Below are 42,017 nucleotides of genomic sequence, written 5' to 3'. Positions count from 1 at the left end.
GCCCCGCTGTTACCCGGCCATGCAGCCGTATTGGAAATGACCGAGCGCGGATGCTGGTGGTTCCATATCACCGGGATCCTGGCATTTTTAAACTACCTGCCTTATTCCAAACATTTTCATATCCTGCTGGCTTTTCCGAACACTTACTATTCTAACCTGGATGAAAAAGGAAAGTTTACCAATATGGCATCGGTAACCAATGAGGTAAAAGCGATAATGGACCCGGCATTTGTACCCGAGGCTACAACTCCCGGTCGTTTCGGGGCTAAAGAGGTAACCGACCTCAGCTGGAAAAACCTGATGGATGCCTATACCTGCACCGAGTGTGGCAGGTGTACCAGTGTTTGCCCGGCCAATATTACCGGCAAGCTGTTGTCTCCCCGCAAGATCATGATGGATACCCGCGACAGGATCACCGAAGTGGGTAATAACCTGGATAAGCATGGGAAGGACTATGACGATGGCAAAGCCTTGCTTGATAATTATATCAGCCGGGAAGAATTATGGGCCTGTACCACCTGTAATGCCTGCGTAGAGGCCTGTCCGGTAAATATTAACCCATTGGAGATTATTACCGAAATGCGCCGCTATATCGTGATGGAAGAATCGCAGGCACCTGCCAGCCTGAATAACATGTTTGGCAATGTTGAAAACAACGGCGCCCCCTGGAAATATAGCCAGGCCGACAGGTTGAACTGGGCGGAGAAGTAGCAGGCAGCTTTAAGTTTGCAGTTAGTCAAATACCTCCATGGTTTATATGCTATGGTAAAATGATAAATCCGAAATGGAAAACGAAAAATCCGAAATAAAGATACCTACCATGGCCCAAATGGCTGCCGAAGGCCGGGAGCCCGAGATACTGTTCTGGGTGGGCTGTGCGGGTAGTTTTGATGAGCGGGCACAAAAAATAACCCGCGATATCTGTAAGATCCTGCATCATGTGGGTATCAGCTATGCCGTGTTGGGTACCGAGGAAAGCTGCACCGGCGACCCGGCCAAGCGGGCCGGTAACGAATTTTTGTTCCAGATGCAGGCCATGACCAATATCCAGGTATTGGATGGTTACCATATCAAAAAAATTGTGACCGGCTGCCCGCATTGTTTTAATACCATTAAAAACGAATACCCGGGCCTGGGTGGTAATTACGAAGTGATTCACCATAGCCAGCTAATTCAGCAACTGATAGATGAGGGTAAGCTAAAAGCCGAAGGAGGCGAAAGTTTTAAAGGCAAAAAGATCACTTTTCATGATCCCTGCTACCTGGGGCGCGGCAACAATGTTTACGAGGCTCCGCGTGCAGCACTGGAGATCCTGGATACCGGGCTGGTAGAGATGAAACGCTGCAGATCAAACGGCTTATGCTGTGGTGCGGGCGGCGGGCAGATGTTTAAAGAACCGGAACCGGGTAAAAAGGATATCAACATGGAACGGATCCAGGAGGTTATAGCAGTCAAAGCCCAGGTGGTGGCTTCCGCATGCCCGTTTTGTATGACCATGCTTACAGATGGCGTTAAACTCAATGAAAAGGATCAGCAGATACAAGTGCTGGATATTGCCGAGATCACCGTTAGGGCGAATGGGTTATAAGCCTTTCACCTTAAAATAATTTAGCGCATTTTTCAAACTATCTAAACGTGCCGGACTCATATTCTTTACCGGTAGTTCCAGGGTAGTTGCCATGGAATCAATATCACCCTTAGGATTTTCGTAAGTTTGAACTATGATATCGTCGGCTAAGGTGCTCAGTTTAAGGGTTCCTGTTGTGTCGTTTCCCAGGTATTCAACGTTGTTGAGGCGGTGTAAATTGAACGAAAAATACTCTTGACGGTCATGTGGATAAGTTTTCCTCAAACGCAAAAAATAATCGTTGGTAAGGATGAGTTCCCACTTTTTTAGCTGTATATCAGGTGGAGGGTTGTATGACTCCAACAGGCATTTATTGCTCCAGCTTAGCCATTCCAGTTCACCCATGCCCGGTTTAAAACCGTAAATGAAGCCGCTGAAGGCCAATATTGCTATAATTACTACGTTTTTTTTAATTGATGGCAAGATTGATGTTTTCATGACAACAAAATGTAACCCGAAGTTAATAAATTGATATTTTTGTAAATGGAATTTTCTCAACACTCAAGAGTTTGGATCTACCAGGCCGATAAAAAATTGACCGACCAGGAGGTACAGCAAATACGGCAGGAACTGGATAAATTTACCACTGGCTGGACTGCCCACAATAACCAGTTGAAGGCCAAAGGCGAGGTGCGGCATAACCGTTTCCTGATCCTGATTGTTGATGAAAGCCAGGCTGGTGCCAGTGGTTGCTCTATTGATAAGTCGGTTCATTTTATGAAGCAGATAGAACAGCATTTTAACATTAACCTATTTGATAGGTTTAACCTGGCTTATCGCGATGGCGAAGAAATAATATCATTGCCACGGCACGCGTTTGAGGATATGATTAAGCAAGGTAAAATAAATACCGAAACCATTGTTTACAATAACATGGTACAAAACCTAATCGAACTGGAAACCAAATGGGAAGCGCCGTTTAAAAACAGCTGGCACATACAGTTGTTTAGGGATTTGGTTACTCAATAGCGAATGCTTTAAATCGAAATTCTGAAATTACAAAGTATGTTTATCATCGATCTCAACTACATTGTCCCTCTTGAAGAACTTGATGCCCACATGGCTGCTCATGTAAAGTATTTAAAAAAATACTATAAGGAAAATGTATTTATAGCATCAGGTCGTAAAGTACCGCGCACAGGCGGAATTATTTTGGCAATAGCCGGTTCAAAACAAGAAATAGAAAAAATTATCACCGAAGATCCTTTTTATAAACATGAACTGGCCAGGTTTACCATTACCGAGTTTTTAACTTCACAACATCATCCGGAACTAAACGGGCTGCTTGGCTCAAGATTATAACCTATTTGGTTTTATCCAGCCGTGTTGGTTTCTCATTGGGGAAGCTAAATAATATATACATTTTAGCCCCTTCTGTTTTAAAAGTGATATCGGCCTTTTCATCCTCATACATAAAGAACGAATCTTTGGCATAGGGGGCAAATTCTATAGGTAGCTGGTCATTCTGCCTGAAATATAGTTTATTACCGGTTGAGTATAGTTTAAATTTATTTTTGGCATCTCCTGCAATCACATAGTCGCCGGTATATTGTTCAAGCTCCTTTACCATTATCGGGATGGCTTTGTGTTTTTTGCAGTAGGCAAAGGCTATTGCGTTTTGCATCACCTGCGCCAATGCGGCACCATGACCTGCATTTGGAGTTATCGCTGTGGCAATTTCAAAACCTTTACAGTTCTGCTTTTCCATGTAGTTCTTAAATAGTTCAATATTTTGGGCTGTTTCGTGTTCATATGATCCTACACCGGCAAACACTTTACAGTTAAGATCTTTATTATTGGCAAAATATTTTTTTGCCGATGGGACCAGTTCTCTGCCATTATTTCCGGGGGCGCCTATAAACACCATATTAAATAAACCCGGATGTTGAAACAGCACCATAGTTGTGAACATTCCGCCAAAGGAATAGCCGTATAAAGCTTTATTATCGTTTACCCGGTATTTGCTTTGAACAAAAGGGATCACTTCCTGCTCAATAAATGATAAAAATTTTGGTCCGCCTGTTTTTGGGTCAAGGTCGCGGTTTCGTTTGTTTGGCCTGCTGCCGTATCCTATACCTACAATGAGAGCTTCGGTGGTTTCATAGTCCTGCCTTAGCATATTAAAGCAGTTCATGGCAACGGTCATATTCCAGTCGCCATCCGTCATGTACAGCATGGGATATTTTGTTTTTGTTGTGTCATACCCCGGAGGGAAATGTACATATATGGTATAATCTTCGCCAATCACCTTTGAGCTGTAGTCCCATGAAACCATATCCTTATCGGTAAAAGGACTGGGCGAAGTGCTTTTTACCTGGCAGTAGCCGGTTTGAACAAAAAATAACAGGGTGATGATTCCTGCAAATACGTTAAATGATCTTGTGGCCATAGTTTTACAGCATTTTATGCAATGGGATTATCTACTTTAGCTAAGATGCAAAATACCCTTAAAAGGTTACAAACGTCATTGCAGTTTAACAATTTGTTACTAAATTTATTGATGGAACAATACGATAGCAGGGTAGATGCTTTTATTGAAAAGGCTCCCGATTTTGCCAAACCAATCCTGAATTATTTAAGGGCACTTGTACACGAAACATCTCCCTTGTTGACTGAATCAATTAAGTGGGGTTTCCCGTTTTTTGATTACAAAGGCGTGGTATGCCAGATGGCGGCTTTCAAAGAGCATTGCTCATTTGGTTTTTGGAAGGCTTCGTTACTAAATGATCCTAATAACGCATTAAGTATTGGAGATGGTTCTGCCGGAAGTTTTGGCCGTATTACCAAAATAGACGACCTGCCTTCAAAAGAAATTTTACAGGATTTTATACTGCAGGCTATTGCATTGAATGAAATCGGCAAAAAAACACCCGAAGCAATAAAGAGAGCGTCGGCGCCGAAAACAGAATTGGTTGTACCAGAATATTTCACTGAATTTTTAACCGGCTACCCCGAGGCCAAACTAAAATTTGAGCAATCCGGCTATTCGCACAAAAAAGAGTATGTAGAGTGGATTGTTGATGCCAAAAGCGATGCTACCCGCCTAAAGCGTATGGAGACCGCTGCTGAGTGGCTTGCGGAGGGTAAATCAAGGAATTGGAAGTATAAATAGAAACCCCCTAACCCCCTAGGGATAAGAAATTAAGGAGCTTTTATTCCCCCTTTAGGGGGGGTAGGAAGGCTAAAAATCCAATGGTCCCAGCCTCCTCATATTCTTCATGATTAAGTACTGCCTGTGTTTTAAATAACGGGTAGGGTTAGTTGCCGACCACTTAAGCGGACTTGGAAAAATAACAGCTATAGCCGCCGCTTCATGTTTAGTTAGATCGGATGCCGGTTTATGGAAATAGGCCTGTGATGCAGCCTCGATACCGTAAATACCATCGCCCATTTCAATTTCGTTGAGGTAAACTTCCATAATGCGTTTCTTGCTCCAAAAAACCTCTATCAGTATTGTAAAATAAGCTTCAATGCCTTTTCGCAGGAGGGAACGACCTTCCCACAGAAAAACGTTTTTGGCAACCTGTTGCGATATGGTGCTTCCGCCTATCAGTTTTTTACTATGTTGGTTTTTTTCGATAGCTTTTTCTATAGCGTGGAAATCAAAACCGTGATGTTCTAAAAAGGTCTGATCTTCGGCCGCTACTGCAGCGCGCTTCATGTTGTCAGAGATCTCGTCTAAGCTTTTCCATTGCTTATCAATCTTCCAATCCACACCACGGGCTTTTTGTTGAAAACCACGCTCTATCATGAGCCAGGTAAAGGGTGGACGAACAAAGCGAAATAATAGTACCCCAAACAAACTAAGGCCAACAAAAAGGATAAATGCCAGTTTAACCAACCTGAATATGAGTTTAAAAATGCCACCAAACCTGCTTTTTGATTTTGTGGGCCGGTTATTGGGTTTCGAATTTGTTTTCCTGGGGGAGTTGTAATTGCGCTGCACTATTTATAATAAGTTTCTAATAAAATGAAAAAGGTGCTTTGCATAGCAAAACACCTTTTAAAAATCTAAAATTAAACTCAAAATCCGAAATATAAATCCGAATTCCGAAATATAAATTACTCAGCTACTACCGAGAAAGGAATCTGTACCTTAACTTCTTTGTGCAGGTTTACGTTTGCGATGTAATCACCAACAAACTTTGGCTCCTGATCAAAAGTGATACGGCGACGGTCAACCTCAAAGCCTTCTTTTTTCAATGCATCAGCAATTTGGATAGTGTTGATAGCACCGAAGATTTTTCCGCTTTCACCGGCTTTAGCGCCAATGTTAAGTTTAACACCTTCTAAACGGGCAGCAATCGCATCAGCATCCTTGCGGATTTTTTCTTGTTTAAACTGAGCTTGTTTCAAGTTTTCAGCTAAAACCTTACGAGCGCTTACAGTAGCTAATATAGCGTAACCTTTAGGTAAAAGGTAGTTACGGCCATAACCTGGTTTAACGTTTACTACATCGTCTTTATCACCCAGGTTTTTTACATCTTGTTTTAAAATAACTTCCATTTCTTAAATCTCCTATTATTTTAATGAATCTGTAACGTAAGGTAATAAACCAATGTGGCGGGCACGTTTAACAGCCTGGGCCACTTTACGCTGAAATTTTAATGAAGTACCAGTTAACCTGCGTGGTAATACTTTACCCTGATCGTTAATAAACTTTAATAAAAAGTTAGCGTCTTTGTAATCGATATACTTAATACCATTCTTTTTAAAACGGCAGTATTTTTTACGGTTATCCTCCACTTTTGGAGCGGTAACGTATTTAATTTGATCGTTTGCCATTAGTTTGAAGCCTCCTCTGTTGCTTTAGGTTTCTTGTTAAAGGCACCGCTGCGTTTTTTGTCATTGTAAGCAATGGCATGTTTATCCAAAGCTATGGTCAGGAAACGCAAAACACGCTCATCGCGCCTTAATTCAATCTCCAATTTGTTAATTAATTCACCCGGAGCCTTAAATTCAGTTAAGTGATAGTACCCTGTAGTCTTTTTTTGAATAGGGTACGCTAATTTTCTCAAACCCCAATTATCCTCCTGGACAATTTCGGCTCCGCCATCAGTTAAGATTTTGCTAAATTTGGCAATGCCTTCTTTAGCTGTTTCTTCTGATAACAACGGGGTTAGAACGATCACGATTTCGTACTGTTGCATTATTATACTTTGATTTTTAATTAATTACCCGCTATTACGGGGCTGCAAATGTAAGAAGATTATTTTTAGTTATCAAGTATTTTTAACTTGAAAATCAATTTGTTTGCGTATATAAAATCTCAAAAGATATACTGTTGGCAAAAAATCTCATGAAATTTTTTTTGCTGTTTTTAATTATTGTTTTAATGGCTGCCTGTGGTACTGTAAATACACAAAAAGGAATTGCACTTTTTCAGCATAAGCTGTTTGATTCTTTATGATTATATAGCGTAAAAGAAGTTTTGGCTGCGGATCTTTTATGAAAAATCAAAACATATCAGTTAGTTGCCTGTAAATACTAAAAGACCCAATGATGCAGTTAATCACTTTTCAAAATACTGATATAGCGGAATTGAAGTTTACAACCACGGCCCTTTTATCTCCCCGCGGTGATGATGCTATTGAAGGCGACTGGGACGATGAGGACGACGAAGATTTTGACGATCAGCTGGATGCCGAGGACGATCTGCATGAGGTACTGGTAGTAGATGACGGTGATGGACCCGACCCCGAGGATGATGATCACCTGCCCGATGATGACCTGCAATAGAAGTGCATCAATATCTTAACATTCGTTTCATTGCTACTTTAACTTAAAGCATTTTCTTGTTAACTTAGCGGCTGTGGATAATTTCATTGTTTCGGCCCGTAAGTATCGCCCGGCTACTTTTGAAACCGTTGTTGGTCAGCAACATATAACCAATACGCTCAAAAATGCCATTAAAAATAACCAGCTGGCGCAGGCATTTTTGTTCTGTGGTCCGCGTGGTGTGGGTAAAACTACCTGTGCGCGTATATTGGCCAAAACTATTAACTGTACTAATTTACAGCCAAATGGCGAAGCCTGCGGCGAGTGCCCATCATGCAAAGCCTTTGAAAATGGCAACTCCTTTAACGTACATGAGCTTGATGCTGCATCCAACAACTCGGTTGATGATATTCGTAGCCTTATTGAACAGGTGCGTATACCGCCGCAAGCTGCGCGTTACAAAGTTTATATTATTGATGAGGTGCATATGCTATCGCAGGCGGCTTTTAATGCCTTTCTGAAAACGCTGGAAGAGCCGCCTCATTATGCCATATTTATATTGGCCACTACCGAGAAACATAAAATACTGCCTACCATACTATCGCGCTGCCAGATATTTGATTTTAACCGTATCAGGGTTGATGATATGGCCGGGCACCTGGCATCAATTGCCGGGAAAGAGAACATTGGCTATGAAACCGACGGGCTACATATTATAGCCCAAAAGGCAGATGGTGGTTTACGGGATGCGCTATCGATGTTTGATCAGATCGTTAGTTTCTCGGGCGGTAAGGTAACCTACCGTTCTGTTATTGATAACCTGAACATACTTGACTACGATTATTATTTTAGTATAACCGAAAGCCTGCTTAAAGAGGATACAGCAAAAGTGCTGTTGTTTTTTGATGAGATCCTGTCGCGGGGTTTTGATGGGGCGCATTTTATTGCCGGCCTAAGCGAGCATTTTCGTAACCTGCTGGTAAGTAAGGATCAATCTACGTTGAAATTGTTAGAGGTAAGTGAAGGGATCAAGAATAAATACCTGCAGCAATCACAGGCAGGTTCGGTATCATTCCTGCTCTCGGCCATGAATATTGCCAACCAATGCGATGTGAGTTATAAGCTGAGTAAAAATCAGCGCCTGCAGGTTGAGTTGGCTTTGCTCAAGATGTGCCATTTGCCATCGGCCTTTAATATGGCTACCACACCGCTAACCGCAACGCCCGCTACTGAAGGGCCATTAAAAAAAAAACCTGATACCTCAGTAATAGCAACGCCGCAGGAGAGCAAAACCATCAATGAAACAGGTGTATTAAGCGATTTGCCACCTGTTTATAATAAAACCACGCAGGTTCCGGGTAATCCGCCGGCACCGGTAAATGTATCAACACCGGTAAAAGAAGCTGCTCCTGCTACCACCGAAAAGCCCAAAATATTTATCCCCAGTCCCAGCTTAGGTTCTTTCTCTATACCATCGTTAACGGATGCCGGCAAAACTGAAGAGGAGATACTTGAAGAAGAAGACCCTTATTTAAAAGGCGACGCCCGTGAGGAGTTTACTATGGACAGTTTTTTAGAACATTGGAGTGATTTTGCTGCTAAAGTAAAGGCCGATGGTAAAAAGAACCTTGTTACCATTTTTACCTCCAATGCCCCCCGAATGATAAAACCGTATGAGTTTGAAGTTTTAGTGGGCAATAAAGTACAGGAAAACCTATTTAAGGAAGAACGGGCAGAGATGCACAACTTTTTACGGAGCAGGTTAAACAACTTTACTATCGAGGTAAATGCCCGGGTTGACGAACAGGAAGTTGTGCGGAAGCCTTATACAACAAGCGAGAAGTTTCAGCACATGGCATCCCGTAATCCGCAATTGATGGAGTTGCGTAACCGCTTTAATCTTGATTTTGATTGATGGACTGAGTAGTAAATTTTAATTCTTAAAACCGACCACTCTATTTTAAAAATTCATCATTCTTTGGGTAACCTTCTTCGTCAAGGTCATCTCTGTCATCTTCGGGGGTATGGGCCAGTGCGGCGTCTACGGGGTCAACCTCGGTGATATCGCCATTATCAATGTGCATGGCCAGGTCATCTACATCTGTTTCAATTGATCTTTTTCCCGAATATTCACCATCAGCCGTATCATAGGGATTAGCCTCATCATAGGTAGAGTTCATATCCTCACCGTTTTTTACCGATGTTTTGTAAGGATCGGGATGATCATAATCCGGGTCATCGCTTTTTACATCGTATTCAAAGCTGTCTTCTTCGGCGTTATAATTCAGATCTTCTTTATCAGTGGTTTCTCCAAGTTCATCTCTCAACGTCCTGTCCCTGTCATTGATATTATCAGTTGATGCGTCATCGTCGTCATCATAACCGTCAATAATATTTTGGTTGTTCATGGGTTTGGTATTTTATATTAAATGTACAGAAAAAACCTTGCCAAAAAATCAATTAAATGCAACTAAAAATAAAATCAACGGGGGATAATTAATAATGGATCTGTTTACGGTACGATGTTACCCCGCCAACGGCAAATTTTACACCTATTGTAAATTGCGCATAAGCATCGTGAGTAGTTGAGCCTGTGGCGTAACCGTCAAGATTATCGCTCAATACCAAATTATATTGATAGCCGATATCAATTTTAACACTTGGCTGGCTATAATTATTAAAAAGCTTAAACTCATAACCTAAACGCAAAGGTATAAAAGGTACCTGGGCATTATTATCGCCGGGTAAAGTATATCCTTCCGCAACACGGATATCATTGCTTTTAGCAACTATGTGATTTACCATATAACCAATGCCAACCGATGTATACCAGTTTTTCATCACGTTCATAAACGGGCTTGTTGAGTAATCTATAAATTCGCCCGCTTGCAACTGTGCCCTGAATAAAAAAGCCGCAAAATGGTTTTCAAACTGCCGGCCCGATGTGGTTTTAAGTGAATCGCCACCTTCTAAACGGCCAACCTGGAACTCAAATACATAGTTAACAAATGGTGACTGGTTGTAATTAAAGTTAAAGTGAACGGCAGGCGTTACTTTGTAGGTTTGTACATCTGAATTGGCAGCTATGTTAGCACTTCCAGCTACACCAAGATCATACTGGGCGTAATCATATCCAATTTGAGCTTTCGCCAAAAACGAGGTTGTACATAAGGTTAGTATAATGATGGTTTTTGATATTAGTTTTATCATAATGTAACAACCGAGCTTTGGTTTGCAGTCGGTTTGAGTTATTAACGTTTAATTTTATAAAAATAGCATCAAAGTTTATAAAAACAATAAACTATGCTAATAAATCGTCACTATAACGCAATCAATCATTTTCATGTACTATTTAATTAAATTGATAAACTCAAATTAATATATTTGAAGCCATTTAAATAAAACAACAACATCTGATATGTCAAAAATTAAAGTAGAAAATCCGGTAGTTGAGCTGGATGGCGACGAAATGACCAGAATAATCTGGAAATTTATCAAAGACAAATTAATTACCCCTTACCTTGATCTGGATATAAAATACTATGACCTTGGTATTGAGTATCGCGATGAAACCAACGATCAGGTTACAGTTGATGCCGCAAATGCTATTTTAAAATATGGTGTAGGTATAAAATGTGCCACCATTACACCCGATGAGCAGCGTGTTGAAGAGTTTGGCCTGAAACAAATGTGGCGTTCGCCAAACGGAACTATCCGTAATATCCTGGATGGTACTGTTTTTCGCGAGCCTATTGTTATGGCAAACGTTCCGCGTTTGGTACCAAACTGGACAGCTCCTATATGTATTGGCCGTCATGCTTTTGGCGATCAGTACCGCGCTACCGATTTTGTAACCAAAGGCAAAGGTAAATTAACCATTACTTTCACCCCCGAAGATGGCGCTGCAGAGCAATCATTTGAAGTGTATAATTTTAAGGGCGATGGTGTAGCCCTGGCGATGTACAATACCGATGAATCAATAAAAGGCTTTGCACACGCATGCTTTAACCAGGCATTGATGAAAGGCTGGCCTTTATACTTATCAACCAAAAATACCATCCTTAAAAAATATGATGGTCGCTTTAAAGATATTTTTGAAGCTATTTACCAGGAAGATTATAAACAAAAGTTTGCTGATGCCGGCATTACCTATGAGCACCGTTTAATTGATGACATGGTTGCGTCGGCTTTAAAATGGAATGGCAACTTTGTATGGGCCTGTAAAAACTACGATGGTGATGTACAATCAGACACCGTAGCGCAAGGCTTTGGTTCATTAGGATTAATGACCTCAACCCTGGTTACGCCAGATGGTACTGTAATGGAAGCCGAAGCTGCGCATGGTACCGTTACACGCCACTACCGTGAACACCAGGCTGGCAAACCAACCTCAACTAACCCAATCGCATCAATTTTTGCATGGACAAGAGGTTTGGAGTTTCGTGGTATATTGGATAAAAACCAGGAACTTATTGACTTTTGCAAAGCTTTGGAAGAAGTTTGTATTGAAACTGTTGAAAGCGGTAAAATGACCAAAGATTTGGCCATTACCATTAAACCAAAAGTACAGCATGGTACCGATTATTTATATACCGAGGAGTTTTTAGCTGCAATTGATGAAAATTTGAAAGCAAAACTGGGTAAATAGTCATATTATAACCAAAACAAAAGAAGCTGTCTCAAAAAGGGGCAGCTTTTTTGTTTTACGGTACATTTTTTAATTGAAAGGTAGGGCAGGAGGAGGAGAAAATGTGACCTGGGTTATTAAAAACAGGAAAGGCTTAACAACTCTCAAAGGAGTCTTTCATCAAAACTAAAAGGGGCTTTTGTTAAAAGCTTTACTGATTTGGCTTCAGGATGCAGGGGGTTAAGCAGGTAGTTATACTCGGCTGGTACAACAGATGATGGTACCTTCATTAATAAATGTTGCTGTTTCTTTAAAAAGTCATCGCCAATTTCACGTAAAATTATCGGCGGGGATACATCCCGCCAGTTTGCAGGTAATAAAGCTGTGTCAAGCGTGGTAATGCTATCGGCTGGCAATTTAATTTCGGTAAGGCAAAAATCATAGGGAACAATCATTGGTGTTAAATGCACCAGTACCTCAAGTACGGCCAATGCCCTCGACGAAGCCAGGTAAAGCATAGGTTTACCTTCGCTGTTCCATCTGCCGCCGTATAAGCGTGCGCCATTACCGCTCAGGTCATCGGCGTATTTACAATTAACAATACGGTATAGTATCATCAGGCAAAAATGCCGTGTTCTATGCGGCCGAGTTCTTTAAAAACCATATCAAAGCCGGCAGAGGTATCCAGGATAGTAACAGGCGCCTCGCCCTTAAAAATTAGTGAGGGGGTTTTTATCCAGATCTTAAATTTATCCATGGAGCCAAAAACTTCTTCACCACGGGTGTATAAACGGGCAAGCTCTACGGCTTTCTCGGCGTACTCGGTTTTAATAATGACATCATCCTCGTAACGCTGTAACGTGCGCTCGCTGATATGCAAAATATTGGCAAGTTCCTGGATATTTAAGGAGATTTTTTTGGCCAGGGCAAGCAAAACACTTTTTGGAAAACCCTTGCGGGCCAGGTTAATGATATCAAAATCGGTAGTGAGTTTTAATGATTTTGTGCCCCCCAATAAATTATAAAATGAAGGCATTGTACCCTGGACGCCATAAGCTACCATTGGCTCCTTAAGCTCATTTTTGGTTTCTGGCTTTATTTTGTACGACATATATACAAATATAATTACCATTTGTCTGATTTTAAAATTTATTCAAACAAAAATAGCGATGGGTTCAAATCCATCGCTATTTAATTGCCTTTTATGTGATCAGACATTTATTCTGCCACAATCAAAAAGTAATTCTTTTTGCCTTTTTGTATAACAAGAAACTTTCCGTTAATCAATGAATCTGCATTGTAAATGTCATCGGCTGTAACAACCTTCACCTTATTAATGGCAGTTCCGCCACCTGCTATCATTTTTTTTGCTTCGCCCTTTGACGGGAAAACCGCTGTTTTTGCAGCCAGTAGATCGGTAACGTTTATACCTTCCTGTAATTCGGCTAAAACGATAGTGTAGTTAGGTACACCGGCAAACAAAGCCAGCACCTCTGCTTCGTTGAGCTCATTTAAAAACTCGATGCCTACATTTCCAAACAAAAACTCCGACGATTTGATAGCTTTTTCAAATTCCGCTTCGCCATGTACACGGATAGTGATATCCTTAGCTAATGCTTTCTGCAGTACGCGGGTATGTGGTGCGACGTCTTGTTCGGTCTCAAGAGCTTTTATTACTCCCTCATCAAACAGGGTAAATATGCGGATGTAGGTTTTCGCATCATCATCGCTTGTATTTAGCCAAAACTGGTAAAACTTGTACGGCGATGTTTTTTCGGGATCGAGCCAGATGTTACCTCCTTCGCTTTTACCAAACTTGGTACCATCAGATTTTTTGATCAATTGGGTGGTTATAGCATAAGCCTCACCCGCATCTTTTCTGCGAATCAGCTCGGTGCCGGTAACAATATTTCCCCATTGGTCGCTTCCGCCCATTTGAAGCAGGCAATTTTTATTTTTCCAGAGATAGTAAAAATCATAGCCCTGTACCAACTGGTAACTAAACTCAGTGAACGACATCCCGGTATCGCCGCCGATACGGTTCTTAACCGAATCCTTGGCCATCATATAATTAACAGTAATGTGTTTACCTACATCGCGGATAAAGTTCAGGAACGAAAAATCTTTAAACCAATCGTAATTATTCACCATTTCGGCGCTGTTGGCGCCACAATCAAAATTCAAAAATTTCTCCAGTTGCTTTTTAATACCATTTAAATTATGTTCTAAAGCATCTTCAGAAAGTAAATTACGTTCCTGCGATTTACCCGATGGATCGCCTACCATACCTGTGGCGCCGCCAACCAGCGCAAAAGGTTTGTGACCTGCCCGCTGAAAGTGGATCATGGTCATGATCTGCGCCAGGCTGCCAACGTGTAACGAATCTGCAGTTGGGTCGAAACCTATATAACCGGCAACCATACCTTTATTTAACAGGTCTTCGGTTCCGGGCATAATATCATGCAGCATGCCCCGCCAGCGTAATTCTTCAACAAAGTTCATATTAAGTGCTGTTTCAAAAGCTGCAAAGATATAAAGCTAAAGCAGATTATTCTAAAATGATACATTCAGAATAATTCATAAACGGTTAACTGCAGGTAAAATCTATTTCAAATAATTACTTAATCTTTGTATATTGAGCAAAACAGGGTATTTTGCATCACAGCGCTTATGAATTTTTTATCGCATTATTATTTCGACAAGGATACCCGTAATTGTTACCATGTATTGGGAACCGTACTGCCCGACCTGCTTAAAAATGCCGATAAGCACATTGTTCTTCACCCCGAAAAGCTTCATCACGCGGATAATGATGTTAATTCAATTATAACCGGCTGGAACAAGCACCTGGCGGTTGACCGTTATTTTCACTCGTCCGATTTTTTTTTAACCCACTCGCACGAGTTAAAAAAACAATTGCTGCCCGCTATTGAGGGCTCCCCTGTAAAACCTTTCTTTTTGGGGCATATAGCGCTGGAGCTTATTATTGATAACCTGCTGCTTACCACCGGTAAAATTAAGGTTGATGATTTTTACGCGCATTTATCAGGTTGTAAAATCGGGATTATTGATGAGTTTTTAACCTTTTCGGGCCTGGATGACAGTAGTGCATTCTTCAAATTTTACGGGGAGTTTAAAAAAAGCCAATACCTGCATACCTATGCCGAAACCCACCAGATAGCCTATGCCCTTAAACGCATCTGCATGCGCATATGGCAAAATCCTTTTACAACCCGGCAGGAAGCCGCTATGAATGAGGTGCTGAATAATTACCGTAATTACCTGCTGGAGGATTTTATGTCGATTTTTGCCGAGATAGAGGTGAAATTAGCAACTACTTAATACGATTGCCCCAGCGCATCATACGCATAAAATCAGTCTTTTGCCTTTATTCCCTGCTCCCAAATGCCTCAATTCTTGTCTATTCAGCTCAAAAAGCCTTAAATATCAGTAATTAACATTAAAATATTCTTTTTTAAATAAAATTATGTCTGTACCTTTGCAGTCCCAATTAACAAATTGGGAAAAGGAGAAAAATTATTTAATGGCAAAAAAACAAGAAGCAGAAAAAGAATTAAAAGCGAAAGAAGCTGAACTGGGTACAGTTACCGCATCTGGCGAAAAGGAAACAATTGAATCAGAGGCTGATTCAATCTCTATCGAAGAGATCAAGTCAAAAATTGCAGTTACACCAAGCGAAGATTTCGACTGGGATGCAGATGACAAAAAATTTGGTAACTACAGCGATAGCGACCGTGAAAAATTTGAGAAAATGTATGATGGAACTTTCAGCTCTATCACCAAAGGCGAAATTATCACCGGTACTGTTGTTAACGTTAACAACAAAGATGTAGTTCTGAACGTAGGATTTAAATCAGATGGTTTAGTTTCAGTTTCAGAATTCCGTGATACACCTGATCTTAAGATCGGTGACACAGTTGATGTATTTGTAGAATCACAGGAAGATGCTAACGGTCAGTTAGTACTTTCACGTAAACGTGCAAAAACTCAAAAATCATGGGAGCGCATTAATTCAGCCCTTGATAATGATGAAATCATAACTGGTTTTGTGAAGAGCAGAACTAAAGGTGGTTTAATTGTTGACATTATGGGCGTTGAAGCCTTCTTACCTGGCTCACAGATCGATATTAAACCTATTAGGGATTACGATGTGTACGTAGGTAAAACAATGGAATTCAAGGTTGTTAAGATCAACCACGAATTCAAAAACGTTGTAGTATCGCACAAAGTGCTGATCGAAGACGATTTAGAAAACCAAAAAACAGAAATTGTTGCCCGTCTGGAAAAAGGACAGGTATTGGAAGGTACTGTTAAAAACATTACAGACTTTGGTGTATTTATTGACCTTGGTGGTGTTGATGGTTTATTACACATTACTGATATTTCATGGGGCCGTATTGAGCATCCACGCGAAATTTTATCATTGGATCAAAAGATCAACGTTGTTGTTCTTGATTTTGATGACGAGAAAAAACGTATTGCTTTGGGCTTAAAACAATTAACTCCGCATCCTTGGCAGAGCCTTGACGAAACTATCGTTATAGGATCTAAAGTTAAAGGACGTATTGTTACTGTTGCTGATTACGGTGCATTCCTTGAAATCATCCCTGGTGTTGAAGGTTTAATCCACGTATCAGAAATGTCATGGTCGCAAAACTTACGCAACCCTCAGGAATTCCTGAAAGTTGGTGATGAGATTGAAGCACAAGTGTTAACACTTGACCGCGACGAGCGCAAAATGTCATTAGGTGTTAAACAATTAACCCCTGATCCATGGCAAAATGCTGGCGAGAAATACGCTATTGGCACTACCCACGTTGCTACAGTTAAAAACATGACCAACTTTGGTGTGTTTGTTGAACTGGAAGACGGCATCGACGGCTTAATCCACATCTCTGACTTATCATGGTCTAAAAAAGTAAATCACCCTAATGAATTCACTAAAGTTGGTGAAAAATTAAACGTGGTTGTTTTAGAACTTGACATAGATAACCGTAAATTAAGCTTAGGCCACAAACAGCTTGAAGAAAACCCTTGGGATACTTTTGAAACCATCTTCACTATTGATTCAATACATGAAGGTACCGTGTTAAAAGTGACTGACAAAGGTGCTATCGTAGCTTTACCTTACGGTGTTGAAGGCTTTGCGCCAACCAAACACCTGGTTAAAGAAGACGGCAAAAGCGTTAAAGCCGAAGAAGCTGCTGAATTCAAGATCATTGAATTTAACAAAGAAAACAAACGTATAGTTATTTCACACTCACGTATCTGGGAAGAAGCCCGTGCTGATGCCCGCGTACAGGAATTTGAAAACCGCAAAAAAGAAGCAAAATCTGCAAGCAACGCGGTTAAAAAAGTGAAAGAATCAGTTGAGAAATCAACCTTAGGTGACCTTAGCGTGTTAGCTCAGTTAAAAGAGCAAATGGAAGGTGCTGAAAACAAAGCCCGCAAAGCTGCGCCAGCCCCTGCTACAAAAGCAGTTGAACCTGAAGAAGAAGCATAAGCTTTAACTGAAGCATATTTTACAAGCCCTTCCGTTAATTCGGGAGGGCTTTTTTTATGCTCAAAAAATAAAAGAATATGTGTACAGAATATTGTAAATTTGATTAAAAACAAAGCGATGATGACCACATTAACTATAAAAGTAAAAGATAGCAAAACGCTTAAGCTTATAGAAGATCTTGAGGCGTTAGATCTGATTCAAGTAGTTAACCATGACGTCAAAAAAACTTCAAAACTGTCTGCTCTATTAAAAGGCAGCGTTTCTGCCGAAAAAGCAGATGAGATGCAAGCAGAATTGAATCAAATACGTAGCGAATGGGACAGGAATACCTATTAGACACAAACGTAATAATTGATTTTTCGGCATTAAAACTTCCTGAAAAAGCTTACGCGCATTTATCCGCTATTATAGATTCATTCCCGCAAATCTCGATAATCAACAAAATTGAACTTTTAAGTATTTCAAATGTTCCCGAGCAGATTATAGCATTTGTGGATGAAGCTTATATTATTAACATGGATGATGATATAACTTCAAAAACTATAGAAATACGAAGAAAATATAAGAATAAACTTCCTGATGCCATTATTGCTGCTACTGCAATAGTAATGAAACTTCACTTGATAACACATAATGTGAATGATTTTAGAAGCATTAAAGGATTAAAACTTATTGATCCTTACACTCAAACATAATTTTTAGTGTTTCTATTTGTTATAGAAAACAAAATGACTCATGTTTGCTAAACTATGCCCGGAGAAACCAATCTCAATACCCTGTTAAAAAACATGACGCCTGTACTTAATGGAGGCGATTATGTTTATTGTACAGTAGCTGATATTAATACTATTGACACCCAAGATATTTTAGGTTTTTTCAGGGAAGAGGAAGCAATCACCGTCATTCTTAAAAAGGAAGTTGCTGATCAACTGGAATTAAAATACGAATACATTGCCGCCTGGATAACTTTAACCATTCACTCCTCATTAGCTGCAACCGGGCTTACTGCCGCTTTTGCCAATGCATTGGCAGCCGAAAATATTAGTTGTAATGTTGTAGCAGCTTATTATCATGATCATATTTTTGTTGCGAAGAAGGATGCGGATAAGGCGATGCTGGCTTTGAAGAAATTGGCAGGTTAAAAAAATAAATGCGCTTTAGCCGGCTTAGGCTGAATCCGGGTTTAAAAACTCATCACCTAAAACTGAAAACTATTTACTACTTTTGCCCAAATCCACCCATACGATGCAAAATCTTACGCTGCTCGACGGTCAAAAATTTCAGATTACCATACAACGTTTATGTCGCCAGTTAATTGAAAATCATAACGATTTTTCAGGTTCGGTATTGATAGGTATACAGCCGCGTGGCATTTATTTAGCACGCCGGGTTGCTGAAGAACTTCGGAAGATCCTTCCCGGAAAAACAATTATGCAGGGCGATCTTGACATCACATTTTATCGCGACGATTTCCGCAGACAGGGATCGCCGTTGGTGCCCAATCAAACCAAGATAGATTTTATTATAGAAGGTAAAAAAGTGATCATGATGGATGATGTGCTCTGGACAGGCCGCACCATCCGTGCAGCCATGGATGCTATGCAAGCCTTTGGTCGCCCCGAGAAAATAGAGCTATTAACTTTAGTTGACAGGCGATATTCGCGCCATATACCGGTAGCCGCAGATTATGTGGGAATTGAGGTAGATTCTATAGCATCGCAAAAAGTGGTGGTGAGCTGGAAGGATACAGATGGGGAAGATAAGATTGTATTGGTATCAGAGTGATTTCGGAATTGGGATGTTCAATTTCGGATTTATTTAAGATGATTTTTGATTTGCAGAATGGATAAAGCAGAACTAAAACGACGAACTCAAAAGTTTTCTGTAGATATTATAAAATTTATAGAAGAGCTTCCTCGAAAACGTTCCCTTGATGTTTTATCAAATCAATTAATAAGATGCGCTACATCAATTGGAGCAAATTACAGGTCAGCATGCAGAGGCAAATCTACTGCTGATTTTATAAATAAAATAATTATAGTTGAAGAAGAAGCCGATGAGTCGATCTATTGGTTGGAGCTAATGGAAGAAGCGGGACTTATAAATTCAACCAATATATCAGCACTAAAAAAAGAAGCTAATGAACTTACAGCCATATTTACCGCAATAGGCAAAACGGCAAAGGAAAAGCAAAGGCTTAATAAATTAGAAATAAAAAAATAAAAATCCGAAATCGAAATTTCGAAAAATCAGGTAATCAAAAATAAATAAATCCGAAATCGAAATTCCGAAATCCGAAATAAAAAAGAAATGGCAGGACTAAGCACAAGGCACTTATTAGGCATAAAAGATTTAAACCGGGCAGATATTGAGCTGATATTTGAAACGGCCGATACTTTTAAATCCGTTTTAAACCGACCAATTAAGAAGGTGCCTTCTTTGCGCGATGTAACCATTGCCAATATTTTCTTTGAAAATTCCACGCGAACCCGTTTGTCGTTTGAATTGGCAGAGAAACGCCTTTCGGCAGATGTGGTGAACTTTGCAGCTTCTTCATCATCGGTAAGCAAGGGCGAAACACTAATTGATACCGTAAACAACATCCTGGCCATGAAAGTGGATATGGTGGTGATGCGCCATCCCTACGCGGGTGCGGGTATCTTCCTGTCTAAACATGTGAAAGCGCAAATAGTAAATGCAGGTGATGGCGCTCATGAGCATCCTACACAGGCCTTGTTGGATGCCTTTTCCATCCGCGAAAAGTATGGTGATGTGGCTGGAAAAAAAGTAGTGATAGTGGGGGATATATTGCACTCACGTGTAGCGCTTTCAAACATCCTTTGCCTGAAACAATTAGGTGCCGAAGTAATGGTTTGCGGCCCGACTACCCTAATCCCTAAATATATTGGTTCCTTAGGAGTTAAGGTGGAGCATAACCTTATCAAAGCCCTTAACTGGTGCGATGTGGCCAATATGCTGCGTATTCAGCTGGAACGCCAGGATATTAAATATTTTCCATCGCTAAGAGAATACACCATGTTATTCGGGTTGAATAAGACCATCCTGGATTCATTGGATAAAGAGATCACGGTAATGCACCCGGGCCCTATAAACCGTGGTGTGGAGATCACCAGCGATGTGGCAGATAGTAAGCAATCGATTATATTAGACCAGGTAGAGAACGGTGTGGCGGTTAGGATGGCGGTGCTGTACCTGCTGGCCGGGCAAACGCCTTAAATACGGAAATAATTATCTGCCGAGATAGTTTCAGGATTACAAATTAAAAAAACATTGCAGATGAAATTCAAACACCTTTTCAAATTAGGCTTTATAGCCATTTGTATTGCAATATCATCTGCAGGTTCGGCCCAAAGCCTTCAGCAACGCAAAACAGATTCAGTATTTGCCTTGGTTAAAACCTATTTTAACGATAAGCAAGCCGATTCATTATACTCACTTGCCGGTGACGGTTTTAGGAAGCAGTTAACCCAGGATGCTTTTAAAACCGTTGCCACACAACAGGTTTTCCCGCTGGGCGAAATTAAGGGTTCATCACTCATCAGCTTTGTTAACAATAAAGTAGCTACTTATAAGCTGATATTTGGTGGTGTAACCCTCCAGCTTTTACTGAGCATTGATCAAAGCGACAAGATGGATATGCTCCTTTTTCAGCCTTTTAAGGAAGCTACTGCCGAAAGAATTGGAAACGCAGCTACCTCAAATAAAATGCTAACTGCTATGGATAAAAAAGTAGATTCAGCAGCGAGGGCGTATATTCAGAAAGCAAATACTGCCGGCCTAAGTATCGGTGTTTTATTAAAGGATGGCAAGATAACCACCTATGGCTATGGCGAAACCACTAAAGGCAATGGTAAATTGCCGGATGCCAATACCCTGTTCGAAATAGGATCAATTACTAAAACATTCACTTCAGCCATCCTGGCTTATTATGTAAACGAGGGAAAAGTAAAACTAACAGATCCTGTAACCAAATATCTGCCCGATTCTGTTGCTGCCAACCCGGCGCTTAAAAATGTAACTTTACTTACTTTGAGCAACCATACTTCGGGCCTTTCACGGATACCGGACAACTTGAGCCCGGCTACAGATCAGCTTAATCCCTATAAATTATATGATAAAAAGCTATTGTTTGCTTACCTTAAAACCTGTAAGCTAAACAGTGTTCCGGGTGAGCATTATGCATACTCCAATTTGGCGGTTGGTTTATTGGGGAATTTTTTAATGCAGATAAGCGGTAAAAGCTACGACCAACTGGTGGCAGATGTTATCTGCAAGCCTTTGGGCATGAAAAGCACCGCCCAGCATTTAAGCCCCGCCTTGCAGGCCCGTTTCGCCACTGTTTATAACAGCGAAGGAAATGTTACCCCTGCATGGGATTTTGATGCCCTTGCCCCCTGCGGCGCATTGCATTCATCAATGAACGACTTGTTGATCTATGCAAAAGCCAATATGGTGCCAGTGGGCAATAAGCTGGGCAAAGCGTTGGAATTAACACACCAGGTAACCTTTAAAAAAGATGCCAAACTTGGCCTGGCCTGGCATATCATCACCGTAAATGGGGTTGAATATATTTTTCATAATGGCGGCACCTTTGGAAGCAGCACATTTTTAGCTTTTAATAAAGAGAAAAACCTGGCTGTAGTGGTGCTATCTAATTGCGGCGATAATGCGGATAGTGTAGGCATAAATCTTTTAAGAAAGTTGCAGTAGGAAACAGCACCGATCATTAATTTAAACCTTCATAAAAAAGGACCGCTTGATTAAGCAGCCCTTTCATGTTTTAATAACGAGTAATATCTTTCAGTCAACCTTACTTACTCTTCCAGACCCTGCATAGTGTGTACTTCCGGTTGTAGCATTGCCGGAATATAGTACGCTGCCCGAGCCTGAAATGCTGGCTGAAACCGTTTTATCGGCAATGATATTTATGCTGCCCGAGCCTGAAATCCTGGCTTCAACGGTTTCTGTTTTTAAGTCTTTCCCGTTCACCTCGCCAGAGCCTGCAATATGTACATCGGCCATGCTGGTGCTTCCTTTAATATCAATTGAACCCGATCCGCTGATGCTTAAGTCAAGCGTGTTGGATTTAACAGCCGTTTTGATGTTTCCCGATCCGCTTAAGGCTACCTTCGCGTTTTGGGCGCTCATTACACCATCCACCGTGGCATTACCCGATCCGCTGTTGCCAAGATATTTTAATGTTTTTGCAGTGATATAAATATTGGCACGTTTAATATTGCGATGGTTACGCCAGTGATCTTTAAATTCAACTTTAAGAACTCCGTTTTCAACTTCGGTTTTTATATCGTTAACTACATTGGCATCAACATCAAGTTTTATGCTTTCCGTTCCGTCTATCTTTATAAACACATTAAAGGGGCCGCCGCAACTAATACCGGTATAACCCGAAACATTCCTGGTAACCGTTTGCGCGGATGTATTAAAAGCCATTGAAACAGTCAGCAGCAGTACTGCCATCAAAGAGAAGCTAAGTTTTTTCATGATCGCTTTGTTTCTTTATATGACGCACGTTCCAACAAAACGTTGCAAGGTTTTTATTTTTTGCCTGCCACCTATCTCTATTTATCCTTTACTGTAGATCCGTCCCTGATCTCATCACTGGCAACTTTTACCAGTTTTTCATCGGGTTTAAGATCGCCATAGATCTCCATCATATCGCCCGAAGTAAGGCCCTTTTTTACATTAACCCATTGTGCTTTGTGATTTGCCACCTTTACTACAAAAACCTTTTCGGTTGAGGTTACTACGGCTGTTTTGGGTACAACAAAAGTACTGTCGCCGGCTGGCAGGGGTACATTAACTTCGGCAAACATATGCGGCAGCAGTTTTTTGTCTTTATTGTAAACGTCCATCTCCAGGCGTTCGGCTCTTAATTTTTCATCAAGCGCGCCCGCCATACGTTTTACCTGGGCGGTAAATTTTTGGTTTGGCAATGCTTTCACTGTAAAATTCACTTCGCTTTTGTTGCTTAATGAGCCGGTGTAGTTTTCTGGTATTGATACCACTAAACGCAGTCTTTTTTGATCCTGCAAGGTAAACAACGGATCGGACCCTTTCCCTCCGGGACCAACATAGGCACCCAGGTTTACATTACGGCTGGTGATTACGCCATCAAAAGGCGCTCTTATCTGCAGGTAAGCCAAATTAGCCGACACTTCTTTCAATGCCGATTTAGCCGATTCAACATTTGCCATATCGGCATTTTTTCTGGCTTCGGCCTGTTCCAGGTCGTTAAGCGAAATGGTACCTGGGGTTTTGCTGGTGTTTAGCAACCTGTCATAAGTGGCTTTACTGGCATAATAAACAGCCTCGTATTGCTTAATGCGGGATTGGGCACCAGCCAGCTGCGAGTTGATCTCAGGAGCTTCCAATACTACCAGTAATTGGCCGGCATGCACTTCCGATCCTATATCAACCAGTAATTTTTTTACATAGCTGTTAACCTTTGCATATAGGTCAACCTGTTGGTAAGGGATCAACTCGCCCGGGATAGCAATAGTGTTGCTCAGCTTGCCTTTGGTTACCGGCACAAGATCAACCGATGGTGTTTCAACCGCCTGTTCCTGTTGCTCCTCTTCGGTTGGCTGCTCTTTTTCTTTGGCGCCCGACTGGCATGAGCTCAATGAGCTTATAGTAATAGCTAACCCCGCAAGGATTAGTATTGATGTATTTTTAAATTTGTTCATGATGATGCAAAGGGACATAAAATTTACTTTCTTTATCTTCAGGGTCTAATGAAACAGATTGGGTGCTGGCATTGCTTTGTACCCACGCAAAAACCAAAGGTAGTATTAGCAAAGCTGCAAAGGTAGAGGCTATTAAACCACCAATAACGGCGCGCCCAAGCGGCGATGTCTGGTCGCCACCTTCACCCAGGCCTGATGCCATCGGGATCATACCCACAATCATGGCCAGGCTGGTCATTAATATGGGGCGTAAGCGTAAAGCAACAGCTTCACGGGCCGATTTTAAGGCGTCGCCATTGTGCCTGCGTAACTCTTCGGCATTGGTTATCAGCAGCACCGCGTTTGATATGGATACACCTACCGACATGATCATCCCCATATATGATTGTAGGTTAAGCGTAGCGCCCGTAACTTTAACCAGTAGTAATGAGCCAAACAATACTGCAGGTACCGTTGACAATACAACTAATGACATTTTGAACGATTGGAAATTGGCCGCCAGCATCAGAAAGATAACCAAAATAGCTACTATTAAACCCGATTGCAGGCTATCCAGCGTAGCAGTTAAGGTCTGGCTCATTCCACGTAATTCCACAGTTAAACCACGGGGTGGCGTGCCTAACGAATTGATAGCTTTTTGCACATCGGTTGTTGCGGTACCCAAATCTTTGTTAAACAGGTTGGCTGTTACCGATAGTGTAGGTATGGCGCCGATATTATCATTTTCGCCATTGGTTATTCCTGTTTTAATATCGGCAACATCACTTAGTACCGGCCTGGCCTGGTTATTCAGTACCGGGATCTCGCGCACATCGTTAAGGCTCGACATTTGATACTCCGGAATCTGCACCTGTACCTGGTAGCTTAACCCTATCTTTTGATCAAGCCATACATTTTTTTCGGTAAACCTTGATGAGGAAGTGGATGCTACAAGCGAACGGGAAATATCATTTAAACCAACGCCCAGTTGAGCGGCCCGTTGCCTGTCGATGTTGATATCTATAGACGGATAATTGAATGATTGAGCTATCTGCGCGTCGCGTAAATATTTGATATCTTTTAATTTATCCAGTATTTTAAAGGCAAACTCCTGGTTTTGTTTTTTGTTTTTGCCCGATAGTGCAATTTCAATAGGTGTTGGCGATCCCTGGCTTAAAATTTTATCGGTAAGTTCTATCGGCTCAAAAGAAAGCTTAATGCCGGGCAGTTCTTTGTGAATCGCGATTCTGAATCTTTCTTTCAGATTATCCAGGTTGGGTACTTTATAATCTTCGGTTAAGCTAATCTGCATCACAGCCTCTTGTGGCCCCGCCATAAACAAATAAATAGGATTTGTTGAAAACGACGACGGGTGCGAACCTACAAAGGTAGAGGTTATTGCAATATGATTTTTACCTACAAGCGTTGCCAAAATGTGCTGTGCTTTAACCGCAATAATTTCTGTACGTTCCAAACGTGTGCCATCGGGGGCACGCAATCGTACCTGGAAAGTGCCCGTGTTAATTTTAGGCAATACATCGCGGCCAATAATGTTAAAGAGTAAAAAAGCAAGTCCGACTGCCGAAATAACATATCCGGTTACCAATAATTTCCGGTAAGGCAGCATGCGATCCATCAGGCGCATAAAGCGGTCCCTGAACTTATCAAACCGGGTTGCTTTTTCGCCGGGATGTTCAAGGGCTATTTTCATAGCTTTTTCCTTTTGCTCCCATGGCTCGCCTTCGTCTTCCAGGGCAAAACCATCAGGATGGCTATGGTCTTCATGTTTGTTTACCATTATCCAGTTGGCCATGATGGGTACAAAGGTTTGGGCCAGAAAGTATGATATGATCATGGAGAAGCCAATAGCCAGGGCCAGCGGCAGGAATAACGCGCCCGGTATCCCGGTCATTGTGAAGGCCGGTGCAAATACCGCCAGTATACAAAACAGGATAAGCAATTTAGGGAAGGCTATCTCCTTACAGGCATCCCATATGGCTAACGCTTTAGGTTTACCCATATCAAAATGCTGGTGAATATTCTCGATGGTTACCGTTGATTCATCCACCAGGATGCCGATGGCCAATGCAAGGCCGCTCAGTGTCATGATGTTAATAGTTTGATGAAATAAGGCCAAAAAGAATATGGCAGATATGATACAGGTTGGGATGGTTAATATTACAATTAATGCGCCGCGCCTGTCGCCCAGGAATAGTAACACCATTAAGCCTGTAAGTACCGCGCCTATGGCTCCTTCCTCGGCCAGGCTTTTAACCGCGTTTATTACATATACCGATTGATCAAACACGAACGACAGCTTAACATCCGGTGGCAGTAAAGCCTGGAAACGCGGTAGGGCTTTTTTAAGATTTTGTACCACATCCCATGTAGATGCTGTTGCCGATTTGGTAATAGGAAGGTAAACAGAACGCTTGCCATTAATGAGGGCATAACCGTTTGTTATATCGGCGCCATCTTCAACACTGGCCACATCGTGCATAAACACCGTTTGAATCCCGTTTTTATACAGCGGGATATCACCAAAATCTTTGATCTCCTTGATGGTTGTGTTGGAAGGGGTAAGGTAATTATAATCGCCAATGCGTACGTTACCTGCAGGGGTGTTCAGGTTGTTTTCGCGCAGGGCAGTCACAATCTGATCGGGGGTTAAATTGTGCGAACGCAGCAAACCCGGATCAACCTTTATAACTACGGTACGCTGGTTACCACCAAACGGGGCGGGCGCAACCAAACCGGGTATAGATGTAAAGGACGACCTTACATATACCAGCGCATAATCCAGCAATTCATTATTATTACGTTTGGGGCTGCTTAATACCAGCTGCCCAACAGGTAATGTGGAAGCATCAAACCTTAAAATAAAAGGCGGCTGCGAGCCCGGCGGAAAGTTAGCCTGGGCACGGTTGGTATAACTCGTGACCTCGGCCGCTGCCTGGGCCATATTGGTTCCCTCGTAAAAAGTAACTTTTATTAATGTTAAGCCCTGTATGTTTTTTGTTTCGATACTTTTAACGCCCGAAACAAACAGCAGCAGGTTAACATACTGCTTACCAAAATAAGCCTCCATCTGGTTTGGGGTAAAACCGCCATAAGGATGGGATACATAGATAACCGGCAGGTTAAGATCAGGGAAAATATCGATCTTGATGGTACGTACCGCATTTATCCCGAAAAAAAACAACCCGGCTACTATAACCAGTATGGTAATTGGTTTTTGAAGCGCCCCTTTTATCATTCCCATTATATATGTGTATCTGTTATTAAAAATTATTTATAAATAAGCCAAAGTCGCCCGTAGCGGCGGCTTTGTAAAGCAATGCCTGCCATACGTTGTTTGATGCTATATACTTGTCAATTTCGGCACGGTTAAGTGTGTAAAGCGCCTGCGTAAAATCAACAATGTTTGATAGCCCGTTTTTATACAGGGCATACTTTTGTATATAGGCATCGCTTGCGGCTTTAACTTCAACGGGTACTTCCTGGTAATTTTTAAGCGCGTTGCTGATGCGGGTTTCGGCTAATACCTGCTGGGCCTGTAATTGCTGGGCTACCAGGTCGTAATCGTTTTTGAATTGGGCCGAAGTATATTTTTGCGACTGCACCTGGTAATGCGTTCTGAACAGGGTAGTAAAATTCCATACCATTGCCACGCCAAACAGGTAGTTGTAGCGGGTTGGGTCGGCACCGGCGCCATAGCTGCTGCTAAAGCTCGTTTGATTTGATCCATAATCATAATTAAAACCCGAGCCCCGGCCCTGGTAAACTCCGAAGAGGCTAAAGGTGGGATAAGCAAAGGTTTTTAAATATTTAACCTGCTCGTCGCTTACACCAATACGATTCTGGAAATAACGCAATGAAGGATGATCGGTAGCTGCAACCGCGCTTTGCGCGGCAAGATTAGCCGGGGCTTTGGTAATAAAAGCACTATCTAACAAAAACTCCTGTGCCGGAACGCCCAAATAGATAGAAAGCTGGTTACTTTGCTCCTGTACGGTTTGCTGCGTATTGGTTAAAGCTATCCTGGCATTTGATACTTCGGCATTTGCTAAAGATGAATCAACACCTGCGTTAAGACCGTTCTTTACACGGGCGGTCACTACTTTTTGCAGCTCAATTGCACGGTTAAGGTTATCCTGCTGGGCCTTTGCCAGTTGCTGGGCTGCCAATAAATTGAGGTAGGTACTTGCTACACGTATCTGGTGCTGAAACTGTTCCTGCGAAAGGTCGCTTTCTTCGCGGGTTACTACAGAGCGCTGCACTTTTACTTTCTCTTTGGCTTTGCCAAAGCTGAAAAAATCCCAGCTTACGTTGCTGAGGTAAAGAGAGCCGAATGCCGAGTTCCAGTTCTGCTTAGGTAGTGCAGGGCCTGATGACGCGACTGATAAACCATGATAACCAAATAAAGGGCCATTTTGGCCATTAGCGGTTCCGTAGTCCTGTTGGGCCGAGATGCTTACATCTGGTAAATATTCTGTACGTGTTTCTTTTAAGTATGCCTTCGCAGCGTTTAGCTGGTTTGCTTTCGACTTAATGGTACCGTAATTAGCGAGCGCCATTTGTTCAGCATCTTTAATATTGAGAACCTTTTGCTGAGCCTGAGCCTGGATGACATAAAAAACACCTAAAAACAGAAGTAATCGTTTTGAAGGTATTTGTAACATTGTGGTGTATTTTGTACACGGCAAATGTAGAGGTATAGCATATATTAGGAAAATGAATTAATTTTGTCATAATCATTAGAAAAACTAATATATGAATATCGCGCTGCATCATTTCCGTTTGGTTGATACCATTTCAAAGGAAGGATCGCTCACCAAAGCGGCCTCAACTTTGCACCTTACACAGTCGGCACTGAGCCATCAATTGAAAGAATTGGAACGCGAAATGGACATCGAGGTTTTCCATCGGCAGGGGAAAAAACTGCACCTTTCTGAGCATGGTTACCGCTTCCTGCGGAGTGCCGAAAAGATCCTTGCGGAGATCAATTCTTTGGAGGAAGATATCCAGAATTACAAGAACGGGAAGACCGGAAAACTCACCATCAGCATGCAATGTTATACTGCTTACCACTGGCTGCCAGGCATCATCAAATATTACAAAAACCGCTGGCCTGATATCAATATCCACATTTTATCGGATGCAACGCGCCGCCCGCTGGAGTATTTGATGCGCGGTGAGCTGGACATTGGCATCGTGCGTACGCAGATGATCAACCCTAAAATAACGTACGAGCATATCTTTGAAGATTACCTGGTGGCAATCATTTGTAAGGACCATCCGCTGGCAAAAAAGGACGTAATTCACGTTACCGATTTCCAGGATGAGGAGCTGATTTTACCGCTTTATGATCCCTCATACCAGGACACCCCGGTGATAGAATCGTTAATACAGGCGCAGCAGGTAAAGCCCAAAACTTTGCACCGGATCCACTACACCGATGCCACCATCGAGATGGTGAACGCGGGCCTCGGCATCAGCGTTATGGCCGACTGGATTGTGAAACCATACCTTGCAGGTCGCAATATTGTTACAAAACCATTGCATCACAGCATTGCAAAACGGGCTTGGTATGCCGCTACCTGCAAGCAAACACCAGCCATCCAAAACTTTTTAGAGTGTTTAAAAATGCATTTTTCGATAAACGGAATGATAGGGAAGGGTGATGAAGAAAAGGTTTTGGCACCGATGGCAGAAGTGATTTAATACCGGCATAAGCGGAAAGCTTAAGGTGTTCCGTTTCAACAGTGAAACCCTTGTGCATAAAAATCCGGTAAGTAGGTAAATTTATTATACAAGTAATTAATATAAAGTATGTTACATTGATATTTTTTTAATATATGTACGACATGAGTTGTCGTACATGTATTGATTTTGTATTTGAAACGGGATGTTTTTTTAAAGATAGTAGCAAAGTTTATCAAAACAAAAAACCCTGCCTGGAAATCAACCGGCAGGGTTTTATGTAATAAAGTTTAAGTTTTATTAAGCTTTATTGGGTTTTATTAAGTTTTATAAAATTTTGTTATTGATTATTGCGGGTTGTATCCCGCCTGCCCTCGTCTTTACCTCTTGGAATAGGTTGCTCGTTTTTACCATCGTCGGTTGTATTGTTATTTCATTATTTTAACAACTGGCATCTATATTCAGTTGGAGTGATCCCGACAGCTTTTTTAAATAATCGCGAAAAATAGGGAGCATTTTCAAAGCCAAGTTGAAATGCAGTTTCTGCTACAGTATTGTCTGTACTCATCAATATATTTTTTGCTTCAATGATTAAAGCTGTATGAATGTGGTCCAGGGCAGTCTTACCGGTTTCCTGTTTCAATAAGTCGCTAAGATATCCCGCCGACAATGATAACTGCGACGCCATATATTTTACTGTTGGCAAGCCATGGTTTTGAAGGTTTCCGCTCTCAAAATATACCTTCAGTATTTCTGTAAACTTAGAAATTATTGTACCTGACAAAGCAGTCCGGTTTAAGAATTGCCGCTTGTAAAATCTTGACGAATATTTCAGAATGGACTCAATATGGGCTAACATTATGTCTTTACTGAAATCATCCTGGTTGTTGTAATATTCCTCCCGTATTTTATAAAACAGGTCCCAAATGGTTTCTTCCTCTTTAGGAGATAAATGCAGTGCCTCATTTGCTTCGTAATCGAAGTAGCCGTATTTTTTAATTGTAGCATGAAGAGGATGATTGACCAAAAAATCTTCATCTACATAGATCATAAATCCCTCTTCTGTTAACTCAAGGTTGCTCATCTGTAGGATTTGATTGGGTTTCAAAAAAAACATAGAGCCGGTATCGCTATCATACTTAGTCTTACCATACAAGAGTGTACCAGATTTTACCTTTTTTAAAGCAATCTTGTAAAAGCCCATCGTGAATTCCGAATAAACAAAATTGCAGTTTTTTATATCTTCAAATGTTAACACGCCAAGCAACGGATTTTCCGGGGGAGGAAATCCATTTATTGTGTACAGTTCGGTTATAGTTTTAAAATGTTTCACGTCTGGATTTACCTAAAATTACAATTATTTTAATGAATGAGTTTAAAATCCCCCTGTTCAACCCACTTTTTATCTGAGATTTTTGTTTCCCTAATTGTTTTGATTTAGCCATGCGTCAAACGTAACAAATTCACCGGTGGCAATTTCTTTTGCCAATTCAATCCGTAACGCTGAACCTGGCCCCATGTATGTGTATTTTTCCCAATATCCAAACATTTCCGCCATTTCCTTCGCTCCTTCAAAAAAAGTTGAAAACACTTCACCCGGGACTTGGGTAAAGCTGAACGCTTCGCCGTGCCTTTTATAGGCTTCGAGAACGTCGTTGAAACTATTCAGTTCTGTTGCCAATGCAAGGTAATTGCCATTGCCGGCTTTTTCGGGCTGCAAAAATGCGCCTGCCACTACTTTTCCCAAATCATTGATGTCCGACCAATGGATCACTTTTTTTGTCGGATCGACCGGCAGCGTCCAGCCGGTTGTGCCGTCTTGTTTTGGCTGTGGTGCAAGCCGTCCGACAAGATTTTGATAATAAAATGGAGCTTCAACAAATGTTGAGTATTTAAACCCTGCATTTTTCACCAGGGCATCTACCTTTGCTTTGTTTGTAAAATGAGGAACGTCGAATTCACCATTACTTATTGATTCAACATCAGGAAGTGTTGACCAAATAAAATACTGCACCCCTGTAGTCTTTGCTGCTTCAACGGCATTTTTTCCCTGGGCAATTTCGTCTGCACCTTCCCAAAAGTTGGTTACCACAAATACGCCATAAGCATCCTTAAACGCTACTTTTAATGACTGTAAATCGTTTAAATCTGCATAAACTGCTTCATGTGCCTTGCCTGAATATTTTTCCGGATTACGGGTTATTGCTATTACATTGAAGGAACTTTCATCTACAAGGGCATTTACCACACCCTTACCTTGTGAGCCTGTTGCTCCAATTACTACTATTGTTTTTTTCATTTTGTTCATTATTATTTGTCTTTAAATAATGACACAAAATTAGGAGGCGGGTTTGGCCGCCCGTTATACAAAACAAGGAAGATGTGATACATTTTAAGGAAAAGCTTTTTTGAAGTTTTAGCTAAGAATACGTGCAGGGACAGCCCTTATTGCAAAGTATGAGCAGAAAAGGGAACCGCCGGGACAATGCCATTGCAGAAAGCTTCTTTAAAACGCTAAATACCGAAATGGTACCATAGAAAATTCCAGACTAGGGTGCAGGCCAAAATGGAAATATCCGATTACATCGAGGTATGGTACAACAGAAAAAAGAAGGCATTCCGCAATTGTTTACGGTATAACCCTAAATTTGGCATTAAGCATAATTTAATGCGCCTGGTTCGGCTCGAACCTGGGACCATAATTCAAAAAGTTGCGAAATTAGGCTGGAAACGCTATTTTTGTAGAAGTCAGAGAGGTGAAAACCCAAAGCGGCTACCAAGCCTTTTGCAGACCTCGTAAGTTATTGAAAATCAATAGACAATAGAGATAGGTATATAGCCCAGAGTGAGAATTAAGCGCCAGGGGCAAGGAGAAATCTTCTACATCTTGCTCTAAACTGTGCATAGCCGACTGCCTGTCGCAGAAGATTTTTCGCTGCGCTCAAGAGATAGTTTCTCTTTCGCCCCCCTCTTTCCCCCTCAAGCTCAATCGAAATGAGATTTTCTTTTATTAAAAAGATGTGTACACACGGTAGCCCGTTGGGAGGGAAAAAAATCTTTCGAACACTCAAGGGATAATACTCTTAAAAGGAGCTGAAATAAACAGGAGACCTAAACCGAGCACTCCTGCGGGAGTTGATTTTCTATGCCTTTGTAAAACTATTTTATGATGTTTTTCTTCACCTGATTGTATTGAAAGCTATCAGGTATAAGACAAAAAATAAACAATAAAGCTTAAAACTGCATTTAAACCTATAGCTTTGAGGCTAATCTATATTGAAATCGTAAACAAAGCTTAAAGCTGGTCGTTATCTTTTTAAAATGTTTTATAAATCTGTTTTACTACTATCGTTCTTATTAGGTTTTCAATTGTCTGTAAAGGCGAATTTTGTATTCAATAACAATTCAATCGCGGCTTATAAAGCCATATATGAGTTAAAATTTAATGACGCTAAAAAATATATCCAGGACGAAAAATTAAGAAATCCGCAAAATGGCATTACTGTTCTGCTTGATAATTACGCCGATTATTTGCACCTGCTTACCTCAGAAAATAAAAGTGAATATGAAAAATTAAAAGACCTGAAGTCGGACAGGATTGATGCAATAAAAGATAATGATGAAAATTCCCCTTATTATTTATTTGCCCAGGCCGAGATCTATCTTCAATGGGGAATGTTAAAAGCCAAATTTGGTGATTATACCGCCTCTACCCTGGATTTAAATAAGGCTAAAAACCTGCTGAATGAAAACACTAAGAAATACAAAGATTTTTTACCCAACCAAAAAAGCCTGGCTTTACTGGATGTGATATTTGGAGCCATTCCATCTAACTTAAGAGGGATAGCGAATTTTTTTGGCATTCGGGGGGATATCGCAAGCGGCTATAAACAGCTGGAAAAATTCAGAACCCAAATAGCAGGCTCGCCATATAGTTATTATAACGATGAGGCTGTTTTTTTGCTCTGCTTTACTGATATAGATGTATTACACAGCAGGAACAACTATGCGCGCCTGGCGCAGTTATTAGATGGGATGGCTGATAAAAGCCTGTTGAAAGCTTATTTGCAAGGCTATGTTGCCTACAAAACCGGGCATAACGACGAGGCTATTAATTACCTTCAAAACGCACCAAAATCAGCCCAGTATCCTGCATTGCCGGCAATAAGTTATTTGTTGGGTAATGCAAAATTATGCCGTATGGATACTGATGCCAATGTTTACTTATTAAAGTTTTTAAAAGAAACCAGGGGGATCAATTATATTAAAGACTCCTATCAAAAACTGGCCTACTATTATCTTTTAAAGAATGATTTAAACAATTACAATAATTATATAAAGCTGACGCGTACCAAAGGATACGCCACCGACGAAAAAGACAAACAAGCTTTAAAGGAAGCTAATGACGTTAAGCCCGATCTTGAGCTTTTAAAAGCAAGGCTGTATTTTGATGGCGGCTATTATAACAACGCATTGGTACAATTAAAATCAAAACAGGTAAACGATCTTAAAAACATAAGGGATAAAATTGAGCTTTATTACAGGTTTGGACGTACGTATGACCGTATGAATGTTTTCAATGATGCTTTAACCAACTATCAAAGGGCCATTAACATCGGCAAAAAAGAAACCTATTATTATGCGGCCAATTCGGCATTATTCTCTGGTGTTATTTACGAACAGAAAAAAGATTATAAAAAAGCTGCCGACTATTACAACCAGGCCTTGCAGATGAAAAACCATGAATATCAAAACAGCATAGATACCCAGGCAAAAGAAGGCCTTAACAGGATAAATCATTAATAGAAGTTAAGAATCAAGAGTCAAGAATCATATCCTACGCGTCATTGCGAGTATCCACCAGGGTAATCCTGGAAAAAATGGGGATGACATGTTGGGTTTACGGCCTCACAACCCCATGTCATTGCGAGCGCAGCGCGGCAATCGCGAACTGTGCAGATCCGCCCTGTATAGTATGCGATTGCTTCGTTCCTCGCAATGACATAGATTATATTAAAAAACAGTACTGACAATCAATGATTTACGAACACGTCATTATAAGGCACGAAGCAATCCCCGCCTTACAGGGTAGCTTTGCAATTCCGATCTGCATAGTCGGGGATTGCTTCGTACCTCGCAATGACGGTCTGTTTTTTTATTTTTAGACAGCTTCTTAGCATATAACCTGCTAATAGCCAGTTCGCAATACTTGTCTTGATTCTTGTATCTTGATTCCTGACTCTTATTTAAAATCGAGGTACAGGTTATTATTTAATGGTAAATGGGGCCAAACTGTTTATAGAATTGCAATTTAAAACTTACATTTGGAATACAGATTCACTGTTGAGTATAATAATGTATTGGTAAGTTATTGTTCCGAACCACAATTTGGGTTATGTTGATTTAATCATCCATTGGTTAACGTAATGCAATATTGAAAATACATCTACCGAAATAACTTTTAATTGATACGTAAAAAATCGTTTACCAAATGGTTGAAAAAAAGATATTGATAACCGGAGCAAGCAGGGGTTTAGGCCTGGCAATATCAAAAATACTTTCAAAAGAATATACTTTAATATTACATGCTACCCGCAAAGAAAGTTTTACCCATATTGAGCCCGGCAACCATTTACTTTGTGCCGATTTGAGCGACAGGCAGGAACTTAAAGAGTTTTGCACCCGCTTAAAAAAAGAGCATGGGGATACCCTGGTAGCTGTAATTAATAACGCGGGCATAACGTTAGATAAATCTTTAATTTACCAGCCCGAAAACGATATTGACAGGATCCTGCAGGTAAACCTTAAGGCCCCTGTCATGATCTGCAAGGCTGCAATGAAAATTTTCACGTTAAAAAAACGGGGTGTAATTATCAATGTAAGTTCGGTTGTTGGCGAAACAGGCAATGCGTTCCAGGCAGTTTATGCAGCCACCAAAGCCGGTTTGGTAGCGTTCTCAAAATCGTTGGCTAAAGAAGTGGCAGCGCTTAATGAGGAGCATGCAATAAGAATACTCAGCATTTCGCCGGGTTTTATTGAAACAGATATGACCGATCGGATCCCGGAAGCCGAAAAGCAAAAATTCCTTACATCAATACCGGCTAACCGCTTTGGGAGCGTAAACGAGGTGGCAGAAGTGGTGGCTTTTCTTGTTTCAGACAAAGCATCTTATATAAACGGAACTAACATACATATTAATGGCGGGTTATTATGATCAGGGAGTATTGATACACAATTTAAGTGAGTCGGACCCGAAAGATGTACTGGTTAACCACGGACCAACAAAGTTGCTGGTTGACAACTATCACTGGCATTCGCCAAATGTAGGTATTGTTGCAAGTTATACCCCGAATGACCGGGATGTGGAAGACCATTTCAATATTTTTAGAGGGGTTGACCAGATAGAAGCATTTGCGCAGGCAACTTCCGGTTCGTGCAGTGTATTTTTAGAATGCCAGAAATTAGCCTCAACTCCGGCAGAGTTATCCAAAAAATTCATGCCCAGGTTTTTGAGCATTGGCCAGGTAAATTTTATAGGGTATTTAGAAAAGGGCGATACATTTATAAGTATCGGGAATATAAAATTTTATAAATTCAGGCAGATAGTTTGCGATGGAAGGATCTATAAATGCCCCGAAGGTATTGACCTGGATAAGCATTTTGAGGATTTTACCGAAGAGCGTTTGCTGGCCTATGATATAGGAGAAGGTTTTACCCTTATTGCCGAATTTAATGACATAACAGGAAGATCAATTAAAAAAGAATTAATTTAACAGCAATTAAAATATTAATGGAAAGACAAGAAATTATTGATGGTTTGGTAGAGATACTTAAAACCGTAAGAACAATAAATCCGGATAAATTGGTGGGCATCACAGAAGAAACTGATTTTATAAAAGACCTGAATACACCATCAACAGAGATGATAAATATTGTGGCTAAAACCGAGCAGAAGTTTGATGTTGAGTTTGAAGATGATGATATTGATGATTTAGGGTCGCAGGTTAAAGATATTGTTAACCTGATATTGAAATCAAAAGAAAAAAACTAATATGAAAGGCAGGAAAGTAGCGGTTGTAGGAATGGGCGGAGCTTTCCCTGCCTGTGAAAATCTGGATGATTTTAGCCGGAAAATATTTGCAGACCAAAGCCTGATCCGGTCATGGGACCAGGCCCTGGCCCATGGCAAAAATATCCGGTCGTCTGTATCTGGTTATATAACAGAACAGGAGATGAATATTGATGTGATCTATTCATCATTAGCTGCAAACTACCCGGAAACCTATGTTGATAATTTGGACCGGATACCGCCTGCCAATTTAGCCACTGCCGATGTTGGGAGTATCTGGGCGATGCTGGCCACTTTAGATGCCATAAAAATGGCAGGCTGGTCGGACATAGAAACCCAATCAGAACAAACCGGTGTGGTTATAGGCTCTGGTGGAGCCGGTAACGTGATATTACGGAACGCCTGGCATAATTTTTATGAATTGGGTAAAAAAACGCGATTAAGCGGCGGGCACACTGTTGACCGTACCATGGTTTTCCGTGAGGCTGCCAATGTATCTATACTGATAAAAAATAAAGGGGTTTGTGAGGCTATCGGATCTGCCTGTGCAACCGGGCTTGGCAATATAGGTTACGCCTACCGGTTAATCAAATTTGGTTTACAGGACCGGGTTATTGCCGGTGGAATTGAAGGTACATCATTAGAAACCTTTATTGGTTTTGATGGTATGCAGGTATTAAGCAAAGGCTTTAGTCCCGAAGAAAGTTCCCGCCCTTTTGATATAAACAGGAATGGATTTGTATGTTCATTTGGTGCAGGCATTGTAGCGCTTGAAGAATATGAGCAGGCTATTGCCAGGGGAGCCGAAATATTAGGTGTTATTGATGATTATTTTAATAACTCTGATGGTGACGGCGATATGTTTTTCCCATCCTTTGCCGGCCAGAAACGCTTATGGAAAGGTTTGCTTGCTGAGAGTGAAGGTAAACCGGATGTTGTAAAAGTACACGGTACTTCTACACCGGCAGGAGATGCTATTGAACTGTTGAGCGTAGTAGATGTTTTAGGCGAGGATGGTTATCATATTTCGGCGCCAAAATCGCAATTCGGGCACATGCTTGGCGCAGCCGGAGCGGTGGAGTTTATTACGGCTTTGCTGATGCTTAAAGAACAGAAAGTACTGCCATGTTTAAATTCGGTACAACTTAACCCCGAACTGGAAGGCTACCAAAAAACAAGCCAATGGACAGGCCCCTCCAAACCACTGGAAGCTTACCGGAACCTGGTGCCGCAAAAAAGCTTTTCAAAAGAGATTAATAGTGTTGTTTGCCTTAATTACGGATTTGGCGGCACAAATAGTGCTTTAAAAGTATCGAAGCATAAAATATGATTAGTAACAACAATAAAGTAGCCGTAATATTTGGTGTAAGGAACGATAGCTCCATTGCTTATGATGTTGCCTTAAAACTAAATCAATCGGGTTGCAAGCTTGCGCTTAGCTATGTTGAGGATACTAAAGACGATGTACTTTACCTGATGGAAAGGCTAAATATTGATACCCGCTTTGCCAAACAGGTAGATGTAAGGAATGAAGACGAAATTACAGCGTTTTTAAACTTTGTATACCAGGAATTGGGCCCCATTGATTATATACTGCACGCCGTAGCTTTTGGCAATCAAAAAGTGATGTGTTCTTCCCTGCCAGGCAGCAAAGAGCCTGCACCATCATATATCGATATCCCGTTTGAAGACCTGATGGATTCCTTCAATATCAGCGCCTATTCGCTGTTAAGGATAGCGCGGGTGGCCGAAAACCTGCTGCAAAAAAATGCATCTATCCTAACACTTACCTACAATGCCGGAAGCAGGGTATTCCCCGAATATGCGGGTATGGCCATCAACAAAGCGGCCCTTGAAACCATTGTATTATATCTGGCCAGTTATTTCAGAAACAAACAGGTGAGGGTAAACGCGATTTCGGCAGGCTTGGTCATGACATCATCTGCAGGGGGCATAAGCGGGATTCGCAAGATCAGGAAATTAGGGAAAATTACGGCTCCGTTAGGCAATATTGATGCGGGGGACGTGGGGGATACAGCACTGTATTACTTTTCAGATCTTTCAAAAAAGGTAACCGGCAATATTCATTTTGTTGATGGCGGCTTCAATATTATGGCAATACCTGTAGATGGAGCATAAATTAGAATCATCGGTGAAGGAATTAACAGCCCTGCAGCGATTTGCAGTAGGTAACGACCTGGTATGCTTAGCCGATTTTAAAAACTCTTTAACCGACCTGTTTAAAAATAAAGTTTATACCGCTGCCGAAATTGACTACTGCGATAGTTTTAGCGATCCAGTTCTCCGTTACGCATCTACCTGGGCAGCCAAAGAGGCCGTTTACAAGGCGGTTAAGCAAATTGATCCGTCGCCGTTAAGCTGGAAAAAAATAGAAATTATCCGGACAAAAGCTTCCGGTCGCCCGCATGTGGTTTTACAACCTAATCTTAAATGTTACCAGGTAAGTCTTACCATATCGCATGATGGTGACTACGCCTGGGCTTTGGCATTAATTGATAAAATAGCTTAAGCCATTGACCTCACATTACTATCAAACCGACTTAGTAGATCTCCATTATTATAAATTTGGGACCGGGAAAGCGCATATGCTGTGTTTTCATGGTTTTGGTATGCATGGCAAACAATTTTTAGCTTTAGCGCCCCAACTTGGCAATAAATATACCTTTTGGGGATTTGACCTTTTCTTTCATAAAGAAACCAAATTGAAAGATAACAGTTTAGCAGCTGTAAAAACCGGGCTTGCCAAAAAACAACTGGCTGATTTAATAGTTTCCTTTTGCAAAGCCCAGCAGATAGACCGGTTTTCGGTAATAGGTTATTCCATGGGATCGCATTATGCAACAGCGATTGTTGAAGAACTTCCGGCTATGATCAACGAATATATTGTTGCGGCGCCATCGTCTATTAAACCGGGTAGCCTGGTTAGTTTTTTTAGCAGGAATGCGGCCGGGAATAAAATTTTAGAGAAAATAGTTTTAAGTAAAAACGCCATGGTAAACCTGTTGGTTACCTGCAAAAGAGTTGGCCTTGTGGATGCCGAAGGCTATAATATTTTGCTAAAAGAAATTGAAACAGAAGAGTTAAGGTTTAACATGTACGCATGCTTTACTTATTTGCGGTTTTTAATAACCGATGAAGCAAAGCTGACCAGGTTACTTAACGAATATGCTATAAGGAGCATTTTCATTTTTGGGAAGCGTGACAAAAAGTACCCGCTTGCTATCGGGAAAGCTTTTTTAGCCGGGATAAAAAACGCCGAAATAATAGATATGGATGAAAGCCACGAAATAATTAATAAACGTTTTGCTGTAGTTTTAGGAGGTCTGTTGTTATGATCATTAAATCAAAACCACTGCCCCTTTTTTTATTGAAAATTGCCGGGTACCTGGTTGAAAAGGTTTTAAAATCACGTTTAAATAAACTGGTTATTAACCCAATTGAAATTAAGCCCGGTCATTCCTATATTTTATTATGTAATCACTTTGGCTTTGGCGATGGTTTTTTAGGCTTCTATTTAGCCTGGAAGGTAATTTTAAAGCAGGGGCAGATGAAGCGTTTATACATCATGTCGTTAAAAAAGCAGATGCAAAAGAACCGCTGGCTTAGGTATTGCGGCAGTTTTTCTGTTGAGCCGGGTAAAAAGTCCATCAGGGAAAGTTTTGCATATGCTGCCGAACAGCTTGCCGAACCGGGTAACCTGCTGCTGTTTTTTCCGCAGGGAAACCTGGAAAGCTGTCATATCCGGTCGATTAAGTTCCAGGAGGGTATTGCCGAAATAATTCCGTTAATTAAAGGGAACTGCCAGATCATATGGACCAGCAATATTATCGAATACTTTGAAAGTATAAGTCCCTCGGTATATTTCAATATGCTTGATTGTGGTACAAATCACAACTTCGACTTTGATACATTGAAACAACAAGTTAACCAACACCACCTTCAATCAATTAAGCAAAATATACGTTTTACTGACGAGGAAAATTAACAGGATATAACCCGCGTTATGTTATTGTTATAATTTAACTGCCACCTAAGTATTGGTTTATACCAAAAACATTATTACCTATTAAAACAAGATTACCGGGGGTAGATTGAACCTGGATGGTCATTTTCCCGGATTCAAAGGAAACGCTGTTGGTAATAACAGAAGATTGTTGAAGACTGTAAAGAGGCCAGTAGCCCATTTCAACCATTGCTTTAATTAATATTTGCTCATCGGCGGTAAAGTCAGCGTCAGAAGTAAGGCTAAGCGTAATTCCATCCACAGCCAGCACAGATCCAATAGCATAATTAAACGTTCCATCGCTGCCAAAGTACTCGTCCCAGTTAGCGGGCGTTGTCCATGGGGGAGTCGTTTTTGACACCAATGCAAGATGAAGCAGTCCTGAGTTATACCAGGCACCGGGCATTATGGGCACAACACAAAAATGGTCGAAACTTACTGTAATAGAAATGGTGCTTAGCGCAAACTTTTTATTCAAATGTAAGCCGCACCAACTCCCGGTCCATAATCCAAAAAAATTAGGGTCATAACCGGGTATCCATGACTTTGATACATTGGGATTATCGTTTAATGAGAAATTTGTGGGCGGCGATGCCCGCAATGTCGATGTTAAATAAGAAAAAGAAGGTAAATAATCAACCGGTTTTGCATTTGACCCTTCATAGGGTTTTAAAGCTGCCTGGCCGCTGTTAATAAGCAACTGATAGGAGAGGTCGGTACGTCCGATGTTAGCTACAGACGGCGCATTTATCATAGCCCATTGAAACCACACAGTTGGTAATGTATTGGCAGGTGGCTGGGGCGATAAACTCTTTAAATAAACAGTCCATCTTGCATAGTTGGCAGCACCTATGTCTTTTCTAAAAGTGCTGTCGGGAAATGCCAGCTGGTTTATTACGGCTGCATATTGGCTAAAAAAGCTGGGCTGGTTATATAACCAGTAATTATATTTTAAAGTTGGCGGGGGAACGGTATTAAAATAAGCCCAAAGACTTTCATCATCTTTTGGCATAGCAAG

General features: G+C 41.1%; 45 protein-coding genes (1 of these 45 only partly in view). 27 read left to right on the top strand and 18 right to left on the bottom strand.

Annotated elements, in window-relative coordinates; genetic code table 11:
- Both AC1DQW_RS14650 and AC1DQW_RS14645 read left to right on the top strand, forming a co-directional pair.
- Positions 1 to 711 (top strand): 4Fe-4S dicluster domain-containing protein (locus AC1DQW_RS14650; RefSeq protein ID WP_477454758.1); only part of this gene is annotated, 711 nt, incomplete at its 5' end.
- 73 nt (positions 712 to 784) lie between these two features.
- The gene (locus tag AC1DQW_RS14645) at positions 785 to 1,588 is read left to right on the top strand and encodes a (Fe-S)-binding protein (protein ID WP_477454757.1); all 804 of its coding nucleotides are present in this window, start codon (positions 785 to 787) and stop codon (positions 1,586 to 1,588) included.
- Here AC1DQW_RS14645 and AC1DQW_RS14640 read toward each other — a convergent pair.
- A complete protein-coding gene (locus AC1DQW_RS14640; RefSeq protein WP_477454756.1) occupies positions 1,583 to 2,065 on the bottom strand; it encodes a hypothetical protein in 483 nt (160 codons plus the stop codon). The genes AC1DQW_RS14645 and AC1DQW_RS14640 overlap by 6 nt on opposite strands.
- A gap of 45 nt (positions 2,066 to 2,110) precedes the next feature.
- On the opposite strand from AC1DQW_RS14640, the gene AC1DQW_RS14635 reads away from it, so the two are divergent.
- Together AC1DQW_RS14635 and AC1DQW_RS14630 are read left to right on the top strand one after the other, a co-directional pair.
- Positions 2,111 to 2,596 carry an ABC transporter ATPase gene (locus AC1DQW_RS14635; RefSeq protein WP_477454755.1) on the top strand — a complete coding sequence of 162 codons (486 nt, stop codon included), beginning with the start codon at positions 2,111 to 2,113 and terminating at the stop codon, positions 2,594 to 2,596.
- Positions 2,597 to 2,632: 36 nt separating this feature from the next.
- Positions 2,633 to 2,929, top strand: a complete 297-nt coding sequence (locus AC1DQW_RS14630) for a YciI family protein (protein WP_477454754.1) — start codon at positions 2,633 to 2,635, stop codon at positions 2,927 to 2,929.
- 1 nt (position 2,930) lies between these two features.
- Here the strand turns inward: AC1DQW_RS14630 and AC1DQW_RS14625 are convergent, their stop codons facing one another.
- Positions 2,931 to 4,016 (bottom strand): alpha/beta hydrolase, encoded by a 1,086-nt coding sequence (locus tag AC1DQW_RS14625; RefSeq protein WP_477454753.1) that lies wholly within the window; start codon positions 4,014 to 4,016, stop codon positions 2,931 to 2,933.
- Positions 4,017 to 4,127: 111 nt separating this feature from the next.
- On the opposite strand from AC1DQW_RS14625, the gene AC1DQW_RS14620 reads away from it, so the two are divergent.
- Positions 4,128 to 4,739: a YdeI/OmpD-associated family protein gene (locus tag AC1DQW_RS14620; RefSeq protein WP_477454752.1), complete on the top strand. Its 612-nt coding sequence runs from the start codon at positions 4,128 to 4,130 to the stop codon at positions 4,737 to 4,739.
- A 69-nt stretch (positions 4,740 to 4,808) separates the two neighbouring features.
- Here AC1DQW_RS14620 and mtgA read toward each other — a convergent pair whose 3' ends face one another.
- From mtgA to rpsF, 4 genes are all read right to left on the bottom strand, one after another.
- On the bottom strand, positions 4,809 to 5,573 hold the full coding sequence (gene mtgA / locus AC1DQW_RS14615; protein WP_477454751.1) for a monofunctional biosynthetic peptidoglycan transglycosylase: 765 nt from the start codon (positions 5,571 to 5,573) through the stop codon (positions 4,809 to 4,811).
- 116 nt (positions 5,574 to 5,689) lie between these two features.
- Positions 5,690 to 6,133, bottom strand: a complete 444-nt coding sequence (rplI, locus tag AC1DQW_RS14610; protein ID WP_477454750.1) for a 50S ribosomal protein L9 — start codon at positions 6,131 to 6,133, stop codon at positions 5,690 to 5,692.
- A gap of 15 nt (positions 6,134 to 6,148) precedes the next feature.
- Positions 6,149 to 6,412, bottom strand: a complete 264-nt coding sequence (rpsR, locus tag AC1DQW_RS14605; RefSeq protein ID WP_067054791.1) for a 30S ribosomal protein S18 — start codon at positions 6,410 to 6,412, stop codon at positions 6,149 to 6,151.
- Complete coding sequence (gene rpsF / locus AC1DQW_RS14600; RefSeq protein WP_477402540.1) at positions 6,412 to 6,777, bottom strand: 30S ribosomal protein S6; 366 nt, start codon at positions 6,775 to 6,777, stop codon at positions 6,412 to 6,414. Before rpsF ends, rpsR begins: the two co-directional genes overlap by 1 nt.
- A gap of 349 nt (positions 6,778 to 7,126) precedes the next feature.
- Here rpsF and AC1DQW_RS14595 point away from each other — a divergent pair, with 349 nt between their 5' ends.
- Positions 7,127 to 7,366 (top strand): hypothetical protein, encoded by a 240-nt coding sequence (locus AC1DQW_RS14595; RefSeq protein ID WP_477454749.1) that lies wholly within the window; start codon positions 7,127 to 7,129, stop codon positions 7,364 to 7,366.
- Positions 7,367 to 7,439: 73 nt separating this feature from the next.
- Positions 7,440 to 9,260 (top strand): DNA polymerase III subunit gamma/tau, encoded by a 1,821-nt coding sequence (locus tag AC1DQW_RS14590; protein ID WP_477454748.1) that lies wholly within the window; start codon positions 7,440 to 7,442, stop codon positions 9,258 to 9,260.
- A 40-nt stretch (positions 9,261 to 9,300) separates the two neighbouring features.
- Here the strand turns inward: AC1DQW_RS14590 and AC1DQW_RS14585 are convergent, their stop codons facing one another.
- Both AC1DQW_RS14585 and AC1DQW_RS14580 read right to left on the bottom strand, forming a co-directional pair.
- The gene (locus AC1DQW_RS14585) at positions 9,301 to 9,753 is read right to left on the bottom strand and encodes a hypothetical protein (protein ID WP_477454747.1); all 453 of its coding nucleotides are present in this window, start codon (positions 9,751 to 9,753) and stop codon (positions 9,301 to 9,303) included.
- Positions 9,754 to 9,841: 88 nt separating this feature from the next.
- Positions 9,842 to 10,555, bottom strand: coding sequence for a hypothetical protein (locus tag AC1DQW_RS14580; RefSeq protein ID WP_477454746.1), 714 nt, complete (start codon positions 10,553 to 10,555; stop codon positions 9,842 to 9,844).
- Positions 10,556 to 10,763: 208 nt separating this feature from the next.
- Between AC1DQW_RS14580 and AC1DQW_RS14575 the strand changes: the two genes are divergently transcribed.
- On the top strand, positions 10,764 to 11,993 hold the full coding sequence (locus tag AC1DQW_RS14575) for an NADP-dependent isocitrate dehydrogenase (RefSeq protein WP_477402545.1): 1,230 nt from the start codon (positions 10,764 to 10,766) through the stop codon (positions 11,991 to 11,993).
- 143 nt (positions 11,994 to 12,136) lie between these two features.
- Here the strand turns inward: AC1DQW_RS14575 and AC1DQW_RS14570 are convergent, their stop codons facing one another.
- The 3 genes from AC1DQW_RS14570 to tyrS form a co-directional block, all read right to left on the bottom strand.
- A complete protein-coding gene (locus AC1DQW_RS14570) occupies positions 12,137 to 12,589 on the bottom strand; it encodes an RES family NAD+ phosphorylase (protein WP_477454745.1) in 453 nt (150 codons plus the stop codon).
- The gene (gene parS, locus AC1DQW_RS14565) at positions 12,589 to 13,083 is read right to left on the bottom strand and encodes a type II RES/Xre toxin-antitoxin system antitoxin (protein WP_477454744.1); all 495 of its coding nucleotides are present in this window, start codon (positions 13,081 to 13,083) and stop codon (positions 12,589 to 12,591) included. Before parS ends, AC1DQW_RS14570 begins: the two co-directional genes overlap by 1 nt.
- 107 nt (positions 13,084 to 13,190) lie before the next feature.
- On the bottom strand, positions 13,191 to 14,474 hold the full coding sequence (tyrS, locus tag AC1DQW_RS14560; protein WP_477454743.1) for a tyrosine--tRNA ligase: 1,284 nt from the start codon (positions 14,472 to 14,474) through the stop codon (positions 13,191 to 13,193).
- Between the two features lie 168 nt (positions 14,475 to 14,642).
- Between tyrS and AC1DQW_RS14555 the strand changes: the two genes are divergently transcribed.
- The 9 genes from AC1DQW_RS14555 (at position 14,643) to AC1DQW_RS14515 (ending at position 22,227) form a co-directional block, all read left to right on the top strand.
- A complete protein-coding gene (locus tag AC1DQW_RS14555; RefSeq protein WP_477454742.1) occupies positions 14,643 to 15,314 on the top strand; it encodes an ACP phosphodiesterase in 672 nt (223 codons plus the stop codon).
- Between the two features lie 202 nt (positions 15,315 to 15,516).
- The gene (gene rpsA, locus AC1DQW_RS14550) at positions 15,517 to 17,496 is read left to right on the top strand and encodes a 30S ribosomal protein S1 (protein ID WP_477454759.1); all 1,980 of its coding nucleotides are present in this window, start codon (positions 15,517 to 15,519) and stop codon (positions 17,494 to 17,496) included.
- Between the two features lie 117 nt (positions 17,497 to 17,613).
- The gene (locus AC1DQW_RS14545; RefSeq protein WP_477454741.1) at positions 17,614 to 17,832 is read left to right on the top strand and encodes a hypothetical protein; all 219 of its coding nucleotides are present in this window, start codon (positions 17,614 to 17,616) and stop codon (positions 17,830 to 17,832) included.
- Positions 17,811 to 18,191, top strand: a complete 381-nt coding sequence (locus AC1DQW_RS14540; protein WP_477454740.1) for a type II toxin-antitoxin system VapC family toxin — start codon at positions 17,811 to 17,813, stop codon at positions 18,189 to 18,191. The genes AC1DQW_RS14545 and AC1DQW_RS14540 overlap by 22 nt, the downstream gene beginning before the upstream one ends.
- Positions 18,192 to 18,245: 54 nt before the next feature.
- Positions 18,246 to 18,638, top strand: coding sequence for an ACT domain-containing protein (locus tag AC1DQW_RS14535; RefSeq protein ID WP_477454739.1), 393 nt, complete (start codon positions 18,246 to 18,248; stop codon positions 18,636 to 18,638).
- 103 nt (positions 18,639 to 18,741) lie between these two features.
- Positions 18,742 to 19,281 carry a bifunctional pyr operon transcriptional regulator/uracil phosphoribosyltransferase PyrR gene (gene pyrR, locus AC1DQW_RS14530; RefSeq protein WP_477454738.1) on the top strand — a complete coding sequence of 180 codons (540 nt, stop codon included), beginning with the start codon at positions 18,742 to 18,744 and terminating at the stop codon, positions 19,279 to 19,281.
- 57 nt (positions 19,282 to 19,338) lie between these two features.
- A complete protein-coding gene (locus AC1DQW_RS14525) occupies positions 19,339 to 19,719 on the top strand; it encodes a four helix bundle protein (RefSeq protein WP_477454737.1) in 381 nt (126 codons plus the stop codon).
- 87 nt (positions 19,720 to 19,806) lie between these two features.
- Positions 19,807 to 20,733, top strand: coding sequence for an aspartate carbamoyltransferase catalytic subunit (locus tag AC1DQW_RS14520; protein ID WP_090467170.1), 927 nt, complete (start codon positions 19,807 to 19,809; stop codon positions 20,731 to 20,733).
- A 60-nt stretch (positions 20,734 to 20,793) separates the two neighbouring features.
- Entirely contained in the window at positions 20,794 to 22,227 is a 1,434-nt protein-coding gene (locus AC1DQW_RS14515) for a serine hydrolase domain-containing protein (RefSeq protein ID WP_477454736.1), read from the top strand.
- Between the two features lie 90 nt (positions 22,228 to 22,317).
- On the opposite strand, the gene AC1DQW_RS14510 is transcribed toward AC1DQW_RS14515, so the two are convergent.
- The 4 genes from AC1DQW_RS14510 to AC1DQW_RS14495 all read right to left on the bottom strand — a co-directional run bounded on the left by AC1DQW_RS14510 (position 22,318) and on the right by AC1DQW_RS14495 (position 28,885).
- Positions 22,318 to 23,019: a head GIN domain-containing protein gene (locus tag AC1DQW_RS14510; protein WP_477454735.1), complete on the bottom strand. Its 702-nt coding sequence runs from the start codon at positions 23,017 to 23,019 to the stop codon at positions 22,318 to 22,320.
- A 77-nt stretch (positions 23,020 to 23,096) separates the two neighbouring features.
- Positions 23,097 to 24,224 (bottom strand): efflux RND transporter periplasmic adaptor subunit, encoded by a 1,128-nt coding sequence (locus AC1DQW_RS14505; protein WP_477454734.1) that lies wholly within the window; start codon positions 24,222 to 24,224, stop codon positions 23,097 to 23,099.
- Complete coding sequence (locus AC1DQW_RS14500; protein WP_477454733.1) at positions 24,211 to 27,465, bottom strand: efflux RND transporter permease subunit; 3,255 nt, start codon at positions 27,463 to 27,465, stop codon at positions 24,211 to 24,213. The genes AC1DQW_RS14505 and AC1DQW_RS14500 overlap by 14 nt, the downstream gene beginning before the upstream one ends.
- 19 nt (positions 27,466 to 27,484) lie before the next feature.
- Positions 27,485 to 28,885, bottom strand: coding sequence for a TolC family protein (locus AC1DQW_RS14495; RefSeq protein WP_477454732.1), 1,401 nt, complete (start codon positions 28,883 to 28,885; stop codon positions 27,485 to 27,487).
- Between the two features lie 91 nt (positions 28,886 to 28,976).
- Here AC1DQW_RS14495 and AC1DQW_RS14490 point away from each other — a divergent pair, with 91 nt between their 5' ends.
- A complete protein-coding gene (locus AC1DQW_RS14490; protein ID WP_477454731.1) occupies positions 28,977 to 29,927 on the top strand; it encodes a LysR family transcriptional regulator in 951 nt (316 codons plus the stop codon).
- 415 nt (positions 29,928 to 30,342) lie between these two features.
- Here the strand turns inward: AC1DQW_RS14490 and AC1DQW_RS14485 are convergent, their stop codons facing one another.
- Both AC1DQW_RS14485 and AC1DQW_RS14480 read right to left on the bottom strand, forming a co-directional pair.
- The gene (locus tag AC1DQW_RS14485; RefSeq protein ID WP_477454730.1) at positions 30,343 to 31,239 is read right to left on the bottom strand and encodes a helix-turn-helix domain-containing protein; all 897 of its coding nucleotides are present in this window, start codon (positions 31,237 to 31,239) and stop codon (positions 30,343 to 30,345) included.
- A gap of 90 nt (positions 31,240 to 31,329) precedes the next feature.
- On the bottom strand, positions 31,330 to 32,205 hold the full coding sequence (locus tag AC1DQW_RS14480) for an NmrA/HSCARG family protein (protein WP_477454729.1): 876 nt from the start codon (positions 32,203 to 32,205) through the stop codon (positions 31,330 to 31,332).
- Between the two features lie 1,022 nt (positions 32,206 to 33,227).
- On the opposite strand from AC1DQW_RS14480, the gene AC1DQW_RS14475 reads away from it, so the two are divergent.
- From AC1DQW_RS14475 to AC1DQW_RS14435, 9 genes are all read left to right on the top strand, one after another.
- Positions 33,228 to 34,709 (top strand): tetratricopeptide repeat protein, encoded by a 1,482-nt coding sequence (locus AC1DQW_RS14475; protein WP_477454728.1) that lies wholly within the window; start codon positions 33,228 to 33,230, stop codon positions 34,707 to 34,709.
- 688 nt (positions 34,710 to 35,397) lie between these two features.
- Positions 35,398 to 36,120, top strand: coding sequence for an SDR family oxidoreductase (locus AC1DQW_RS14470; protein WP_477454727.1), 723 nt, complete (start codon positions 35,398 to 35,400; stop codon positions 36,118 to 36,120).
- Positions 36,104 to 36,679 carry a hypothetical protein gene (locus AC1DQW_RS14465; RefSeq protein ID WP_477411811.1) on the top strand — a complete coding sequence of 192 codons (576 nt, stop codon included), beginning with the start codon at positions 36,104 to 36,106 and terminating at the stop codon, positions 36,677 to 36,679. The genes AC1DQW_RS14470 and AC1DQW_RS14465 overlap by 17 nt, the downstream gene beginning before the upstream one ends.
- A gap of 17 nt (positions 36,680 to 36,696) precedes the next feature.
- The gene (locus tag AC1DQW_RS14460; protein WP_477407967.1) at positions 36,697 to 36,957 is read left to right on the top strand and encodes an acyl carrier protein; all 261 of its coding nucleotides are present in this window, start codon (positions 36,697 to 36,699) and stop codon (positions 36,955 to 36,957) included.
- Between the two features lies 1 nt (position 36,958).
- Positions 36,959 to 38,305, top strand: a complete 1,347-nt coding sequence (locus AC1DQW_RS14455) for a beta-ketoacyl-[acyl-carrier-protein] synthase family protein (protein ID WP_477454726.1) — start codon at positions 36,959 to 36,961, stop codon at positions 38,303 to 38,305.
- Positions 38,302 to 39,114, top strand: coding sequence for an enoyl-ACP reductase FabI (locus tag AC1DQW_RS14450; protein ID WP_477454725.1), 813 nt, complete (start codon positions 38,302 to 38,304; stop codon positions 39,112 to 39,114). Before AC1DQW_RS14455 ends, AC1DQW_RS14450 begins: the two co-directional genes overlap by 4 nt.
- A complete protein-coding gene (locus AC1DQW_RS14445; protein WP_477454724.1) occupies positions 39,104 to 39,505 on the top strand; it encodes a holo-ACP synthase in 402 nt (133 codons plus the stop codon). The genes AC1DQW_RS14450 and AC1DQW_RS14445 overlap by 11 nt, the downstream gene beginning before the upstream one ends.
- A 4-nt stretch (positions 39,506 to 39,509) precedes the next feature.
- The gene (locus tag AC1DQW_RS14440; RefSeq protein WP_477454723.1) at positions 39,510 to 40,331 is read left to right on the top strand and encodes an alpha/beta fold hydrolase; all 822 of its coding nucleotides are present in this window, start codon (positions 39,510 to 39,512) and stop codon (positions 40,329 to 40,331) included.
- Complete coding sequence (locus tag AC1DQW_RS14435) at positions 40,328 to 40,981, top strand: lysophospholipid acyltransferase family protein (protein ID WP_477454722.1); 654 nt, start codon at positions 40,328 to 40,330, stop codon at positions 40,979 to 40,981. Before AC1DQW_RS14440 ends, AC1DQW_RS14435 begins: the two co-directional genes overlap by 4 nt.
- 34 nt (positions 40,982 to 41,015) lie before the next feature.
- Here AC1DQW_RS14435 and AC1DQW_RS14430 read toward each other — a convergent pair whose 3' ends face one another.
- Positions 41,016 to 42,017 carry the 3' portion of a hypothetical protein gene (locus AC1DQW_RS14430; protein ID WP_477454721.1) on the bottom strand. It continues 114 nt past the right edge of the window, so only the last 1,002 of its 1,116 coding nucleotides appear in the window; its start codon lies off the right edge, out of view; it ends in the stop codon at positions 41,016 to 41,018.

The sequence above is a fragment of the Mucilaginibacter sp. P5_A4 genome (genome assembly GCF_056400605.1).
This window is presented reverse-complemented; position numbering and strand designations above follow the sequence as displayed.

Bases quoted from the DNA above. Each gene is read 5' to 3' on its own strand.
- AC1DQW_RS14645 (WP_477454757.1), top strand. From the start codon at position 785: ATGGAAAACGAAAAATCCGAAATAAAGATACCTACCATGGCCCAAATG.
- AC1DQW_RS14640 (WP_477454756.1), bottom strand. From the start codon at position 2,065: ATGAAAACATCAATCTTGCCATCAATTAAAAAAAACGTAGTAATTATA.
- AC1DQW_RS14635 (WP_477454755.1), top strand. From the start codon at position 2,111: ATGGAATTTTCTCAACACTCAAGAGTTTGGATCTACCAGGCCGATAAA.
- AC1DQW_RS14630 (WP_477454754.1), top strand. From the start codon at position 2,633: ATGTTTATCATCGATCTCAACTACATTGTCCCTCTTGAAGAACTTGAT.
- AC1DQW_RS14625 (WP_477454753.1), bottom strand. From the start codon at position 4,016: ATGGCCACAAGATCATTTAACGTATTTGCAGGAATCATCACCCTGTTA.
- AC1DQW_RS14620 (WP_477454752.1), top strand. From the start codon at position 4,128: ATGGAACAATACGATAGCAGGGTAGATGCTTTTATTGAAAAGGCTCCC.
- rplI (WP_477454750.1), bottom strand. From the start codon at position 6,133: ATGGAAGTTATTTTAAAACAAGATGTAAAAAACCTGGGTGATAAAGAC.
- rpsR (WP_067054791.1), bottom strand. From the start codon at position 6,412: ATGGCAAACGATCAAATTAAATACGTTACCGCTCCAAAAGTGGAGGAT.
- rpsF (WP_477402540.1), bottom strand. From the start codon at position 6,777: ATGCAACAGTACGAAATCGTGATCGTTCTAACCCCGTTGTTATCAGAA.
- AC1DQW_RS14595 (WP_477454749.1), top strand. From the start codon at position 7,127: ATGATGCAGTTAATCACTTTTCAAAATACTGATATAGCGGAATTGAAG.
- AC1DQW_RS14585 (WP_477454747.1), bottom strand. From the start codon at position 9,753: ATGAACAACCAAAATATTATTGACGGTTATGATGACGACGATGACGCA.
- AC1DQW_RS14580 (WP_477454746.1), bottom strand. From the start codon at position 10,555: ATGATAAAACTAATATCAAAAACCATCATTATACTAACCTTATGTACA.
- AC1DQW_RS14575 (WP_477402545.1), top strand. From the start codon at position 10,764: ATGTCAAAAATTAAAGTAGAAAATCCGGTAGTTGAGCTGGATGGCGAC.
- AC1DQW_RS14570 (WP_477454745.1), bottom strand. From the start codon at position 12,589: ATGATACTATACCGTATTGTTAATTGTAAATACGCCGATGACCTGAGC.
- parS (WP_477454744.1), bottom strand. From the start codon at position 13,083: ATGTCGTACAAAATAAAGCCAGAAACCAAAAATGAGCTTAAGGAGCCA.
- tyrS (WP_477454743.1), bottom strand. From the start codon at position 14,474: ATGAACTTTGTTGAAGAATTACGCTGGCGGGGCATGCTGCATGATATT.
- AC1DQW_RS14555 (WP_477454742.1), top strand. From the start codon at position 14,643: ATGAATTTTTTATCGCATTATTATTTCGACAAGGATACCCGTAATTGT.
- rpsA (WP_477454759.1), top strand. From the start codon at position 15,517: ATGGCAAAAAAACAAGAAGCAGAAAAAGAATTAAAAGCGAAAGAAGCT.
- AC1DQW_RS14545 (WP_477454741.1), top strand. From the start codon at position 17,614: ATGATGACCACATTAACTATAAAAGTAAAAGATAGCAAAACGCTTAAG.
- AC1DQW_RS14540 (WP_477454740.1), top strand. From the start codon at position 17,811: ATGGGACAGGAATACCTATTAGACACAAACGTAATAATTGATTTTTCG.
- AC1DQW_RS14535 (WP_477454739.1), top strand. From the start codon at position 18,246: ATGCCCGGAGAAACCAATCTCAATACCCTGTTAAAAAACATGACGCCT.
- pyrR (WP_477454738.1), top strand. From the start codon at position 18,742: ATGCAAAATCTTACGCTGCTCGACGGTCAAAAATTTCAGATTACCATA.
- AC1DQW_RS14525 (WP_477454737.1), top strand. From the start codon at position 19,339: ATGGATAAAGCAGAACTAAAACGACGAACTCAAAAGTTTTCTGTAGAT.
- AC1DQW_RS14520 (WP_090467170.1), top strand. From the start codon at position 19,807: ATGGCAGGACTAAGCACAAGGCACTTATTAGGCATAAAAGATTTAAAC.
- AC1DQW_RS14515 (WP_477454736.1), top strand. From the start codon at position 20,794: ATGAAATTCAAACACCTTTTCAAATTAGGCTTTATAGCCATTTGTATT.
- AC1DQW_RS14510 (WP_477454735.1), bottom strand. From the start codon at position 23,019: ATGAAAAAACTTAGCTTCTCTTTGATGGCAGTACTGCTGCTGACTGTT.
- AC1DQW_RS14505 (WP_477454734.1), bottom strand. From the start codon at position 24,224: ATGAACAAATTTAAAAATACATCAATACTAATCCTTGCGGGGTTAGCT.
- AC1DQW_RS14500 (WP_477454733.1), bottom strand. From the start codon at position 27,465: ATGGGAATGATAAAAGGGGCGCTTCAAAAACCAATTACCATACTGGTT.
- AC1DQW_RS14495 (WP_477454732.1), bottom strand. From the start codon at position 28,885: ATGTTACAAATACCTTCAAAACGATTACTTCTGTTTTTAGGTGTTTTT.
- AC1DQW_RS14490 (WP_477454731.1), top strand. From the start codon at position 28,977: ATGAATATCGCGCTGCATCATTTCCGTTTGGTTGATACCATTTCAAAG.
- AC1DQW_RS14480 (WP_477454729.1), bottom strand. From the start codon at position 32,205: ATGAAAAAAACAATAGTAGTAATTGGAGCAACAGGCTCACAAGGTAAG.
- AC1DQW_RS14475 (WP_477454728.1), top strand. From the start codon at position 33,228: ATGTTTTATAAATCTGTTTTACTACTATCGTTCTTATTAGGTTTTCAA.
- AC1DQW_RS14470 (WP_477454727.1), top strand. From the start codon at position 35,398: ATGGTTGAAAAAAAGATATTGATAACCGGAGCAAGCAGGGGTTTAGGC.
- AC1DQW_RS14465 (WP_477411811.1), top strand. From the start codon at position 36,104: ATGGCGGGTTATTATGATCAGGGAGTATTGATACACAATTTAAGTGAG.
- AC1DQW_RS14460 (WP_477407967.1), top strand. From the start codon at position 36,697: ATGGAAAGACAAGAAATTATTGATGGTTTGGTAGAGATACTTAAAACC.
- AC1DQW_RS14455 (WP_477454726.1), top strand. From the start codon at position 36,959: ATGAAAGGCAGGAAAGTAGCGGTTGTAGGAATGGGCGGAGCTTTCCCT.
- AC1DQW_RS14450 (WP_477454725.1), top strand. From the start codon at position 38,302: ATGATTAGTAACAACAATAAAGTAGCCGTAATATTTGGTGTAAGGAAC.
- AC1DQW_RS14445 (WP_477454724.1), top strand. From the start codon at position 39,104: ATGGAGCATAAATTAGAATCATCGGTGAAGGAATTAACAGCCCTGCAG.
- AC1DQW_RS14435 (WP_477454722.1), top strand. From the start codon at position 40,328: ATGATCATTAAATCAAAACCACTGCCCCTTTTTTTATTGAAAATTGCC.